We start from the raw sequence: 57,671 nt of genomic DNA on the forward strand, positions 1-57,671 counted from the left end.
GAATAAACTGAAATGTTGTTTTTTAAAACTTTATTTATACAGCCAAGCTTAAACTCATAATCATATTTTCCTCTTTTTTCCATAAAAATGCCCCCAAATAGTGTCTAACTTTTTGGGGGCAGTTCAACTTATCGGGTTTTATATTTACTTTCTCAGGTCTCTTAGTACGTTCCGTTTTGCATTTTACTTAAAACTTCTTTTAATTCTACTGCTGTTTCTTCTTCGATTTTTGTCGAATATTTTACTGCTTGTTTTTGAGTTGCAATGGCTTTTTCTTTTTGACCCTCTTTGTAATACAACTGTGCCAGAGTGTCTAAATAGTACGCATTATTTTTACTGATAATCAAACTATATTCTGACCATGTAATCGCATTTTTAAGAAAGTCTACGTTTTCAGAATTTTTTACTACAGACCATGCAGCATCGTTACAGGCATTAGAACAATACTCTTTAAAAGCCTTCCAGCCACCATAATATCCTTCAGAACTTTCTTCTACACTATCGTACATTTTATCTAGTTGTTCTAATGCATTTGATTTCTCAGGCGACAAATAAGTATTAAAAAAAGAATCAAACTCTTTTAAATAACGAGCATCAATATCACCCGATGGAGATGTCGACTTTAAATAATCAAAATAATATTTATACGAATCGTAGTTTCCTTTACCGCTGGAAATCAGTTTTTTGTAAACTGAAATTACTTTTTCTTCACTGAAATTTCCTTTTGCGGCTCCGCCATCAATACTCAAATAATTACTCTGAGACAATGCATTAGGAATCTCAGAACTTATATTCCCGATTAAATGCACTTCATTTTCTGTAGCATTAAATGTTGCTCTTTCTCTCTCAATTGCGTCTGCATGTTTTATGAGATAATCAATTGCAAGAAAATCTGTGTCATTTAGTATTTTTTCTTCATTAAAAAACTGCTTTGTAAAACCTACGTTTTTAATTTCTCTTAAGATCGTTTCGACAAGATACATATTTGGTTTTGTATCTTTTTGATGGGCGACAATCAAACTATTCCATGTTTGATCAATTTGTTTTTTATCAAATTTTGGATAATCAATTTTAAATTCTCCGGAATTTTGATCTGTATAAGAAGGATCGTAATCGTAAGGCACGTCAAGTCCAGCTATTTTATTGAATGCCAAAATTAAATTATCATCATTCGGTTTTTTACTCGAACTAAGCTTTTTAAAAGTATAAAAAGCTTGGGCTTTTTCCAGATTTTTACACAAAGGATCATAATAATTCAGCTGATAACTTTTGTCTCTAAGTCTAGATTGGGCAGTTGCCAGCACAGTACCATCATTGTCTAGAACAACAATAGCAGGATCACCTTCTATTTTATTGTTTTTTAACCACTTATCATCACTTTTAGAAGTCAGATAAAAATTAAAACGATCAAATTCAGGTTTATAAGCATCATAAAAATAATAGCCCACTGTAATTTGCTGGTCTTTTATAAAAGCATCAAAATCTGCTTTTGCCGAAGGATTTTTACTATCCTTATAAACTATCAAAAATTTATTAGGTGCCTTTTGAGTCGTTGCAATTGCATCTTTTAAGTTATTTTCTATTTTAAATTTAAAGTCAACTTTTGGCAATTCAGAATCAGCCATTGGCGGATCTACCTTCCAATCTCCATCTGCTGCTGTAGTATCTACGGGTTCTCCTATGACAATATCCTCGGTCAATAAAGGCTCTTTGCCCGGATATGTAAAATATGGAATAACCAAAGATTCTACTGGTGTAATTTTCGAATTAGAACCAGCAACAATGGCATTTTTTTCAGATTGAAAAACTAGAGGATTCTTGCCTAATTTATCTCCAAGTATTAATTCATTTGTTTTTGCATCAAAATAACCGCTAATATTTAGATCGCCCATAACATCTGGCGAATATTTTACCACAACCTGATTGATCTCTTTTGGCAATGCATATTTACAAACGCTACTTTTGCCATCATAACCCTCGTAAACTAAATACATAAAATCGGGTTGATCGATTTCAACCTCAACATCTGTTTGGCTTGGATTAGCATCATAATCAATTTTGATCTTTTGATACACTACATCCTGAGCGCCACTTTGGGTTCCTAAATAAAAAGAATTATAAGCATCTAAAAACTTAACTTTTACCTTTTTTGATTTTATGTTTTTATCTTTTGAATATTCCAAATCAAAAACATCTGCCAGTTTATCTGGTTTTTTAAACAATAATGAATCACCCTTTACTTCATAGTCTCCTGAATAAAACACCAACTCGTACTTGTCATTATCAAGCAAATTCAGTTTAATTTTTTGTCCTTTATTCGTAGAAAGGTAGGTTCCTTTCTCTATAGATTTTGTTTGGGAATAAGAAGTAAAAGCGACACATACAAAGGCACAGAAACTCCACAGTACATTTTTCATGGTGATAGGATTGGCGGTTAATTATGAAACAAAGATATTTTATTCTTGCTAAAAACCAACACAAAAAGTAATGCTTTCACACATAAAATCTTATAAATTATATTTCATAGAAAAGATAATATAACGAGGCTGAACCGTGTATTGCGAAACTCTTGTAGAAAACTGCGAGAAGCTGTCATCGTTAAGATACGTCGTGTTTAATAAATTGGTAGCAGACACTTTGTACTCCCATTTACTGTCTTTCTTTTGATATATCAAGCTAGCACTCAAAAAATCGTACTCATTATCAACTGACTTGTCAGTCCTGTAATAATGATAAAATTCGTATTCAGAAACAAAAGAAAAACTATCCAAAAAATAATAATCCAAACGCGCAAAGGGTTTGTCTGTATAATAAGTTGAACCGCTATATTTATTAATTAAAGCGTTATATCCCAACTCAATATTAGGCATGTTTTTAAAATTTGTTGACGCTTTTAATGTATAATTCTGGCTAAAACTTTCGGTCGTAGCGAGCTCGTCATTCTGAATATTATTAAATTTAGACCAATTGAAATTAGCGCTAAAAGAAGCTTTATAATTTTTTAAAAAAGAGCGCCCATAACTTCCCACCCCTGTGAAAGTTTCATCTGCCAAATTTGAATTATAGGGTTCTGAGGACTGATTAATACCATTAAATTTAGCTATTGTTTTGATGGCATCTACTTTTTTTGTGTAAGTAGCAAAAGCAAAAATATTCTCAAAATTAAACATATTGTACTTAAAATAACGCAACGAATGTACTTGCGAAGTCGCATTTTCTAAGAAACGGTTTCCTCTGAATAAGCTACTGTAATCAGACAACACATATCCCCCAGCCAACTGATTAACATCTGTAAAATCGTTGGATAGCGAGAAATTATACGTCAAAGTTTCGGCTTTTTTTATTTGATATAACGCAAAAAAGTCCGGTAAAATCTTTGTGAAATTTTGCGAATAATCTGTACCCAACTGCGTGTTGGTCATGGCATAAGAATGCACACTAAAACCGGGTGTCAAAGTAAATTTTCCGGAAAGTATTTTATAATGAAAACCTAAAAAAGCATCATCAAACTGATAGTTTACCTGATTATTATTATCCGCATCATTTAAATCGTTTTTTGATCCATCATCCAAAATCTGAAAAATATGCGAATTAAAATTTTGATACGAATACGTATTTCCTACCGTAATATTGATATTGCTTTTTGGCGTAACCATGTAGTAATAATCTAATTTTGCATCGAGTTTATTCGTCTTTACGAAGCGATCCTGATTCAAATCATTTCGGTTTTGTCCCGATGTATAGCCTGATAGAAAAAAAGGTTGCGACTGCAAATTGGCATTGTAAAAAGGATTCTCGTCCTGGTACAGATGTTGCATTTCAAAAGCAAAAATATTTTTATCACTTTGTGTATAATACAAACTCAAATTCTGATTTATCGAGGTCGGATCTTGCTTCTTTTTGGTAAAAATATTCTCTGAAGAAGTCAGGTTTCCCACTACCGATTCTCGCAATAAACTTGTCTCTTCATCCTGCTTGGTCAGCTTAGTCAAAACATCATAATCAAACTGAAGTTTGGTATTAGGCTTGTAACTTGAACTTAATTTAAAAAGTCCCAAGTTGTTTTTTTGATGTGCTAATTCGTCTCTTTTTTGCTGATTTCCAGAATCTAAAATCGTAGTTTGAGATTTGGTTTCCAGATCTGTTTTTGAGTATGAAAGAATTCCAAAACCACTAAGATTCCAGTTTTTTGTTACCGAATAAGCAAAATTTGTAGCGCCAAATTTGGTTTCAATTTCCTTGGCGCGATTGTTTCTTAAAAGTGAAATACCAATATCATTAGACGAAATATTAAAGTTACTTCCGCCTTTTTTCATCAAATTTTTAAAACCACCCGTAAACTTAAAATAGTCCTGAGCCGTAAGTGGCAATTCTCCAATATTATTAAAATTAGTAATCAGGTTAATACTGTATTTTGGGCTGTAATAAAACAATTTTGGATTGATAATATAGCGGCTATCAAGTTCTCCAACACCTGTTCCTGCGGTCATATCTCCAAACCAAAAATTCTTTTTCCCCTCTTTTAGTTTGATATTCATCGCCACATTCTCTTGGTCATTTTCCAAACCTTTCAATGCTCCTACTTCATTATAATTTCTTAAAACTTGTATTTTATCAATTGCATCGGCAGGAATATTTTTGACTCCTAGTTTGGTATCACCATCAAAAAAGTCTTTCCCTTCTACCATCAATTTGCTTACTTTTTTACCCTCAACTTCTATTTCTCCATCCGCATTTACCTCAACTCCTGGTAATTTTTTCAGAACATCTTCCAACTTCCTTTCGGTTCCAGATTTAAAAGAATCTGCATTGTACACAATCGTATCTCCTTTGATGGAAACTGGCATTTCGCGCACAATTTCTACACCTTCGAGCTCGATTCCGGCATCATCCATTACGATTGTTTGCGACAGATTTACCGCCTGAGTGGTAATGGCAATCTCTTTCGACTTCATTCCGAGATAGCTAATTTTGATAGAATAGGCTGTATTTGGCTTTAACAGTAACTGAAATTTCCCTTTATCATTGGTGATTCCGTACGAATCCATTGCTTTTGTCGCATTGTTTACGGCCATAATATTGGCCATTTCTAAGGGATTTTTTTGCTCGTCCTGAATAAATCCATCAAAACGAATACTTTGAGAAAACGAAAAAGAGTTAATTAAAAAAACTAGGAATAAGAATGTATTTTTCATTAAAAAAATCTAAAATTGAAGTGCTAAAAAGTTATTGTCTAATCATTGGTGGCCCACCATTTGCACCACGTCCGCGATTCATTTCTCTAAACTCTTCCATTTTTTTAATAACGGTTTCGTCATATTCTTTCTGTGTCACTTCTTTTCCTTTTGCAGGTGCTTTTATCACGACTTTATCTTTGGCATTCAAGACAATTTTAGAACATAAAATAACGGTTTTTCCGTCGTTTATTTCCAAAATCAAACCTGGCAATCCCCAATAGTTTTCTGGCCCTTGATTAATTGGAATTTCAGGCGAGTACCAAGCCGTGATTACAATTTCTTTTGGAATCTCAAAACTATCTTCAAAATTGGTTGTCTTTTCAGTAGTTGTTTTTTTGACATCGTCCTTTTTATTGTCCTGATTTTTTGGCCTGAAATTTCTAAAATCAGTTTTACTTGCTTCTCGAACTGCCGTAGCCTTGTAGCAATTATAACCACCAATTTGCTTGGTTTCTGACTCTAATTTCCAGTTGAACTTCGGTAACGAATCAATAACCAAAAACTCTTTGCCCATAAATTCCTTATCGACTGTATATTTTTTGGTTTTTACATCTTTATAAAAAGTGCCTCCACCGCCCATAAATGAGTTCATCATAATGCGCATTCCTCCGTTTTGCTGTCCTGGAGCATCTAATTTTTCCTCTTCTTTGTATGTAGAAGTAGATTTATCAAAATTTAAAACAAATGTTTTTTCCAACATTGTCTTCATTCGCTCTTCCATGGTTTTTTGCATTTCTGGCGTAATATCACGATTGCCCGCTCGCAAACCGTCCATTTTTGGAGCCTGAGTTTTTGACTCGTAAACGGCCATTCCCTGAAAGTCTTTTTGAGCTTGTACTTTTACAAAAACCAGCATCAAAAGCATATAAAATAGTGTCTTTTTCATTTTTATAATTTTGTTTTTTTTGAAATCGGATAAAACCTACACTCAAATGTATTATTAATTTCACAACATTAAAAATTAAATAGATGAATCTGGTCAAACTATAGACCAAAACAAGTCTTTTGCAACTATTTATCAATAAAATGAATTTTGTCAACTAAAAAATAATTTAAGCCATTACTAATCCTGTTTTTTGTAATTTGGCTCTTTATCAATCTCAAATTTCATAAATCGGATGCTATCTAAAACCTTAATTTTCCTTTTTTTTAGTAGTTTTTCATTTTCAATAGTTGCTGCTCAAAACCTAACTCCTACTTCTTTTTCGCAACTCGTATTTAATGGCGAAGAATTTCTTGGTTATGATTCTTTTGGCTATTATTATCAGATAAAAAATAATGTTTTTAGTAAAATAAAAGAAACCGAAATTTTTGAATACAAAAATGTTTCTTTGGGAAAAATAACAAAAGTCGATTTGCAAAATCCCTTAAAAATAGTTTTGTTTTATGAAGATTTTAATACCGTTATTTTACTTGATAATCAACTTAATGAGACTTCTCGAATTAATTTTTCTCAAAATGCAGAACCCATTGTCGCAACAGCGGTTGGGATGTCCTCACAAAATCAACTGTGGGTTTATAATTCTCTAAACCAGCAAATTGGTCTGTTTGATTATTTGAAAAATGAATACAAAACGGTTTCTACACCATTTGCCGAAAACATTAAATATTATCAGACCGATTTTAATACTTTTTACTGGATTGATGAAAAAAATAATTGGTTCTCCTGTACTATTTTCGGAAAAACCACAACATTAGGAAAGATTCCCCGTTTTGATGAAGTTGCTCTTTTAAACTCAAATCAATTTCTGTTTAGCAAGGCTAATTTATTGTATTTGAAAGATAATAGAGACGTAAATTCGGAAGCGGTTTCAGAAATTAAAATTTCAGAAAAAACGTTTACAAAATTCCGTTACAAAGACCAAATTTTATCTATTTTTACACCCAAAGAAATTACAAATTATAAAATCGTAATACCGTAATGCACATAGCAATAGCAGGAAATATAGGCGCAGGAAAGACCACTTTGACCAAATTATTAGCTAAACATTTTAAATGGGAACCCCATTATGAAGATGTGGTGGATAATCCGTATTTAGATGATTTTTACCACCAAATGGAACGTTGGTCGTTTAATTTACAAATTTATTTCCTTAATAGTCGTTTCCGTCAGGTGTTACAAATTCGCGAAAGCGGAAAAAAAATTGTTCAAGACAGAACGATCTACGAAGATGCGCATATTTTTGCTCCCAACTTATACTCAATGGGATTGATGACGAGCCGTGATTTTGAGAACTACACTTCGCTTTTTGAATTGATGGAATCGCTAGTAAAAGCTCCCGATTTATTGATTTATTTGAGGAGTTCTATCCCTAATCTCGTGGGACAAATTCACAAACGCGGACGCGAATATGAGAACTCTATTTCTATAGAATATTTGAGTCGCCTGAATGAGCGATACGAAGCTTGGGTGCAGACTTACACTAAAGGAAAATTACTAATAATTGATGTAGACAATATTAATTTTGTTGATAATCCTGAAGATTTAGGAAATATCATTAATAGAATTGATGCCGAACTAAACGGATTGTTTTAAACATTAACGGATAAAAAATAAAAATGTCTCTAACATACGCTAGAGACATTTTTTATTTATCTAAATTATAGATCACTGCACTATTTTGCAGCTTCTATTTTTGCTTTTACTTCTTCTTCTGTCCCTTCAAAAACCTCAGTAGTTGTCTTTCCGTTGGTTGTTTTTGTTACCGTTCCCACAGTTACACCATTTGTAGTAGACAAACTAACTTTTACTGTATTTTTATTGTATTTACTAGTGTCAAAACAATCTGTTTTTTGATGGATGTATTTTCCGTTAGCATCATAATTGGCCATACATTTTGCCTTTTCTTCTGGTGTGCAACCTTTTTCTTTGCACATTAGAACACATTCTTCTTTGGTCATAGTAGACAAATCTCCACATTTAGAACCAATACTGGCATGCATTTCCATTTTGGCACAACAGGCACTTTTTTGAGTCATTGCTGTAGCCGAATGCCCTTCTCCTAAAATAGGTGCAATCACTAACCCAATCAAACAGGTAAGCTTTATCAGGATATTCATTGATGGCCCAGAAGTATCCTTGAAAGGATCTCCAACGGTATCTCCTGTTACAGCAGCTTTGTGTGCATCAGAACCTTTGTAGGTCATTTCTCCGTTGATCATTACTCCTGCTTCAAATGATTTTTTGGCATTGTCCCAAGCGCCTCCGGCATTGTTTTGGAAAACAGCCCACAATACTCCGGAAACAGTAACTCCAGCCATATAACCACCCAACATTTCGGCTATTAATTGATTGTTATCAGAATACACTAATTTTCCTAAAAGCACAATAGCAATAGGGAAACCAATGGTCAAAATTCCGGGTAACATCATTTCGCGTAAAGCGGCTTTGGTAGAAATTTCGACACATTTTCCGTATTCAGGTTTTCCTGTCCCTTCCATAATTCCTGGAATTTCCTTAAACTGACGACGTACTTCATATACCATATCCATAGCTGCTTTCCCAACAGAATTCATCGCTAAAGCTGAAAAAACTACCGGAATCATTCCGCCCACGAATAACATTGCTAGAACTGGGGCTTTAAAAATATTGATTCCGTCAATTCCTGTAAAAGTAACGTAAGCTGCAAACAAAGCCAATGACGTTAATGCTGCAGATGCGATAGCAAAACCTTTTCCGGTTGCTGCTGTTGTATTTCCAACAGAATCTAAAATATCGGTTCTGGTTCGAACTTCTTTCGGTAATTCACTCATTTCGGCAATACCTCCAGCGTTATCAGAGATGGGCCCAAAAGCATCAATTGCCAATTGCATGGCTGTAGTTGCCATCATAGCTGATGCTGCCAAAGCAACACCATAAAATCCAGCCAAAGCATACGAGATCCAGATGGCAGCTGCAAACAATAAAACTGTTGGAAAAGTCGAAATCATTCCTGTTGCCAAACCGGCAATAACGTTTGTTCCTGCTCCTGTTGAAGATTTTTGCACAATTGCCATAACGGGTTTTGTGCCCAAACCTGTATAATATTCGGTTACGGATGAAATAGCTCCTCCCACAACCAGACCCACTAAAGTCGCATAAAAAACACGCATTGATGAGATATCTTTAGCACCTTCTCCAAAAAAGCTCATTTGCATGGTTTCTGGCAGCATATATTGTACGAGAAAAAAACATGCAACTGCAGTTAAAACAATAGATACCCAGTTTCCTATATTCAATGCTTTTTGTACTTGTGCTTCTTTGGCATTATCGTCTGATATCTTTACTAACATAGTCCCGATGATAGAAAATATAATTCCGAAACCAGCAATTGCCATTGGTAATAAAATAGGCCCAATTCCGCCAAAAGCATCCTGAATATTTCCTCCCATATCTTTGATAACGTAATTCCCGAGTACCATTGCAGCTAAAACTGTTGCTACATACGAACCAAACAAATCGGCGCCCATTCCGGCAACGTCACCCACATTATCACCAACGTTATCAGCAATTGTAGCGGGATTACGAGGATCGTCTTCGGGAATCCCGGCTTCTACCTTGCCCACTAAATCGGCACCAACATCGGCTGCTTTTGTGTAAATTCCGCCACCTACTCTGGCAAACAAAGCGATAGACTCAGCACCAAGCGAAAATCCTGCTAAGGTTTCCAGTACAATAGTCATCGTTTCTGTATCTTTCCAGACACCACCGGAGAGGAGCTGAAAGAAAATGATAAAAAATCCTGTCAAACCCAAAACAGCTAAACCTGCAACACCAAGCCCCATTACGGTTCCTCCGCCAAAAGATACTTTTAATGCTTGTGGCAAACTTGTACGGGCGGCCTGAGTAGTTCTAACGTTTGTTTTGGTTGCTATTTTCATACCGATATTCCCTGCATAAGCCGAAAATAATGCTCCAAAAATGAATGCGATAACTATTAATAAATGTGTTTTGACACCCGGAATGAAAGTGATTCCCGCCAAAGCTATACTGGCAATAATTACAAAAATCGTCAATAATTTGTATTCAGCCTTTAAAAATGCGAGTGCGCCTTCATAAATGTAATCTGAAATTTCTTTCATCTTACCATCTCCAGCATCTTGTTTTAACACCCAACTCCTTTTTATTCCCATGAAAAGTAACCCAATAATTGCCATGACAATTGGCAAATAAATCATAAATGCATTCATAATGTTTTAATGGTTTTGGTTAATAGTCAATAAACTAACTAAACGAATTTAAACAAAAAAGCAATACTCCTAACGGAATATTGCTTTTTTTATAAATTAGTATGGTAAAAATTATTTAATACTAAATAATCCTGCCGGTTTGTTTTCTATATCATCAAAACGCTTTGTACATTCTGCAATAATTGCAAAAGCTTCGTTTACATCTCCCCAACCTTCTACATCTACTTTTTTGTTCTCAAGATCTTTGTAAACCTGGAAGAAATGCTCGATTTCTTTCAATAAGTGTCCATTAATATCTGAAAGGTCGTTTAGTGAATTCCAGATTGGATCTGAAACTGGTACACAAATAATTTTTTCGTCTGGTCCTTTATCATCTGCCATGTGAAAAACACCAATTGGTTTTACTTCCATAACACATCCAGGGAAAGTAGGCTCGTTTACCAAAACCAATACATCCAGAGGATCACCATCAAGAGCCAAAGTTTCCGGAATAAATCCGTAATCTGCCGGATACATCATTGACGAGAACAACATTCTGTCAAAACGCATTCTTTTAATCTCAAAATCGTACTCGTATTTATTTCTACTTCCTCTTGGTATTTCGATCAACACATCGAAAGTCTTTAGTTTGTCTGCAGTCATTTTCTTTTTTTATTATATCTATAATTTCGATTGCAAAAGTAACTAAAGAATCCTTTTTTACAATAAAAAACCACATTAATCTGTGCACTTTTCTTTTAAAAACAGTTACTTAATACGTTATTTTTCGATTTCGTTTGCTAAGGTAATAATGCCAAAGCAAATAGGTTGCATAAGAGCGGTACGGACTCCATTGCTGGACATGAATTTGCATCTCTTTTTTGTCGTGAATATCCAGCAATTCTTTGATCGTATTGACGACCGCAATATCGCCAAGCGGAATCAAATCGGGCTCCTGAAGACAAAACATTAAGTAAATGTCGATCGTCCAATTTCCGATTCCTTTGAGCTGTATGAGCTCTTTGCGAACTTCTTCTGCCGATTTTACAGCCAAACTTTCTATATCGAGTTCTTTACTTAAAATCGCTTCCGCTAAAATTTTGATGTATTGTGTTTTCTGCCGGCTGACTCCCAAAATTCTAAATTCTTCATCGGGTAAAATGGATAAAGTTTCGGGATTGCAAACGGTATGTGATTTGATTTTTAGAAAAGTGGCTTTCGCCGAATCTACAGAGACTTGCTGCTCTAATATTAGCAGCACCAAAGTTTCAAAACCTTGTGGGCGTTTGGGAATTTGAGGTAATCCATATTTTTTGATTATCTCTAGAAATATCGAATTTTTGGATGTTAGATAATCGATTGCTTCTTGCATACCTGAGAGTTTTTTAGCCCCGATAGCAGTGGAAATCCTTTTTCGTCCTTCCCGATAGCCATCGGGAAGGACGAAAAAGATTGGAACGGATAGCGGGATTAGCTTCTAAAATTAATTAAAAATCTCGCAAAGAAGCAGAAGATTTACAACTTGGCGTCTTTGCGAGATTTAAATAGGCTTTTATTTCGCTTAACCTGACATATTAATTTATTAGAAATAGAATCCGAAAGATCCTTTTATCGCAAATTTATTAGCCTCAGGCGTATTTAGGTAACTACCTCTCCAAGAAAAATCGATTCTGAATACTTTGAAGATATTTCCTATTCCGACATTGTACTCCCAGTACACATTTTCGGGAGCAACATACGGCTGCGTCGATGCGTTGATAGCACGATTTTCATCAGAGATAGTTCCGTAAACTCCTCTTACTCCCACATATTCTCGCCAATTCAATTTTCGCATGAGCGGAATTCTGGAAAATAATCTACCTCCAAAATCGTGATTCCATTGAAAAGTGGTATATTGATCTGTGATAAATTCGTAGAAATTTAGATTACTAAAAGTATTTTCTATCGTAAAATAGGTTTGGTTACCCGGAATGACACTCATCAGTCCTAACGGAATTGTTCCGAAAGTTTTTCCTGTTTCAATAATAACATTAGATCTTCCTAACGGCCCTATAATAATTGGTTGTTTGTAGAACAATTGAACTTTTTCATAGGCAAAATCACTGTCTAAAACACCTTTTAAACCATAACTAAAATTAACAAAAAAGCGGCTGTATGGGCTGTCAACATCGGTTCTTTCTACTCCATAGCCAATTGTTTTGCGTTTTGGTGTGTATTCAAATTGAATATTTGCTTCTGATTGTTTTACATCGCTTTTAACCACTCCCGAAGGATTTTGAGCCGTTGGCAAAGTCGTATAATAATCTAAACTAAATACACTTGAAGCCGATTCTAATGTCCTGTAAGAAAGTCCAACGAGTACATTAAAGTTTTTTATAGGCTCCATTTCTATGGCCACATTGGTCAAATTAATATTGGTTAATTTTCCGTTGCTTCCCGTTGTAAATAATGCAGAAGAAGCAAAACTTCTGCCCAAAACATCGTTGGTAGTTGTTAAACTTGCTCCAATTTGCTCGATATCACGCCTATTTCCTCCAGAAATGATGAGTCGGTTTTTCTTGTCGACCATCCATTTTCCTGAAATTCCGTACTTAAATTTATTATCATCGAATCCGTAGGCCGTATATCCTTGCAAACGCCAAGGGTCGTTTCGTCCAAAATAGGTTCTTCCTCCTAATCGCAATCGTAGTCCTTCGACTTCGTTGTAACCAAAAGTTGAAAATATTGGTCCAAAATCAAATTTATTAAACTCAACATATCCGCTTCCTAAAATAGAGGCCACACTGTACAATTGCTTAAAACGTTTGACATTTTGCAGCGTATCAAGCATTTTATAAATACCTTTTTCGTCTTTATTTAGGTTTTCAAAACGGTTTTCCTCCCAAAATTCATCAGTTTTGGCATAAACTTCGTTGTCTATATAATTGACTTCCTGTTTATAAAAACTTTCTGGCTTTTGAATATTAAACTTATGATCCTTAAATAAGGTGGTTCGTTTTCCATATACTCCTTTTGATTTTTCTTTTTTATTTAAAGCAAAATCAGACATCATGTAATCACGAGTCAACAGAAAAACAGAATCATTGGTCACCTCAAATTCCTGCTCGATATAGATATCTTTTACCCAGTTGATATTGGCGCTTTTAGTAACGCCCATATTTATTTTTTTGATCGCAAAAGTGGTATCATTTACCCAAAAATCTCCTTTAAACGTCAATTCGTTTTTGCGTCTCGGATAAAATACAATATTATAACACCATTTTTTATCGATATAAGCACTGTCTTTCAGTACATAATTGTAAACATCTATTCCGGTTCTTGAAAGCGGACTGGTAAAGCTTTTATCAAAAAACTTTAGGTGATTGTCGTAAATATTATAATCAGAATATAAATCTTTTACAAAAGCCAAAACCTGCTGATTGCCATTAAAACCTGACGTTTTATTGGCCTGCATGTTCTCTTTTGTCTTTTTTGATTTATTATCACCGTAAACATCGTACAGTGATTCGCTTATAAATATTGGTAAATAAGTTTTTCCTGTTACATCTGAAGTATCAACATGATTAAATATAAACTCCATTCCTTTAAAGAGTTTACTTTTCATAAAAGCACTGTCAATCGTGTTCATATCAAACTCGACTTTCTCGTACTTTTTCATCTGATATTGATTAAAAATATACAAGCCATTTTTACGTTTTCTTTCCCAAATTTTTCTCAAAATATCCAATGCAGGATTATTTTTTTTGGATGTTTTTCCTGTAAAAATCACGACTTCATTTAGCGCTTCAGGTTCGCTTAAAACAATTTTAAATTCATAATTTACTGCTTTTTCCAAAGTAACTTCTTTATCTGAAAATCCAGCAGAACTTACTAATAAGGCCGTATAATTATTAGGAGATTCGAGGTAAAAACGTCCATCCTCATTAGAAACTATTCCTGTATTCGAGCCTTTAAAAACCACATTTGCAAAAGGAATTGGCTGGTTTGATTTGTCCAGAACAACGCCACTCACTTTAGTTTGTGCAATAATACTATTTGCAAATGCAAATACAAAAAATAGACTTACTACAATTATTTTTTTCATGATCTCCAAAAAAAAACTTCATCAATTAATATGACTGATGAAGTTTTATGAGTATTGTTTAATTTACTATTTGTACATTACTTTCTTTACTGCTTTTACCACATCGGCTGCATTTGGCAACCAATCCTTTAGCAAAACAGGAGAGTAAGGCGCTGGTGTATCGGCAGTTGTAATACGTTGAATTGGCGCATCAAGAAAATCAAAAGCCTGTTCTTGTACGATATAAGTGATTTCAGATGAAATACTGGCAAATGGCCACGCTTCTTCTAAAATTACCAAACGATTTGTTTTTTTAACCGATTTTAGGATGGCTTCGTTATCCATAGGACGAACGGTTCTTAAATCGATAATTTCGCATGAAATTCCTTCTTTGGCCAATTCATCTGCTGCAATAAAAGCTTCTTTGATGATTTTACCAAATGATACGATTGTAACATCTGTTCCTTCACGTTTTACATCTGCAACTCCAAGTGGAATTGTATATTCTCCGTCTGGAACTTCACCTTTATCACCATACATTTGCTCAGATTCCATAAAAATTACAGGATCATTATCACGAATAGCCGCTTTTAAAAGTCCTTTTGCATCATAAGGTGTAGAAGGAACTACTACTTTAAGACCCGGTGTGTTGGCAAACCAGTTTTCTAAAGCTTGTGAGTGAGTTGCTCCTAATTGCCCAGCAGAAGCAGTTGGTCCACGAAAAACGATCGGTACATTAAACTGTCCTCCCGTCATTTGACGCATTTTAGCAGCATTATTTATAATTTGATCAATACCAACTAAACAGAAGTTGAATGTCATGTATTCTACAATAGGACGACAGCCGTTCATCGCTGATCCTACTGCAATTCCTGTAAAACCAAGCTCAGCAATTGGAGTATCGATTACCCTTTTTTCGCCAAATTCAGCAAGCATTCCTTTTGAAGCCTTGTAAGCTCCGTTGTATTCTGCAACTTCTTCGCCCATTAAATATATGGATTCATCGTGACGCATTTCTTCGCTCATCGCTTCGCAAATGGCCTCTCTAAATTGTATTGTTCTCATATTTATATTGTATGTTGAATTTTCTGAAAGCAAAAATAAATATTTTAAATAACTTAAAAGCATAAATTGAGTTTAAAATCACATCAACATGATCCTCGTATTTAGGTTTTAACTTTTAAAAATTTATTGTACTATTTACGAAATCGATGTAATAAAGACTATTCGTTCAATAAAGCACATTTTCCAGACCAACTTATCACTTTTCTTTTAATTCTGAAGCAACAAAATTATTTCCTAAGAACGTAATATTTGAAAAAGCAGTATGAATCACCTTAAAGTTTAACAGTTTTTATAACATGAGACACAACAAAATTGGCAAAAATTATAGCTAATGATCAAATTTTGTTTTCGTTTTGCTGTAAAAAGTCTTCAAAAATAAGCAATCTTCGAAAACGTAATAGTTTTTAAAAAATATTATGCATGCATAGTATATTATTCCAATTTTAATTCTAAATTTGTGATAATGAATTTTTAGAAATATAAAAATAGATATACTTATGAAAATATTAGTTTGCATCAGTCATGTACCTGATACCACTTCAAAAATTAACTTTACCAACGGTGATTCAGAGTTTGATACTAATGGCGTACAATATGTGATTAATCCTAATGATGAATTTGGTCTAACAAGAGCAATTTGGTTTCAAGAACAACAAGGTGCTACCGTAACTGTAGTAAATGTTGGAGGCCCGGACACTGAGCCTACTTTGCGTAAAGCATTGGCTATTGGCGCAAACGAAGCAATTCGTGTAAATGCTACTCCAACCGATGGTTTTTTTGTTGCTAAACAATTGGCAGAAGTTATCAAAAATGGCGGTTACGACTTGGTAATTGCTGGAAAAGAATCTCTGGATTATAATGGTGGAATGGTTCCTGGAATGATCGCTGGAATTTTAGGTTCTAACTTCTTAAACTCTTGTACATCGCTAACAGTTGATGGAAATAATGTAAAAGCTGTTCGCGAAATCGATGGTGGAAAAGAAACTGTAGCTACTACTTTACCTTTAATTATTGGAGGTCAAAAAGGTCTTGTTGAGGAAAAAGATTTACGCATCCCGAACATGAGAGGAATTATGACCGCAAGAACAAAAGCGTTAACTATTCTGGAACCAGTAGACGCTGCAGTAAACACAAAAGCAGTAAAATTTGAAAAACCAGCTCCTAAATCAGCAGTAAAATTGGTTTCAGCTGATAATTTAGATGAGTTAGTAAATTTATTACACAACGAAGCAAAGGTGATTTAAGATTGTAGAGTTTAGATTTTAAATTGCTGATTGCAATACGAAATCTAAAAATTCAACATTTGATTCACTTCAAAATCTAAAATCAATAATCATTTTAGATTTCAATTTTAAAAAATCTGAAATCTAAAATCTAAAATCTAAAATCCAAAATTATTATGTCAATATTAATATATGCAGAATCTGCAGAAGGAAAATTTAAAAAAGTGGCTTTTGAATTAGCTTCATACGCTAAAAAAGTAGCCGAAACATTGGGAACAACTGTTACCGCATTGACCGTAAACATTAGCGATGTAAGCGAATTATCTAAATACGGAGTTGATAAAGTTCTAAAAGTAAACAACGATAAATTAGCTGGTTTTACCGCTAAGGCTTACGCCGATGTGATCAAACAAGCTGCACAAAAAGAAGGCACAAAATTAGTTTTGCTTTCTTCTACAACAGACAGTATTTACCTTTCTTCGTTAGTGGCAGTAGCCTTAGAAGCTGGTTTTGCTTCAAATGTGGTAGGCTTACCAGTAAGCACTTCTCCTTTTCAGGTAAAAAGAAATGCTTTCTCAAACAAAGCTTTTAATATTACTGAAATCAGCACAGATGTAAAAGTTCTTGGCCTTGCTAAAAACTCTTACGGAATTTTTGAAAGTGCAGGATCTGCTACTGAAGAAGATTTTAACCCAACTATTGGTGACAATGATTTTGGCGTAAAAGTAGAATCTGTAGAAAAAGGAAGCGGAAAAGTATCTATCGCCGATGCCGATATAGTAGTTTCGGGTGGCCGCGGATTAAAAGGTCCTGAAAACTGGGGAATGATCGAAGAACTTGCTTCTGTACTTGGTGCAGCGACTGCTTGTTCTAAACCCGTTTCAGATTTAGGATGGAGACCTCATAGCGAACACGTGGGTCAAACAGGAAAACCAGTTGCAACCAACCTTTATATTGCTATTGGTATTTCTGGAGCTATCCAGCATATCGCAGGAATCAACTCATCTAAAGTAAAAGTAGTAATCAACAGCGATGCGGAAGCACCGTTCTTTAAAGTTGCTGATTACGGAATCGTAGGTGATGCATTTGAAATTGTACCAAAATTAATTGAGAAAATGAAAGCTTTTAAAGCACAACATTCTTAATTTAAAATTCTCTATAAAAATATAGCTACCTAAAAACAAGATAATCGTATCTTTGCTTTAGGTAGCTTTTTTGTTCGATAAATTTTGATTAAAATTGCACCTTTATTTTTTAATCCAAAAAAGTATTAAAATGAGGCAATAATTGCCCTTTTTTACCCACATATATGAGTCTAGTAAAATTATCCATAAAAGGAATATCATACAGCCAAACTCAAAATGGCGCGTATGCTCTAATTTTGAACGAAGTTGATGGCGAAAGAAAATTACCCATTGTCATTGGTGCATTTGAGGCACAATCTATTGCTATCGCATTAGAAAAAGAAATAAAACCTCCTCGCCCATTGACGCACGATTTGTTCAAAAACTTTGCCGAGCGATTTGATATTGTGGTCAAACAGGTCATTATACACAAATTGGTCGATGGTGTTTTTTATTCGAGTTTAATCTGCGAAAGAGACAAAATTGAGGAAATTATAGACGCCAGAACTTCTGATGCGATCGCATTGGCGCTGCGTTTTAATGCACCGATTTTTACCTATAAAAACATTTTAGACAAGGCAGGTATTTATTTAAAATCAAATACTGCTGAGACCGATCAGGGCGCTCAAGAAATTGACGATGTACTCTCTAATCCTGAAACTTTCGGACAGGAAGAAGAAACAAATCAGTCGGGTGATGTGTACGCCAAGCATTCTCTACAAGAGCTAAACGAACTTCTGGATCAGGCTGTATCGCAAGAAGATTACGAAAAAGCTGCCAAAATTAGAGACGAAATTTCAAAAAGATAATTTTTATTGTTTAATCGTGAATTTGTTTATTCGGTTAATCGATTAAACAATCAAACGAGTAACCGAATAAACAACTATGAAACAATATTTAGACTTAGTGCAACATGTTTTAGAAAACGGTTGTCAAAAAGGAGATAGAACGGGAACAGGAACAAAAAGTGTTTTTGGTTACCAAATGCGTTTTGATTTGAATGAAGGTTTCCCGATGGTGACCACCAAAAAATTACATTTAAAATCTATTATTTACGAATTGCTTTGGTTCTTAAAAGGCGACACAAATATTAAGTATCTTCAGGAAAATGGCGTAAAGATTTGGGATGCCTGGGCTGATTCTAACGGAAACCTGGGGCCTGTTTACGGACATCAATGGCGCAATTGGAACAGTGAAGAAATTGACCAAATTTCTGAATTGATTACCGAATTAAAAACAAATCCTAATAGTAGAAGAATGTTGGTTTCTGCTTGGAATCCTTCGGTTTTGCCAGACAATAAAAAATCGTTTGAAGAAAATGTAGCCAATAATAAAGCGGCTTTGCCTCCATGTCATGCTTTTTTTCAATTTTATGTAAGTAGCCCTGACCTCGAAAAAGGAGAAACAAAAGGAAAACTTTCCTGCCAATTGTATCAACGAAGTGCAGACATATTTTTAGGGGTTCCTTTTAATATTGCTTCTTATGCACTTTTGACGATGATGATTGCACAAGTTTGCGATCTGGGCGTTGGAGAATTTATTCACACCTTTGGAGATGCGCACATTTACAATAATCACTTTGAACAATTAGAGTTGCAATTGACCCGCGATCCAAAACCATTGCCAAAAATGATTTTAAATCCTGAGATTAAAAACATCTTTGATTTTGACTACAACGATTTTACTCTTTTAGATTACGAGCCACACGCAGGCATAAAAGGAAGTGTTGCAGTATAAAAAAATCCGCTTGAGCGGTTTTTTTTATACTACAACAACGCTATTTTCACTTCCTGCAAAATCATTCCATTTGTATGAATCTGCTTCGGGATCATTAATATATGTGCCATCAATTATATATTTAAATTCATAAATGGCATCTTTAACCAAATCATAAGTAGCTTTAAATGTTCCATTTTTCAACTTACTCAAAGTTCCTTCTTCGGGATTCCAATTATTAAAATCTCCTACAACAGCGGCAGAATTTGCATCTTTCGCCTCAACTGCAAAAGTTACTTTGCAAACTGGTTTTGTTTTTATAAATTGCTTCTTTAAAGACATAACTATTTGTTTTTTAGTTTAATACAATACAAAGTACGTAAATTCTTTCGAGAAAATGATGCCGTAACAGACGATTTAAGATAATATCAAAAATGGCATTCTTTTTTAGCCATATTACTAATTTAGAATACTATAAATTTAAGAATCAAAATCCGAAACCCGTTTCGTAATAAATATTCTACATTTTAAACTGTTGAAATTTCAAAATAAATCCTAACTTTATCATCTCAACTTTTAAGATATGGAAAAAGAAACATACGACCTATACGAATATGCCAGAAAAAGAATTAAGCAGAAAAAAGGCCTTTATTTTCATTTTGTGCTTTTTCTTCTGGGCGGTTTGTTTTTATTTGTGGCCAATCGATTTTTTGACTTCGGAAATGGTATAAATCAAAATTGGTGCATCTGGGGAATTTCAATTTGGCTCTTTATTTTTATTCTACACTTTATAAAAGTTTATATTACGGATCGTTTTATGAATAAAAACTGGGAAAAAGAACAAATTGACAGACTTGTTGGTCTACAGCAAAAAAGAATTGCTCAATTAGAGTCTAAAACAAATGATATTACTGAAAAATAAACTTTAGTTTTAAACAAAATGATTATAATGATAGCGGCAGTTGCCACAAATAATGCGCTTGGAAAGAACAACGAACTTGTTTGGCATTTACCAAATGATTTTAAACGTTTTAAAGAACTAACAAGCTATCATCATATCATAATGGGAAGAAAAACTTTTGAAAGCTTTCCCAAACCATTACCCAACAGAACTCATATTGTTATTACAAGGCAAAAAAATTATAATCCCGAAGGATGTATTGTAGTGGACAGTCTGGAAAAAGCGATTGCACTCTGCCCCGAAAACGAAGACTCCTATATAATTGGAGGTGGTGAAATTTATAATTTAGGAATGACTTATACAGACATCATAGAAATAACTCGTGTTCATCACGAATTTGATGCCGATACTTTTTTTCCGGTGATTAATGACGAAGATTGGCTCTTAGTCGAATCTGAACCGAATTTTAAAGATGACAAACATCTTTATGATTATACATATGAGACTTACATTAGGAGATAAATAAAAAACATCCCCGAAAGAGGATGTTTTTTTTCAATGATGTAGAACAATGACCTATTCTTGAAACAGTATTTGATAACATAAAATAAAAATTACAAACATTAAAAACACACCACTAATGATGGTGATAACATTTGAAGTTTTTTGAGAGTATCTCTCAAAAAACCCTTTAATACCAAATACCACGAAGGTACTAAAGGAAAAGAAAATTAAAATTTCCAAAAACAAATTTAATCCTAAGAACGTATTTTGCGTTTTTAACTCAGTGCTATTCTCAAAGACAACACTTTCAAAACTGCTTACAAGAACAAATGAAATCACCAACGCAAACAGCAACCATTTGATTTGGGTCATTGTATCTCTAACTATCATTGAAAAAATATCAACATTTTTACATTACAAATGTGGTCAATATATAAACCTCCCACAATACCAATATTTAGTGATTTTTAAAAATCATTTTATAGAATAAATTCTACATTGCCAGTATTTTAGTTCTACAAACAACTTATTTAGAAACTTTAATTCACTATTTTAAAAACTGAATTACAGTTCAATAAGTTTGTATTATATTTGCTGAAATAAAAAAAATGGCTAACAAAATAACTCCGTATAAAAATTCGTCTTTAGGCAAAAAAGAACAAGTTGCTCAAATGTTTGACACTATCTCAGGAAATTACGACAACTTAAATCGCGTAATTTCGTTTGGTATTGACATCAAATGGCGCAAAAAAGTATTAAAAATCGTTTCTGATTCTCAACCTGCTAACATCCTTGATATTGCAACAGGCACAGGTGACCTGGCGATTTTGATGACTGAAACCAAGGCCGAGAAAATTATCGGTCTGGATATTTCTGCAGGAATGCTAGAAGTAGGACAGAAAAAAATTGAAGACAAAAAACTAACAAACAGGATCAATCTGGTTTTGGGTGATTCTGAAAAAATTCCATTCGAGGATAATTATTTTGATGCAATAACAGTTAGTTTTGGAGTTCGAAATTTTGAAAATCTTGAAAAAGGTTTTTCTGAAATTTTAAGAGTGCTAAAACCCAACGGAGTGTTCGTGATTCTTGAAACTTCAGTTCCAGACAAAACACCTTATAAACAAGGATATCGTTTTTACAGCAAAAACATCCTTCCTATTATTGGAAAACTGTTTTCTAAAGACAATTCTGCATACGGTTATTTGTCTGAATCTGCCGCAGCTTTTCCTTATGGTGAAGCGTTGAACAATATTTTGAGAAAAATTGGGTTTATAGATGTTGTGGCCATGCCTCAAACTTTTGGAGTTGCAACCATTTATTCTGCTTCTAAAAAATAGTATGAAAAAAACAGTAGTCTTACTTTTATTAGTCTTAACGACACAAGGATATTCGCAATTTGCTAAAAGCATGTTTAGCAAAGATCCTATTATTAACCTTGAAAACTGGCAAAAACAACGCCTTTACTTTGGCTATTATCTGGGTTTTAATAGTTTTGATTTTAAATTTGACTACAAAGATGTGGTTACCGAAGACATTCAGGTAAAAAAAACAACAGGCTTTAATGTAGGTGTAGTAGCCGATTTAAGACTGCAAGAATATATAAATCTTCGTTTTGAACCAGGTTTGTATTATACCAAAAGAGATTTATATTATCCGAATTTTGAATCTAAAAACGACTTCTTCAGAGAAGTAAACAGTACTTACATTCATTTTCCGTTATTATTAAAATTTTCTTCCCTGCGTACCGGAAACATTCGCCCTTTTTTAGTTGGCGGACTTTCTACAACTTTAAATTTATCCAGTAATTCTAAATCGAAAGATGACAACTTTCAACAAAAATTTAGAGTAAAATCATGGACAAATGCTTACGAACTAGGTTTTGGTATTGATCTTTTCTCTGAATACTTTATTTTCTCTCCTTCTATTAGAGGTGTCTTTGGTATAGGTGACGAATTAATTCGTGACAATGTAACGGCAGAAAACCCAAATAGCCCGTGGACAGGCAATATAGATTCTATGAAATCGAGAGCTATTTTGATAAATTTTACTTTTCATTAAAACAAAATCTTAACTATTTCGTTTAAACTCACTCAAAACAATTGCAGTGGCAGTGGCAACATTTAGACTTTCTGTTTTTTGTAAATCGCCAAATCTTGGAATTGTGAGTCGGTTGGTTACTATTTTTTCAATTTCGGCGGTAATACCATTGGCTTCATTACCCATAATAATGATTCCGTTTTGTGGTAAAACCGTTTGATAAATATTTTCCCCATTCATGAAGGTCCCAAAAACAGGCACTTTTGTATGAATCAGAAAGTCTTTCAAATCGACATAATTAACATTTACTCTGGCAATAGAACCCATTGTGGCCTGCACTACTTTTGGATTGTAAATATCAACTGTTTCTTTTGAGCAAATGATTTGCTTGACACCAAACCAGTCGCAAAGTCGCAAAATCGTCCCTAAATTTCCAGGATCACGAATATCGTCTAAAGCCACGATTAGTCCTGAGTCAATTATGTTGTTTTCGGCAGGGATTTTGAACACAGCCAAACAACTATTGGGTGTTGACAAAGCACTTATTTTTTTAAGTTCTGAATCGTTAATAAGCATCCGTTTGGAAGGCGGAACCTGTTCGAAATCATCTTGAGTGGTGTACAAATGCTCTAATTCAAAATTGGATTGCAACAATTCTTGAATTACTTTTACTCCCTCGGCAAAAAACAATTGATTTGCAAAACGCTGCTTTTTTTGATGTAAACTTGAGATAAGCTTTATTTGGTTTTTACTAACCATAAAATAATGTACTTTTGAATTAAATATTTAAGAACACTTGAAAAAGAATTTCACAAAAATACTAGCATTTATTCTAATAGCAATATTTATTTGTGCATGTAATGCCGTAAAAAGAGTTCCCGACGGAAAAAACCTTCTTACCAAAAATGATATTATCGTAAACGGGAAGTCATCTGGCGATGAAGAAGCTTCAAATCAGATGTATCAAAAGCCTAATGCGAATCTTTTGGGCTATAAGCTACGCCTCAATTTGTATAATTTGGCAAAATTAAATCCAGATTCGACTTATCAGGCAAAATTTAAAAACGATCCGGAAAAATATGATCGTCAGGCTAAACTATTATCTGCAAAACAAGTCGATCGATTGGGACAGTCTTTTATGTATAAAGGAATTCACGAGTTCTTAAAATCTACAGGAGAAGCTCCAGTTATTATCGATACAGCCAAAGCAAAAAAATCGGCACAACGTTTAAAATATTATTACTTCAATAACGGTTTTTTTAATGTAAAAACAGATTTTGAAGTAGATAGCGTGGGTTTTAAGAGAGCCAAAATAAAATACAATATTACAACAGGTCCAGGCTATAAACTAGATTCTATTAGAACCAGCATCCTTAGTCCTGCCTTAGACTCGTTGCACAAAACCAATGCCGAACCATCTCTTCTAAAATCTGGAAACCAATACAAAACATCTGATTTTGAAGATGAAAAAAACCGAATTACCACGTATTTTAGAAATCATGGCGCTTACACATTTCAGCCTACTTATATCAATTTTGATATTGATACTATCGGCAAAAAAAACGAAGCAGATGTCAATTTAATTATTAAAAATTATACCATTCAGGAAAAAGATTCTAACCGAACAGAGCCTTTTAAGCTGTACAAAATCAGCGATGTAAACATTTATACAGACTATTCGTCTGCCAATGCCAAACTCCCCATAAGTGACAGTACGAGTTACAAAAACTTTAATTTATACAGCTATAAAAAACTCAAATATAAGCCTCGTGCTATTACAGATGCTATTTTTATAACGAAAGGAACTGATTTTGCCGATTACAAAACGACTCTTACCTCCCGATATTTAAACAATCTTAAGATTTTTAATTATCCTTCGATTCAATATGAGGTAGACAAACGTGATCCAACGGCTCAATCTTTGATTGCAAATATTTTCCTAACTCCAAGAAAAAAATACAGTTTTGGAACCAGTTTAGATTTTACCCACTCTAATATTCAGGATTTTGGTATCGAGGCCAGTATTTCAGAAACCATTCGAAATATTTTTAACAGAGCAGAAACTTTAGAGATTTCAACCCGTGTAAACATTGGTTCATCAAAAGATATGGCCAATCCGAACAATAACTTTTTTAATGTATCAGAATATGGTCTTGATTTAAAATTAAACTTCCCAAGAGTATTATTACCGTTCGGTACAGAGAAAATTATTCCAAAAAGAATGATTCCTTCGACCACAATTGCCGCAGGTTTTTCTAAACAAAGAAATATCGGTTTAGACAAAGAAAACTTTACAGGAGGTATTGCTTATAATTGGACACCAAAGCGTTTTAATACTGCAAAATTTGATTTACTGAACATCCAATTTGTTCGAAATCTAAATCCCGCTAATTACTTCAACGTTTATAGCTCATCCTACAATTCATTAAATGATATCGGAAAAATCTACAACATAGATTCCGCTAATTATGATAGTGCTGAGACTAAAAATTTAATTATTAATAAAGGTACAACAGGATTTACAAATGATGTTTTGTCTGGAATCACGTCTTTAGTACCATCAGATGATGCTTATCAAGAAGTAGAAAGTATTGAAGAGCGCAGAAGACGTCTGACTGAAAATGATTTTATTCTGGCTACAAGTTATACTTTTAGCAAAACCACAAAAAAAGATTTGACCGACAATAACTTTTATTTATTTAAAACAAAAGTAGAATCTGCGGGGACTTTGCTAACACTGGTTTCAAATGTTGGAAATTTACAAAAAAATGCCAACGGTAGTTATGAAATTTTTAATTTGGAGTATTCTGAGTATGCAAAAGCCGAATTTGATTTTATCAAACATTGGGACTTTGGAAAAGAAAAAGTATTGGCCGTTCGGAGCTTCTTTGGGATTGCGATTCCGTTTGGAAACTCAGATTATATTCCGTTTTCACGAAGTTACTACGGAGGAGGCTCCAATGATAACAGGGCTTGGCAACCTTATGATTTAGGTCCCGGAAGGACTGGTTCTGTAAATGATTTTAATGAGGCCAATATGAAGATTCATTTAAGTGGTGAGTTTCGATTTAAAATATTCGGTGATGTAAAAGGAGCTCTTTTTGCAGATGCAGGAAATATCTGGAATGTTATGGACAATGTGACCGATGAGAAAGCAAGATTTGACGGTTTAGCAGATTTAAAAGAACTTGCTCTTGGAACTGGGTTTGGTATTCGTTATGATTTAAGTTTTTTTGTAATACGCCTAGATATGGGCTTTAAGACTTATAATCCAGCGTATGAAGTTGGAGATCGCTGGTTCAAAGAATACAATTTTGGGCACTCGGTTTTAAATTTTGGAATAAATTATCCGTTCTAATGCTAATTAATTCTTATTTTTGCAACCTAAAAACTAAAAACAACTATAAAAAAAATTACAATGGCACACAATATCAAACCCGGAGTTGCTACAGGAGATCAAGTACAGGAAATTTTTAATTATGCAAAAGAAAAAGGATTTGCACTTCCTGCGGTAAACGTAACGGGGTCAAGTACTATCAATGGAGTTCTTGAAACTGCAGCAAAACTTAACGCGCCAGTTATCATTCAATTTTCAAACGGAGGAGCACAATTTAACGCTGGAAAAGGATTATCTAATGCCGGTGAAAAATCAGCAATCGCTGGTGGAATTGCTGGAGCATTACACATTCATACATTAGCGGAAGCTTACGGAGCAACCGTTATTTTGCATACTGACCACTGTGCAAAAAAATTATTACCTTGGATTGATGGTTTATTAGATGCATCTGAAAAACATTTTGCTGCAACAGGAAAACCATTATTTAGTTCTCACATGATCGATTTGTCTGAGGAGCCAATCGAAGAAAACATCGAAATTTGCAAAGGATATTTGGCCAGAATGAGCAAGATGGGAATGACATTAGAAATCGAACTTGGTATTACAGGTGGTGAAGAAGATGGTGTTGACAATTCTGATGTTGATAGTTCAAAATTATACACGCAGCCAGAAGAAGTAGCGTATGCTTATGAAGAATTATCTAAAGTAAGCCCTAAATTTACTATTGCTGCTGCTTTTGGAAACGTTCACGGTGTTTACAAACCAGGAAACGTAAAATTGACTCCAAAAATCTTAAAAAATTCTCAGGATTTCGTTCAAAACAAATTCAATACAGGACATAATCCAGTAGATTTTGTTTTCCACGGAGGTTCAGGTTCTACGCTTGAAGAAATCAGAGAAGGAATTAGCTACGGCGTTATCAAAATGAATATTGATACCGATTTACAATTTGCATACACTGAAGGAATTCGTGATTATATGGTTAAAAACATTGACTATTTAAAAACACAAATTGGTAACCCAGAAGGTGCTGATGTTCCTAACAAAAAATATTATGACCCAAGAAAATGGGTACGTGAAAGCGAAGTGACATTCAATACAAGACTTGAGCAAGCTTTTGCAGACTTGAACAACGTAAATACATTATAATTAAAAAGTTTAAAGTTTCAGGTTTGAAGTTTCACAACTTAAAACTTTAAACCTGAAACAAAAAAAACATTCAATATGGCTTGGTTTAAAAGACACGAAAAAGGGATTACCACCGCTACAGAAGATAAAATGGACGTTCCGAAAGGATTGTGGTACAAATCTCCTACCGGAAAAATTATTGATGCTGACGAATTGGCCAGAAACTTATTCGTTAGTCCTGAAGATGATTTTCATGTTCGAATTGGAAGCGCAACCTATTTTGAAATTTTATTCGATAATAATGAATTTATCGAATTGGATAAAAACATGACCTCTAAAGATCCTTTGCATTTTGTGGATACAAAAAAATATGCAGAGCGATTGAAAGATGTGATGGAAAAAACCAACTTAAAAGACGCTGTGCGCACTGGAGTTGGAAAATCTAAAGGAAAAGAGCTTGTAATTTGCGCCATGGATTTTGCCTTTATTGGTGGCTCTATGGGAGCTGTTGTAGGTGAAAAAATAGCAAGAGGTATTGATCACGCGATCAAAAACAAATTGCCTTTTGTTATGATTTCAAAATCTGGCGGAGCCCGTATGATGGAAGCTGCTTATTCCTTGATGCAATTGGCAAAAACATCTGTAAAATTGGCCCAACTTGCCGAAGCAGGACTACCTTACATATCGTTGTGTACAGACCCAACTACAGGAGGAACAACTGCATCCTACGCCATGTTAGGAGACATTAATATCTCTGAGCCTGGTGCTTTGATTGGTTTCGCTGGTCCTCGTGTGGTACGTGATACTACAGGTAAAGATTTACCAGAAGGTTTTCAGACTGCTGAGTTTCTTTTAGAGCACGGTTTCCTTGACTTTATCACGCCTAGAAAAGAATTGAAAGACAAAATCAATTTGTATATCGATTTGATTCAGAATAATGAAATTAGATAGTTTTCGAACTTTTTAACATATAAAATCCCATTAGTTGAAAAGCTAATGGGATTTTTTTTATATTTTTTTATTCCCAAATTATAATCTCGCAAAATTGGGAAAACACAAAGTTTCAAAACCTTTGAACCCTTTGTAAATCTGAACCTTCGAGCCTATTTAAGCGAAGCCATATCAATTACAAAACGATATTTTACATCACTTTTATTCATACGATCGTACGCTTCATTAATATACGACATATCAATAATTTCAACATCTGAAGTAATATTATGCTCCGCACAATAATCTAACATTTCTTGCGTCTCTTTTATACCGCCAATTAAACTTCCCATAATGCTTCTTCTTTTCATAATTAAAGTAAAAACAGGGATTTCTGCAGGTGCTGGAGGAGCTCCAACTACGACCATTGTTCCGTTTTTTTGGAGTAAATTAAGGTAAGCATCATGATCGTGTTTTGCCGAAACAGTATTGATAATAAAATCGAAGGTATTAGCCAAAGATTGCATCGTTTCAGGATTTGAAGTCAAGGCAAAATGATGCGCTCCCAGTTTCTTAGCATCTGCTTCTTTAGACGGCGAATGACTTAACATGGTCACTTCGGCACCAAAAGAGACAGCAAATTTTACTGCCATGTGCCCTAAACCTCCAAGACCTAAGACTCCAACTTTATGACCTTTGCCTACTTTTAAATAACGCAATGGAGAATACGTGGTAATTCCGGCACATAATAGTGGTGCTACACCTTTTATGTCTAATTTTTCTGAGACGTGAAGTGTATAACTTTCATCAACAATAATGCTGGTAGAATAACCACCACGAGTCGGTATATCGGTTCCTCGCTCGACACTATTGTAAGTACCTGTCATGCCTTCATCACAAAATTGCTCCTCTCCTGACTGGCAACTCGGACACGTTCTGCATGAATCTACAAAACAGCCTACTCCTGCCAATTCTCCTATTTTAAATTTGGATACATTACTCCCAACAGCAACAATACGGCCTACTATTTCATGCCCAGGAACCAATGGGTAATTTACAGGTCCCCAATCACCTTTTGCTGTGTGAATATCTGAATGGCAAACACCACTGTATAGAATCTCAATCTGCACTTGGTGCACCCCTACTTCTTTTCTTTCAAAGGTGTAGGGCTTTAATGGATTTTCTGCATCGTATGCTGCATATGCTTTTACTTCTATCATAACTCTAGTATATTTTATTTATAAAACTAAAATTACAACAAAATTTCTGAAGAAAAACTAAAATTAAACTGGCAAAAAACTAAATTTTACATTCCGGTTCGAATAGCTTCAACCGGGTCTAATTTTGAAGCTGAAATAGCAGGTAAAATACCCGAAATTAAACCTACAATAATCGATAAACCTGCCCCTATTATTACATTCCAAAAACTAAGGACAAAATCAAATTCCAGAAGACTTGTCAATAAAAGAGATAATAGCCAAACCATTATCATCCCGATTGCTCCTCCTATTAGGCAAAGTGTAATGGCTTCAAAAAGGAATTGAAACAATATAAATCTGTTTTTGGCTCCTAAAGATTTTTGAATTCCGATAAGATTTGTACGTTCTTTTACCGATACAAACATGATATTGGCAATCCCAAAACCACCAACCAAAAAAGAGAAAAAGCTAATAAAAAGTCCACCCATGCGAAGTCCTCCTAAAATCCCATCAATAAAATCGGTAAATCCGGAAAGAACATTTACAAAAAAATTGTCTATTTCTCCCGCTTTCATCCCTCGAAAAGACCTCAATTTATACGCTACCTCTGCCTTGTAAGCGTCCATGTCAATGCCTTTCTTCGGTTTTAGAACAATAACAGGCGTCATCGCGTCATTGTCACCGTACATTCGACGCAAAAAATTAGCAGGCAAATAAACCGAGGTATCATTACTGTTTCCAAAAAAGCCCGCTCCTTGTTTTTCTATGACACCAATTACTGTAAACCGCTGGCCGTACAATCTAATATTTTTTCCGATGGGATCACTACTCCCAAAAAGTCCTTCGGCAATGTCGTATCCTAAAACAATGACGGCTGTTCCCGAATTCGATTCAGATTCATTATAAAATCTTCCTTTATCAAAACTCAAACCGTCAATATCGACCATTTCAAAAGAAGAAGGAACAATATTAACATCTGTAACCGTTTTAGAGTCGTACTTTAAACTCTCACGATTAACAAATAACTGGTAGCCAACCTGCTCTGTATTGTTAAGTGAATTTTTTAAATTAATATATTCATCATATTTCACATTCGGAAATTGTTCTCTTTTCCATTGTGGAATTTCAGATGGCCCGAAGCAAAACTTCATCAAATAAATCGTGTTTTTATCTAAACTGCTTAAATCTTTAGAGATTTTTTTATCTAAAGAATCTACGGCTGCCAAAACCGCTATAATCGAAAAAATACCAATAGTCACGCCCAGCAATGACAACAAAGTTCGCAATTTATTATTGCGTAAAGCATTTATGGCAAAGCTTAAACTTTCTTTTAATAATCGCAGATAAACTATCATATATTCTTATTTTTTTCGAAAAAGTAAAATTCAATAAATTTAAGTCAAATTCCTAATAAAAGTTAACTTACTCATCAGTAGATTTTTTTAAGATAATGTTACAATAATTTCTTTAAAATAATATTTAAAAAAACTACTTTTGCAGTCTGAAAATCACAACTACACAATGAGTACAACAAAAAAAATTCAATCAGCATTAATATCCGTATTTTCAAAAGATGGTTTAGAGCCAATTGTTAGAAAATTACACGAGCAAAATGTTACACTTTATTCGACTGGAGGAACAGAAGATTTTATAAAAAACCTAGGAATTCCTGTAGTTCCCGTTGAAGATATTACTTCTTTTCCAGAAATTTTAGGAGGAAGAGTAAAAACATTGCACCCAAAAATTTTTGGTGGAATTTTGAATCGTCAGGATAACGAAAGTGATGTGATGCAAATGAAGGAATTTGATATTCCTCAGATTGATTTGGTCATTGTGGATTTGTATGCTTTTGAAAAAACAGTTGCTTCCGGCGCAAGCGAGCAAGATATTATTGAGAAAATTGATATTGGCGGAATTTCATTGATTCGTGCCGGTGCCAAAAATTTTAAAGACACCGTAATTGTAGCCTCGGTAAACGAGTACAGCTTACTTTTGGACTTGATTACAGCACAAAACGGATCAACAACTCTTGAAAACAGAAGATTGCTTGCTACAAAAGCATTTCACGTTTCTTCGCATTACGATGGAGCGATTTTTAATTATTTCAATACCGACGAAACGATTTATAAAGAAAGTATTGCAGATGGCCAAGTTTTACGATATGGTGAAAATCCACATCAAAAAGGTTTCTTTTTTGGAGATTTTGATTCCATGTTCAAAAAAGTCAACGGAAAAGAATTATCATACAACAACCTTTTGGATGTAGATGCAGCAGTAAATTTAATAAATGAATTTAAAACTGACGGACCAACATTTGCGATCCTAAAACACAATAATGCCTGTGGTTTGGCATCAAGAAAAACTATTAGCGAAGCGTATTTAGCTGCTCTGGCATGCGACCCAACATCTGCATTTGGCGGTGTTTTGATCGCTAACACCAAAATTGATTTGGCTACAGCACAGGAAATCAACAAATTATTCTGCGAAGTTGTAATTGCACCAAATTATGATGATGACGCAATTGCCATTTTGCAAGAAAAGAAAAATAGAATTATTTTAATTCAAAATGAAGTTGATTTACCTTCAAGACAAGTAAGGACATGTCTTAATGGTTTGTTAATTCAGGACAGAAATAACATTACAGATACTAAAGAGCATTTAAAAACCGTTACCACTAAAGAGCCAACTGCACAAGAAGTAGAGGATTTAATATTTGCATCGAAAATTTGCAAGAATACTAAGTCAAATACTATTGTTTTTGCAAAAAACGGAACATTAATCGCCTCTGGAACTGGACAAACGTCAAGAGTAGATGCCTTAATGCAAGCCGTTGATAAGGCAAAAGCCTTTGGTTTTGATCTTACTGGTGCTTCAATGGCGAGTGATGCATTTTTCCCTTTTCCGGATTGTGTAGAATTAGCCAAAAAAGCAGGAATTACAGCTGTAATTCAACCAGGAGGATCTATAAAAGACGAATTAAGCATAAATTATTGCAATGAAAATAATCTTGCAATGGTATTTACAGGAACACGTCATTTTAAACATTAATTTGTTTAACTTTGTTCGATAATTATTTATAACATTTTAAACCCCTAAAAAACTTATGGGATTTTTTGATTTCATGACCGAGGATATTGCGATAGACCTTGGTACCGCAAACACTTTAATCATACATAATGATAAAGTCGTTATTGATAGTCCATCAATCGTTGCACGTGATAGAGTATCAGGCAAAATCATTGCTGTTGGTAAGGAAGCCAATATGATGCAAGGTAAAACGCATGAAAACATCAAGACCATAAGGCCTTTGAAAGATGGTGTAATTGCCGATTTTGATGCTTCGGAGAAAATGATCAATATGTTCATTAAAAGTATTCCTGCATTAAAGAAAAGAATGTTTACTCCAGCCTTACGCATGGTGGTTTGTATTCCTTCCGGAATTACAGAAGTAGAGATGAGAGCCGTTAAAGAATCTTGCGAAAGAGTAAACGGTAAAGAAGTATATTTGATTCACGAACCAATGGCTGCGGCAATTGGTATTGGTATCGATATCATGCAGCCAAAAGGAAACATGATTGTTGATATTGGTGGTGGAACAACTGAGATTGCTGTTATCGCTTTGGGCGGAATTGTTTGCGACAAATCTGTAAAAATTGCAGGTGACGTTTTTACCAACGATATCGTTTATTATATGCGTACACAGCACAATCTTTTTGTGGGAGAAAGTACTGCTGAAAAAATAAAAATTCAGATTGGAGCTGCTATAGAAGACTTGGATGGACCACCGGAAGACATGTCTGTTCAGGGTAGAGATTTACTTACCGGGAAACCAAAACAAGTGGATGTTTCTTACCGTGAAATTGCAAAAGCATTAGACAAGTCGATTCAACGTATTGAAGATGCTGTAATGGAAACTTTATCTCAGACACCTCCTGAATTGGCAGCCGATATCTATAACACTGGTATTTATCTTGCTGGTGGAGGATCGATGTTAAGAGGTCTTGACAAACGTATTTCTCAAAAAACAGATTTACCTGTTTATATTGCAGAAGATCCGTTGAGAGCCGTAGTACGTGGAACCGGAATGGCGCTTAAAAACATTGCAAAATTCAAAAGTATCTTAATCAAATAAGAATCAAAATATAATTAATATATTTTTATTAGAGTTAAAAAATTAGTCTTTTTAACTCTAATAAAATTTGAAAACAAAAGCATATCCTGAAACAAAATAACCACAACAAGAAATGCAGCAAATTTTTATTTTCATTATAAAGAACAGCCATCGATTGCTGTTTTTGTTGCTTTTAGTTATTTCGTTGGGACTCACAATTCAATCTCACTCGTTTCATAGAAGCAGAGTAATCAGTTCTGCTAATTTTTTAAGCGGAGGTGTTTACGAAAAAATCAATAGTTTTAATGAGTATTTGAATTTAAGAACCGAAAATGACGAATTGGTACTTGAAAACGCAAGACTTAAAAGCCAGCTCTTTGGTATACAAGACACTACTAAACCACCAATGATTGATAGCCTGAAAGGTGTTAAACCTAAAGATATTATCATTTCTAAAGTTATTCATAACACTTACAATACACACGAAAATTATATTACTTTAAACTCAGGCGAGAAAGAAGGCGTAAAACCCGACATGGGCGTTATTAATAGTTTGGGTATCATTGGTATTGTAGATAAAACGTCACCCAATTATTCGACTGTGGTGAGTATTTTGAATATGAAATCTCAAATTAATGCAAAAGTTAAAAAATCAAATCACTTTGGTTCTTTAACCTGGAACGGAAAAAGTACCGGATATGTGCAGTTAATTGATGTTCCTAGACTAGCCTCTGTGCGAAAAGGAGATACAATTGTTACGGGTGGACAATCTGTAATTTTCCCTGAAAATATCAATATTGGTACCATAGAAAATGTCTATATCGATAATAAAACCACTTTTTATACCATTAGAGTTAAGCTATTTAACGACATGACCAATCTGGGACATGTTTACATCATAAAAAGTAAAGACAGACAGGAACTTATTAATTTAGAAAAAAAGGAAAAAGAAGATGAATAGCACATTGTTAGTCAATATCTTTCGTTTTATTATGTTACTAGCAATTCAGATTGTTATTTTTAATAATATGAATTTTTTAGGGTACATCAGCCCTTTTCCGTACATTCTCTATATTATTCTTTATCCTGTAAACAGTAACAGATCGGGTTTAATTATATCTAGTTTTTTACTTGGTTTAACTATGGATATGTTTTGTAATTCGGGAGGAATCCATGCTACAGGATGTGTTCTGCTTGCCTATTACAGACCTTATATATTTAAATTTTCTTTTGGTTTAAGTTATGAATACCAAACGATAAAACTAAACGACTCACTGACTCCTGAACGGTTTTCATTTATTCTGGTGTCTGTTTTATTGCATCATATTGTTTTGTTTATCCTGGAAGCATTTCAATTTCGTTTTATTTGGGATATTTTACTCAGAACGTTATTTAGCTCTATCTTTACTATAATCACTTCAATTATAATCATTTATCTTATTAAGCCGAATAAACGATGAGAAAAATTCTGCTGCCCACTTTAATTATAATTGCAGCATCTCTGCTAGTAATTCGAGTATTTTATTTGCAAGTTGTAGATGACTCTTTTGCGACAAAATCAGATAATAATGCGATCAAAAAGCAATACGATTATCCTGAAAGAGGCTACATCTATGATCGCTACGGAAAATTATTGGTAGCCAATCAGTCTTCTTATGACATCATGGTTATTCCAAGAGAGATCAAGAAAGACTTAAACATTACTGAATTTTGTGACTTATTAAAAATCACTAAAGAAGAATATCAAAAAAGAGTCGCAAAAGCTACTGTTTATAGTCCACGATTGCCTTCTGTTTTTTTATCACAGTTAAACAAAAGTGAATTTGCTGCTTTTCAGGAAAAAATCAGAAAATACAATGGTTTTTATTTCCAAAAACGTTCCCTTCGTGATTACGAAGTAGATTACGGTGCTAATATTTTTGGTTTCATCACTCAGGTGGATGAGCGTTTAATTGCCAAAAACCCTTATTACAATAGTGGTGACTTAATTGGGAAACAAGGTGTCGAACAAAGCTACGAAGAGGTTTTGCGTGGAATTAAAGGAATAAAATACATACAAAAAGACAAATACAATCGAGAAATCGGTTCTTATAAAAACGGAAAATACGATACAATAGCAGTACAAGGGGAAGACATCACACTGACTATCGATGCTGAACTTCAAAAATATGGCGAAGAATTAATGATCAATAAGCGAGGTGGAATTGTAGCTATCGAACCTAAAACAGGCGAAATTTTAGCACTTGTAACAGCTCCTTCTTACGATCCTGCTATTTTGGTAGGAAGAAAACGCTCTAAAAATTATACGCTTTTATATCACGATTCTATCGCAAAACCACTGTATGACAGAGGACTTTTGGCGGAATATCCTCCTGGATCCCCTTTCAAAATCCTGACTGGTTTAGTTGCTTTACAAGAGGGAGTTATCGATGAAAATATTTTCACAGTCTCTTGTCATCACGGATTTAGCTATGCGAGAGGCCGATTTATGAGATGTCACTGTGCCGGAGGTCAATTGCAATTGCATAGAGCTATTTATCAATCATGTAACAGTTATTTTGGAACTGCATATATGAAAACGATTAACAAATACCAAAGTCCAAGTGCGGCGGTAGATGTATGGAGCAATCACCTAAAAACTTTTGGTTTAGGACAATTCATGGGTTATGATTTACCAACAGGAAAAAAAGGAAAAATACCAAACTCCAAAACCTATAAACAAATGTATCCTAATGGAGGCTGGAGAAGTACTGCAATTGTGTCAAATGCTATTGGTCAGGGCGAAGTTGTAATGACACCTATACAATTGGCCAACATGATGGCAACAATTGCCAATCAGGGTTATTATTTTACACCTCATATCATCAAAAAAATTGAAAGTAAAAAAATAGATCCAAAGTTTACCACAAAGCACACAACAAGTATCGACAAAAAATATTTCCCTCCAATCATTAGCGGGTTATTTGATGTTTATAATATGGGAACTGCCAGCAGACTTAAAGTTGAAGGTATTGATATTTGTGGTAAAACCGGAACGGCGGAGAACTATACAAAAATTAATGGTGTTAGAACAAAACTTAAAGATCACTCGATATTTGTAGCTTTTGCCCCTAAAGATAATCCAAAAATTGCCATTGCCATTATGATCGAAAATGGAGGATTTGGAGCTACTGTTGCAGGACCAATCGCTAGCTTGATGATTGAAAAATATCTAAAAAAGAAAATATCAAGAACAGATTTAGAGATTAGAGTTTTGAATAAAAGCTTAAAGGAAGAATATGCTAAATTAGGCGGAATCAGTGCAGCAGAGGCAATTGAATCTACTCCTAAAGATTCTATTCTTAAAGCAAAAATAATAGTTCCAAAAAAGATCACACCAAAAGCAGAAATCAAAAAAACAACTGTAGATACTACTAAAGACAATTAATAAGGATTATTTCAAATGAGAAATCAAAGCGTAAAAAATAATATTGATTGGATAAGTGTCTTTATCTATATTACCTTAGTAGTACTGGGATGGCTTAATATTTACTCGTCGTCGCTGCTATCTACAGATGGTACCTACCAAAAACAATTAATATTTATTGGCTGTACCATTCCACTAATACTTGTCGTGCTATTTGTTGACGGTAAATTTTACGAAAAATATGCCAGTATTATTTTTGGCGTATCGCTACTATCATTAGCTGGGCTTTTTCTTTTTGGAAAAACAATCGCCGGACAACGCTGCTGGTATGCGATCGGGAGTTTTACATTACAGCCATCAGAATTTGCCAAAGCCGCTACCTCATTGGCTTTAGCCAAATATTTAAGTGATACTCAGATTAATTTGAAAGATTTTAACAGACAAATGCAAGCACTCGCAATTGTATTTCTGCCTGTTATTCTGATTTTGCCTCAACCTGATCCGGGAAGTGCCCTGATTTACAGTATTTTCATCATCGTTTTATATCGCGAAGGATTGCCTTCTTGGTACGTATTAACAGGGTTTATTACTATACTTTTGTTTGTATTAACTCTTGTACTGGAACCTTATGTAGTTATTCTAATTGCAGCACTAGTGCTTGCAATTATCTATTTTAAAGGAAGAGTTGTTGACCGAAATATTATTTTAAGCGGAATGATTTTAGCAGCCGTTTCTGCCTTTGTTTTATCAGTAAACTATGTTTTCGAAAATGTATTTAAACAGCATCATAGAGACCGTTTTAATATTTTACTTGGAAAAAGTGTCGACATGAAAGGCATCGGATACAATACAAATCAATCAGAAATTGCTATTGGTTCTGGTGGTTGGATAGGAAAAGGTTTTCTAGAAGGAACTCAAACAAAAGGCGGGTTTGTTCCCGAGCAACACACCGATTACATCTTTACAACTGTTGGCGAAGAATGGGGGTTTGTAGGATCCCTCATTGTTATCTCTCTTTTTGTTGGATTATTTTTGCGTGTTATCTACTTGGCAGAAAGGCAAAAAACAAAATTCAGCAGGGTTTACGGGTATTGTGTTGCTGGAATATTATTTACTCACTTTTTTGTAAATATTGCAATGGTGGTTGGTATTTTTCCAACTATCGGAGTACCACTTCCCTTCTTCTCTTATGGCGGTTCTGGTCTATGGGGTTTTACAATTTTATTGTTTATATTCTTAAAAATGGATGCTAATAAGGTAAATGAATGGTAGTCTAAAAATGAGTTTAACATTCACAGATTAATCAAAAAAGAAAACACAACGTTCTGTCCAGTAGAGATGTTTCTTTTAAACAACTAAGAGTTGGTAAACAAATTTCGATATTATTAAACACTATCATATAAAAGCAAAAAAAGCTGAAGTTTTCACTTCAGCTTTTTTTTATAGTTTTTCGGTAGGTCTCTTTTTTAGAATCTTTAAGAGTACTGGAAATGTAGAAATAATTACTATAATGATAATGATGTATTCTATATGCTCTTTTAGATCAATTCCCTCTTTTAGAAAGATTCCGTATAAATAATGTCCTGAAAATATTAGTAAAAAAGACCATAAAAAAGAACTTAGCACATTATAGAACATAAATTTCTGCTTATCCATAGAAACTATCCCTGCAATAATTGGCGCAAATGTTCTTAAGATTGGTAAAAATCGAGCGTAAATGATTGCCTTTCCACCATATTTTTCAAAAAAATCTTTGGATTGCAGCAGGTATTTTTTCTTAAACCAAAAAGAATCTTCTTTTTTAAACAAATAATAACCACTTTTTGCTCCAAACCAATAACCGGTCATGTTTCCTAAAACACCCATAATGGCCACAAGCGTTGAAAGCAATAAAACATTAATGAAATCGCTGGGAATGAATGCTAAATTCTGAATTAAATCACGGCTATAAATACCCGCCAAAAAAAGCAAACTATCGCCTGGCAGAAAGAATCCTGCAAAAAGACCCGTCTCTGCAAAAACAATAAATAAAACAATAAATAAACCAATCTGAATCCCACCAACAGTTAAAGTAATATAAAATTCGGGGTTGATCAATTGAGTCCAATCAAAATTATTCATAAAAAAGGTTTACTATTACATTTATAAGGTCGTGAAAGTAAGAATAATTTATTTCAACCACAATAAAACGCAGCATTTTAAAGATTAATTAACGAATAGAAAAAGCCCAAGTATGAAACTTGGGCTTGGGTTATTATTTTCTCTCGTATTTGCAGCAAGAATGCAGATTTTGATAATCTGTCTCCGTAGCTTTTACAGCATCGGTATCGTGACCTACTTTTGCGATTGCTTTTTTCAAATCTTCAGGAGAACATTTCTCCTCATTCATAATCACCGTTAACTCATGTGTACCTACATCCCAAGTGGCTGTTTTTACGCCAGAAACTCCAAAAGCAGCTTTTTCGATGCGTTTTTTACATTGTTCGCAATTTCCATTTACTTCAGTAGTATATTTTAAATTTTTATTTTTTTTAGCTTGTGCCTGAGCAGAAAATCCTAAAAAAGTTACCACTGCAATTAAAAGTATATTTTTCATTTTGTTTATTATTTATTAGTTGTTAAAATTGATATTAATTTGTTATTTTATTTTAAATCGTAGCCCTGCATAATACATTTGTCCAAAAATCGGCGCATATGCTATAGAAGCATCAAAGTTAGAGCCAAAAGGATCACTGGCTCCTAAAATTGCCTTTTCTTGTTTATAATTGCCAATGTTTTCACCGCCCACATAGACTTCAAAAACTGATGAGAAAACTCGTGTAACCTGAGCATTCATTACGGCGTAAGATGGCGAAAAATTAGGAAACTGATCCGCTTGAGGATTAGAAGCCGTATAGGGCAATTGTTGTTTTCCTGACCAATTATAGGTGAAATCAAATTTCCATTGCTTATCATCATTCAAATTGGTTTCGTATTCTAAATTTCCTAAAAAACGATGTTTTGCCTGCAAAGGACGCTGAAAAGTACCCGCTAAATAATCAGTTTGAATGTCGTAGTATTTGTATGCCGTACGTAAATTAAAGTTATGCAGCACTTCATAATTAAACTCCAACTGCAAACTATTGGCAAAAGAGTTTCCTCTTAAATTATAAAAGGATACTTGCTGCGGACTCTGCATCAAATCTACAACAGCCTGATTCTGAAAATCGGTTCTATAGAAATCAAAACCTGCATCGGCATTTTTACCAAAAATTTTAAACTTTTGAGAAAAACTCCAACCATAATTCCATGCAATTTCAGGGTTTAAACCGTAAATTTTACCATTTGAATCTAAAATTTCAAAAGTACGGGAACTCGCAAAAAGTTGTTGATTTTCGGCAAAAATATTAGCCGAACGTTTTCCTCTTCCAGCTGAAAAACGAATCACACCATCCTTCCAAGGATTGTATCGCATGTGCAAACGAGGGGTTACAAAAAAGCCTAATCGGTTATGATTATCTACTCTTCCGCCCAAAATCAGACTAAAATTATCTGTATTATCATAGGTATATTCAAAAAAAGCACCTACCGAATTATCAATTCTGCTGTAATCGTTTACATTCACAAATTCCTGATATTCATCATACGTAAAATTCAATCCTGTAGAAAATTTATGCATGGTATTGTTGATAATCGAATTGAAAATCAAATTCGAATAATAGCTATTTTGCTTGATGTCATAAAGGTTTAAGCCAAAATAAGAATCCTGATTGTGGCTGTTGAAGGCATTTTGAAAACCAATACTTTGGTACGGCATATCTGGAAAAACGTACCCAACTTTAGTCGAAACCTCAAAACGCTCCGTATTGATTTCTGAGCCCCACAAATTCGTCGTCCCACGATCTCTGTCTTTATCAAAATCAACTTGACCCGTTTGCTTCTTATCATTCATATACCTGAAATTGATAAAACTAACCAACCCACTTTCGGCATTATAATATTGATAACGATTTAGAATATTAATTTGTTTTCCTAACGGATTATCCAAAAAACCATCATCGTTCATGTCGTTTTTTGCTACACGGGCGTTGCCATGAACAAATAAACTTGTCGCCCATTTATCTGATAGTTTTTTATTAAAATGTGTATTGAGTTCAAAACGAGAATCGGTAGAACCATAAAAATTTAAGAAAAACGGAATATCATTTAACGGCTTTAAAAGCTCTGTATTGATTTGCCCCGAAATACTTTCGTATCCATTGATAACACTTCCGGCTCCTTTGGTAATCTGAACACTTTCTATCCAGGTTCCAGGCGTAAATGACAATCCGTAGGCTTGGGAAGCTCCTCGAACCGAAGGGATATTTTCCTCAGTAATCATCAAATATGGACTTGTTAAACCTAACATTTTTATTTGTTTGGTTCCCGTTAAAGCATCCGAGAAATTGACATCAATTGAAGGATTGGTCTCAAAACTTTCGGCCAGATTACAGCAGGCTGCTTTAAGCAATTCTTTACTAGTAATAACAGATGTATTGGCCGTTAAAGTATAGGATTTTTTAATTCCTTTTTGCTTTTTTGTGATTTTGACTTCTTCTAAATCTTCTTGCGAAAACACAGACACAGAAAGTAAAACCAGAACAAAAAGCATTCTAATTTTTTGCATAAAAAATGATTTTAATGTTAAGTAGAAAAACGCATTTTGAAAGTTTTAAAAGAAAAACAATCAAAAATTACTTTACAAGCCAATATTGGCTTGAATCTAAACATTAAAATCAGGCGTAAAAAATATATTGATGATATAATTTGAATAAAGGAGGCGCATTAGCATCAGAACAATACGCAATAATCTGATTGCTTTTAAAATTAGGAATTACTAAAAATGCAGTTGATTTGAATTCCTGAATTAGAGCGGGAAATTCAAGTTGAAAAAAGAAAATTTTAAAAGTAGCATTATCTGATTTTTTTTCGAAATGAACTACTTTATCTTTACAACAAGATGATTTTTTTTCTGTTTTTGCACAACAACTCTTTTGGGGTACGGCATCTACAGTCGTATTTAAAGAAACAGAAGCTATCTTACCGCCACAATAATGTACATCAAAAGCAAAGCCAATGTTGGACACCAACAAAAGGAGTGCTAAAAACAATGTTGTACATTTCTTCCAATTCATGAAGCAAAATTATTAAAAAGAGAATGAAAAAGATTTAATAAAATGTTATTTTTTTGAATCTTGTTGCTGATAATAAAATGCTGGAATAAACAACAAGACAAATATGGGCTGAATAAGAAATCTTCTAACGTAAAAAAGCAGCCAATTTTTTTCCGGAAAAAACAGTAAAACAAGGTAGAATAATACCGAAAGAAGCAATAAAAAAAAGACATACAGAAAAATGCTAAACCTTGTAATGTCTTTATCCCGAAAGAGAACCTCAATTAGAGCTACTGACAAAAAAGCATTTAGTAAATAACGAAACAAAATTCCTAAAAAAAGCTTAAAACCATTATAATCAGGTACAGGTAAATTTTTAAAATCTCCTTCGAAATATTTTAGAAAAGGATCATAGAAGAGTTGCTTTTCGAAAGCACGAACCACCGTAAAACAACAAATAATCAGGACAGCAAAAGCAATTCTGGACTTATTTTCTAGTAATTTATTTAGCATATTTTGAAAATTTATTCACCCAGATAATCCATAAAATAAAAACTACTCCATAAATAATCAAAGGAAAAAGAACACCATGCAGAAACTGCTGATTTTCGGGAAAACGAAACAGCAAAACCGTGAGTAAAGCAATTCGAATGGCATTCAAAATATAAATAAAAAGAACTCCAAAAAGTATAAAAAACACTGTTGACTTCCATTTTCCTGAAAAGGAAATAACAAACGAAATAAACAAAATAACAATACTTACAGCATTGCATCCTTCGACAATTCTGACGAAATAGACCTTGTTATACCAAACTTCTAAAAAAGATTCCGAAACATTTTTTTGAATTCTAATATCAGCGCCAAATAACTGCATAATATATTTTACATGATCGCCTACAAGATTGGTAATCCCATCGACTTCGCTTGGTTCAAAAAGATTCAGATACGACTTATAAACTAAAGTTAGAAAAATATAAGTAGCAAAAAAGATGCTTATAAAAAGCAGAAAAGGTTTATACTGTACTAAATATTTTTTCAAAGTAATTTTTTTTCAAATTTATATATTTTTGAGACTAGCTTTAAATACTTTTGTATAAAATTTTATTATGATGACATTTCAAGAATTACAACCAAAAATAAGTGCTATTGTTGCAGACTCAACAAACAATAGAGATGCAAAATTATTGACTATCTGTCAATTATTGAACGAAAATGTAGAATATTATAATTGGGTTGGCTTTTATTTTGCCAATCATGATACCAAAACACTCCATTTAGGACCTTATGTAGGAGCAGAAACAGACCATACTGTAATTCCGTTTGGAAAAGGAATTTGCGGACAAGTAGCCGAGAGCAATGCCAATTTTGTGGTGCCAGACGTTGCTGCGCAAGACAATTATATCGCATGTAGCTTTACTGTAAAATCTGAAATCGTTGTGCCTTTATTTGTAAACGGACAAAATATTGGGCAAATTGACATTGACAGTCACGTTATCGATCCTTTTACCGCTGCTGACGAAAGATTTTTAGAATTTGTGAATCAAGAAGTTGCAAAATTATTCTAAAAATTAAGCTTTTAAAACGTTGTAAAAAGAATATTTTTGGTCATAATTGCTAAATCTTTAATCTTTTCAATCTTTAAATTTATTTTTTCGAAAAAAAAGTATTATTTTTGCACCGTCTTACAAAAGATGTATGACATACATAAAAATCATTAAATAATATTGGAATGTATTTAACTAAAGAAAAAAAGGAAGAAATTTTTGCACAACACGGTGAAGCAACAAACACTGGAAAAGCAGAAGGTCAGATTGCATTGTTCACTTACAGAATTTCACACTTAACTGAGCACTTGAAAAAAAATCGTCACGATTATAACACTGAGCGTTCACTTGTACTACTAGTAGGTAAAAGAAGAGCTTTGTTGGATTACTTGAAAAAGAAAGAGATCAACAGATATCGTGAGATTATCAAAGTATTGAATATCAGAAAATAATCAATATAAAAAAGAGGTGCGAGAGTGCCTCTTTTTGTTTTTACATTACAAGCATTTTATTAGAAAAAAGTTTGGTTTTTCATTGGGTTTTAGAAACAACAACTACACAACAACTACAACACAACTAAAACCCATTGTATAACCAATAAGGAAAAATTTATGATTCCACAATTATTTGTAGAAAGTATCGATTTAGGTGATGGCAGAAACATCACAATCGAGACAGGACGTTTGGCAAAACAAGCCGATGGTTCTGTAGTAGTAAGAATTGGAAAAACTGTCATTTTAGGCACAGTTGTTTCCGCAAGAAAAGCAAGTCCAGGTATCGATTTTTTACCACTAACGGTAGATTATCGCGAAAAATTTGCAGCAGCAGGTCGTTTCCCAGGAGGTTTCTTTAAGAGAGAAGCGCGTCCTAGTGATAGCGAAGTATTAACAATGAGATTAGTAGACCGTGTTTTACGTCCGCTTTTCCCAAGCGATTACCATGCAGAAGTTCAGGTTATGATTCAGTTAATGTCTCATGATGATGAAGTGATGCCGGATGCATTAGCAGGTTTGGCCGCTTCGGCAGCGCTTGCTTTGTCTGATATTCCTTTTGAAACATTGATTTCTGAAGCCAGAGTTGGAAGAATCGATGGTAAATTTATCATCAATCCATCTCGTGCACAATTAGAATTATCAGATATTGATATGATGATTGGAGCTTCTACTGATTCTATCGCAATGGTAGAAGGAGAGATGAAAGAAATCTCAGAAGCAGAAATGCTGGAAGCAATTAAATTTGCTCACGAACATATTAAAGTACAAATTGCTGCTCAAGAAAGATTGGCCGCTGCATTTGGAAAAAAAGAAGTTCGTACTTATGAAACTGAAAAAACAGACGATGCTATTTACGCAAAAGTAAAAGCAGCTGCCTACGATAAAATTTACGCTATTGCAAGTAAAGGTTCAGCTAAACACGAACGTTCAGCTGCATTTGATGCTGTAAAAGAAGAAGTAAAAGCATTATTTACAGAAGAAGAATTGGCAGAAAATGGAGATTTAGTTTCTAAATATTTCTACAAAACCAATAAAGAAGCAGTTCGTAATGTAACTTTAGATTTAGGAACTCGTCTTGACGGAAGAAAAACTACAGAAATCAGACCAATCTGGTGTGAAGTAGATTATTTACCATCGGTTCACGGTTCGGCATTGTTTACACGTGGAGAAACTCAAGCATTGGCTACGGCAACTTTAGGAACTTCTAGAGAAGCAAACCAAATTGATTCGCCATCTGAACAAGGAGAAGAAAAATTCTATTTACACTATAATTTCCCACCATTTTCTACAGGAGAAGCTCGTCCGTTAAGAGGAACTTCAAGAAGAGAAGTTGGACACGGAAACTTGGCACAAAGAGCATTGAAAAACATGATTCCTGCTGAAAATCCATATACGATCAGAATTGTTTCTGAAGTATTAGAATCAAATGGTTCGTCTTCTATGGCTACCGTTTGTGCTGGAACATTGGCTTTAATGGATGCTGGTATTCAAATGATTCGTCCGGTTTCTGGAATCGCAATGGGATTGATTACCGATGGTGATCGTTTTGCAGTTCTGTCTGATATTTTAGGTGATGAAGATCACTTAGGAGATATGGACTTCAAGGTAACTGGAACTTCTGAAGGTATTACAGCTTGTCAAATGGACATTAAAATTGACGGATTGAAATACGAAATCATGGAGCAGGCTTTGGCTCAAGCTCGTGATGGACGTTTGCATATTTTAGGAAAATTACTTGAAACTCTTGCTAAACCAAATGCAGATGTTAAAGCACATTCTCCAAAAATTATCACCAGAACTATTCCTGGAAGCTTTATTGGAGCATTAATCGGACCTGGTGGAAAAGTAATTCAGGAATTACAAAAAGCTACAGGAACAACTATTGTTATCAACGAAGTTAACGAAGAAGGTGTTATCGAAATTTTAGGTACTGATCCTGCAGGAATTGAAGCTGTATTGGCAAAAATTCAGTCTATCACTTTCAAACCTCAAATGGGAGAAGCTTATGAAGTTAAAGTAATTAAAATGCTTGATTTTGGAGCTGTAGTAGAATATACCGCTGCACCAGGAAACGAAGTATTACTTCACGTATCTGAACTAGCTTGGGAACGTACAGAAAACGTTACAGACGTAGTGAACATGGGCGACGTTTTTCAGGTAAAATATCTTGGTCTTGACCCGAAAACAAGAAAAGAAAAAGTATCAAGAAAAGCACTTTTACCAAGACCTCCGCGTGAGGAGAAAAAAGAGTAATCAGATCTTAGTTTACTAAAGGTTTATTTATAGAAAACCCCAATTCATTTACATGAATTGGGGTTTTTCGTTTAAAATGTTAAAACATTTCATTATATTTTAACATATAAAAAGGGTTTTACAATAATTTTTTGATACTTTTGAAAAAGCCAAACCAAAAACATCAAAACCACGAATCCTTTGAAAACATTTCAAAAAAAACTACATTTTATAATTTTATTTGGATTATTCCTAAGCATTTCTTCTATTTACAGCCAAACCAGCAATGAAGTTGCTACTTATAATTGGTTTGATAAAAATCTGGGCATCGAGTCTATGGATTTTAAAAATGGATCAGCCCATTTGAATTTTGACCAAACGGATAACAATGAAAATCGCTATTATTTTTCTGATGATTTCAAAACAGGAAGTCTAACTTATAATGGTCAGAACTACTTCGATTTATACTTAAAATATGACATCTATGCTGATGAATTAGTTGTCAGACCTTATAATGAATCAAATACTACAAAAATAAATATCGTTAAAGAAAATGTCAGCTCTTTTAAAATCGGTAATGAAAAATTCGTCAACTTAAAAGAAGTAAATCTTCAACTCTTTAAAGGTGGTTATTATGAAGAAATAGCTACCGGCAATACTACTATTCTCTACATAAAACATTACAAAGAGAAAAAAAAGATCCTGAAAGAAAATGTCACCCTTCTTCAATTTGTACCGCAATATGAGTTTGTTTTATTAAAGGATAATAAATTCATTTCGATAAATGATAAAAAAGAAATCGTACAATTATATCCAAATCAAAAAAGAAAAATAAACGACTTCTATTTCCTGAACAAAGATTTAAGAAAAGAAAATCCATCATTATTTATGAAAAACATAATGAAGTACATTAACAATTTAAATCAATAGCATCGTCCAAATGAGAATATTTACTATTATTTTATTATTATTTGGTTTCAATCAATTAATGTACTCTCAAGACCAAAATTCGACCATTAACTTAAGTTTCAGTAATATTAATCGAATTGAAGTTCTAAAAAAAATCGAAGCCTCTACCCATTATACATTTTATTTTCAGGAAGATTGGTTTGACAAAAACGTTTTAATATCAGGAAATTATTCTAACAAAACGATCCAAGAAGTACTCACCAAAGTCTTTGAAGACACCGAACTTAATTTTTATATAGATGCGAGAAAAATAATACTGACAAAAAATAGTATTATTTATGACAAATATCAAAGCAAAAACACCAAAGGCACTGCTACGCATAATGCTCCAGTTTTTTTTCAGCAATATGATTCGATTAAAAAAGATAAAACAAATACTGAAAACGCTATTGCATTAATAGGAAAGGAAGCTGTAGATTCTGATATTGATTTATACACACTTTCGGGATATATTAGAGATTTAAAAGATGATAAACCCCTTGCAGACATTAACGTTAAGGTAAAAAATACATCTATTAGTACGATTACTAATGCAGCCGGTTTTTACAGCTTAAAACTTCCTACCGGAATAAGTACTATCGAAATCGAATCATTATTTTACAAAAGCACTTCAAGAAAAATAATGATTTATAGTAATGGTACTTTAGATTTTACTACCACTGAAAAAATAAACCAACTGGATGAAGTTCTGGTAAAAGGAAAAGGAAGTCAAAATGTTAGAACCGCTATAACAGGTGTTACCACGATTGAAGCCGAAGGAGTAAAAACCATTCCTTTGGTTCTTGGCGAAAGAGACATTCTAAAAATTGCTTTGACTATTCCCGGGGTAAAAACTGCTGGAGAAGGTTCGTCCGGTTTTAATGTGCGCGGAGGAAAAGAAGATCAAAACCTTGTGTTATTAGACAATGCAACCCTCTACAACCCTACTCATTTATTCGGTTTTTTCTCTTCTATCAACCCTTATACGATCAACAAAGTAGACATTTACAAAGGAGGTATTCCTTCTGAATATGGAGGAAGATTGTCTTCTGTATTTGATATCATTTCTAAAAACGGAAATACAGAAAAATTTTCCGGAGAAGGAGGAATTGGCCCCGTTACGAGCAATCTTACAGCTTCTATTCCGGTAGTAAAAGGAAAAGCAAGTCTACTAGTTGGGGGAAGAGCAACTTACTCTGATTGGATTTTAAAAACGCTGGACGATGAGAATCTGAAAAATAGTCAAGCCTCTTTTTATGATTTATTTGCAAAATACAATCATAAAATAAATAAAAGCAACTCTGTAGAAGGCACATTATATTACAGCAAAGATGCCTATACCATCACTCCGGATTCTTTATACAAATATAGTAACAGACTCATTTCTTTGAAATGGAAACATGCTTTTAATGAAAAAACAAATAGCGAATTTAACGTTACCAACAGTGAATATAAATTTAGCATTAACTACGAATCGACCAATCCTGATTCCTTTATTTTTAAGTACAAAATAGATGATACTCAGGCCAGTTTAAAATTTAATACAATCTATAACAGCAAACATAAATTTACTTACGGCCTTTCGACAAAACTTTACAAGGTGAATCCCGGAGAAATAAGTCCTAACGGAGAATCCTCATTGGTAACACCTATAAATATTGATGACGAAAAGGGACTGGAATCTGCATTGTTTTTATCGGATAAGTTTGAAATCACCGAAAAATTATTACTGGACGTCGGAGCAAGATATTCCTTTTATGCCGCTTTGGGAGAAGCAACTCAAAAAGTTTATCAGGAAGGAGTTCCAATGACGCCTTCAACTGTAATTGAAGAAAAGAAATATGGTAAAAATGAAGTCATCAATACTTCTGGAGGTTTTGAGCCCCGCATTGGTTTACGATACATTTTTGACGACAGTTTCTTTGTAAAAGCAGGATTCGACAAAAATTTTCAGTACATTCACTTACTTTCGAATAACACTACACAAGCACCAACAGACACTTGGAAATTATCTGACTTGAATGTGCAACCACAAAGCGGTTTACAATATTCATTAGGCCTTTTCAAAACATTAGATTACAAAGACATAGAATTAAGTTTAGAAGGCTATTATAAAACATCTAAAAATATTCTGGATTACAAAGTAGGAGCCAATATTCTCCTGAACCAAGATTTAGAAACCGAATTACTACAAGGAGAAGGAAAAGCGTACGGAGTCGAATTTTTATTAAAAAAACCCTACGGAAGACTTAACGGCTGGATTGGCTATACTTATTCCAGGTCATTTATAAAGCTTGACAGTCAGTTTAATGATGAAAAAGTAAATAACGGAGATTATTTTCCTACGAATTTTGACAAACCTCACGATGTAAGCATTGTGATGCATTACAAATTTACGCACCGCTATAGTTTTTCTTCTAACTTTGTGTATCAAACCGGAAGGCCAATTACCTATCCGATAGGCAAATACACTTATAATGGAGCAGAATATACGCTTTATAGTGATCGAAATAAATTTAGAATACCCGATTATTACAGACTGGATATAGGTTTAAATATTGAAGGAAATCATAAAATAAAAAAATTAGCTCACAGTTTTTGGAACATTTCTATCTACAATGTATTAGGCAGAAACAATCCTTATTCTATATTTTTTGTTACAAAAGAAGGACAAATAAAAGCATATCAAACTTCTATTTTTGGTATGCCGATACCTACTATTACTTATAATTTTAAATTTTAAAAGGTGATGAAAAAGATCTTTCTCTATACGTTACTTGCAATATTATTTTTAGCATCCATATTGGGATGCACAACACCATACGCATATCAAAACAATGGTTTTGAAGATGTTGTTGTAATAGAAGCAACATTAACAAACGAATATAAAACCCAAGAAGTAAAAATTTCAAGAACCTATTCTCTTGAAGAAAACTTTCCTCAATTTGAATCTCAAGCTGTTGTATACATAACCGACAATTTAGGAAACAAATATGAATTTGATCAAAATACTGCTTCGTATACATCTATCACACCTTTTCAAGCGCTTCCCGATAGAGAATATCAATTACATATTCTTACCAAAAACGGAAGAACCTACGAGTCAAGTATAGAAAAATTAACTACTCCCAATCAAATATCAAGTGTTGTACCTACAGCAGTAACCAAAAACGGAATACTAGGTGTCGAGATCACCGTAAACAGCTCTGACCCGACAAACACATCTAAATATTACAGATATGAATATGACGAAACCTACAAAGTCGTTGCTCCTATGTGGCATCCAAATGAAGCTATTCCCGCAGGCAATGTAGTGACCCTGAGAAAAAGAACCACCGAGGCCAGAACTTGCTATTCAAATCAAAAATCTGAGGAAATATTATTAACCAATACCAACAACATATCAGAGGATATTGTAAGCAACTTCCCTATTAAATTCATCAGTAGCAAAGACCCTATCATAAAAAACAGATACAGTATTTTGGTAAAACAATATGTACAAAGTCTGACAGCTCATACTTACTATGAAACACTAAAAGAAATTTCGAATAACGGAAATGTTTTGTCTCAAACTCAACCTGGTTTTTTATACGGAAATATTAAATCGATTGATAGTCCGGGCGAAAAAGTAATTGGTTTTTTTGATGTTTCTTCTTATTCTGAAAAAAGACTTTTTTTTAATTTTACAGACCTTTTTCAGGGAGTACTACCGCCTAGTTATCCTTATTATTGTCCTGCACCGATTCCAGATAGTGATATCGCCGAATATTATTTCAACAATTGTTACAGTACCAATCCAAATTCAACCTGCCAAGGACCAACAATAGTACAATTAATCGAGAGCAGAATAAAAGTTTACTACCCAACTGAGGGGCCTCTCTATATATTATATCCTATAGAATGCGGAGATTGTACTTCTTTTTCATCAAATATAAAACCATCATTTTGGATAGATTAAAATATTTACTGGCCATAACTTTACTACTAAGTTATCAGCAATTTACATTAGCACAAAAAAATAATTCTGTTGCTGATCTTTATGAAGTTGACAAGAATTTAAACGAATCAATTTTTGTAACCACCAATACTAATTCTTTCGTTACCGGAGAGACTTTGTTATACAAGATATTCTGCATCGACAAAACAACAAATACCCCTACAAAATATACCAAAATCGGTTACATTGCACTTATTGACAGCAATAAAAAAATCGTTTTTACACATAAATTGTTTCTTGAAAACGGAAGCAGCAATGGCGACTTTTTTATCCCGACAACATTAGAAACAGGAACGTACAAAATAATCGGATACACTAGCTGGATGCTGAACAAAAGTCCTGAAGAATATTTTAACACCGATATTTATATTGTAAATCCATATAACGAAAATCAGGTTAATACTTCCGCTGATTCGACAATTGATTCAAAAGAATTGACCTTTGCAGATGTCAACAATAATGATATTTCAATTGATTTAAAAAATAAAACATTTAATAATCGCGAACAAGTACAGTTGAAAATCAGTACTCTTTCTGATGATTATTTGAAAGGAAATTACATGATTTCTATCCGAAAAACAGATGGCTTTTTAGCCCAAAACAAAATGGTTTTTTCAGAATATCAAAAAACGAATCAAAACACTGCTTTTAATACTGAGATAACGAGCTCCAATTTTACATTACCTGAATTGCGAGGCGAAATAATTTCAGGCAGAATAACTTCTTCAACCGAAGAAATTAAGAATAAAAAAGTTGGACTTTCTATTATTGGAAGAAATTATGATTTGAAAATAGGAAAGACAGATGATCAAGGAAGGTTTCTTTTTAATATTGAAAATGCTAATCCAAATCCCAACATTACGGTTCAATTACTGGAATATAATAAAGAAAATTACACGATCAAAATTGACGGCCCGAAAGCAATAGAAGTTTCTAACTTAAATTTTTCTAAACTTCCATTCCATTCAGAATCTGCTAAAAATATTAGCCAAAGAGTTATTGCAAGTCAAATAGAAAACGCTTATTACAATGTCAAAAAAGACAGTTTAGTTTCCCCAGCTGCCCTTACTCCTTTTTACGGATCTGTATCTAAAGAATATAAACTTGATGATTTTACGAGATTTCCAACCATGGAAGAAACCATTACTGAAGTCGTAAATGGAGTAGTTTTTAGAAAAGAAAACAAAAACTATTCTTTACAAGTATATGATTATGATGAAAACTATGAATTCTCGCTGGCACCATTAGTGCTTGTTGACGGACTTATACTTGAGAATTTGAATGAATTTTTTACGTACAACCCAAAGAATATTGATAAAGTAAATGTTGTAAAGGGTCTCTATTATTACGGAGCGAAATCATTTAATGGAATTGTGGTTTTTACCACCAAAAACGGTGATTATGAAACAAAACTCAATGGCAACTTTATAATTCGACCAGAATTATTAAGACCACAAGGCAAAAAAGAATATTTTCAACCTGATTATTCAGACAATAAAAACCAAAGAATCCCAGATTATAGGCACCAGCTTTTATGGTTGCCAAATATTGATCTAACGGCGGCCTCAACAATCACATTTTATACTTCTGATATTTCTGGACAATTTGAAGTAATATTGGAAGGTTTTACTGCAAACGGAAAAGCTGTTTTTATCAAAAAAATTATTGAGGTTAAAGACACAACCGCTCATTAAAACTTATGTAATGGCATGTTGATGAATGAGTACTTTAATTAAAAAATAAAATATTTTTTAAAATAGTTGTAACTTTTTCGTTCTGCCTTACGTATAACTACTTGTACACTTTAAAATTGAGGAGACAAAAACATGAGACAACTTAAAATCACCAAGCAGGTAACCAATCGTGAAACTGCATCGCTAGACAAATACCTACAAGAAATTGGAAAAGTTGACCTAATTACCGCTGATGAAGAGGTAGAATTAGCACAAAGAATTAAGGCTGGTGATCAAAGAGCTTTAGAAAAACTAACAAAAGCCAACCTGCGTTTCGTAGTATCGGTTGCTAAACAATATCAAAATCAAGGATTAACTCTTCCTGATTTAATTAACGAAGGAAACTTAGGATTAATCAAAGCGGCTCAACGTTTTGATGAAACTCGTGGTTTCAAATTTATCTCTTACGCCGTTTGGTGGATTCGTCAATCGATTCTTCAAGCATTGGCAGAGCAATCACGTATTGTACGTTTACCATTAAACAAAATTGGTTCTATCAATAAAATCAACAAGATGTACGCATTATTAGAGCAATCTAACGAGCGTCCACCTTCTGCTGAAGAAATTGCAAAAGAACTTGATATGACGGTAAATGATGTAAAAGAGTCTATGAAAAACTCTGGTCGTCACTTGTCTATGGATGCGCCTCTTGTAGAAGGAGAAGATTCTAATCTTTATGACGTTTTGCGTTCTGGAGAATCTCCAAACCCAGATAGAGAATTAATTCATGAATCATTGCGTACCGAAATTGAGCGCTCGCTAGAAACATTAACTCCAAGAGAGGCAGATGTTGTGCGTTTGTATTTTGGTTTAGGTGACCAACACCCAATGACTTTGGAAGAAATTGGAGAAACTTTCGACTTAACTCGTGAGCGTGTGCGTCAGATTAAAGAAAAAGCAATCCGCAGATTAAAACACACTTCAAGAAGTAAAATTCTAAAAACATATTTAGGCTAAAACTAGTCTTAAAGTTAGAAAGTTTATAAAGCCCAAAAGTCTCTTTTGACTTTTAGACATTTGACTTTCGACTAAACAGCAAACAACAGTTTGATTGACTGTTCGTTTTTTGATTGATGATTGAAACTCCGGCTGATTACCGGAGTTTTTTATTTTTTATAATTACCTTTGCCAAAAATAACACAACACACAATTACACAATGAAGAATACACTTATTGCGCCTTCTGTTCTAGCGGCTGATTTTGCTAATTTACAACGTGACATTGAAATGATCAATAATAGTCAGGCAGATTGGTTTCATATTGATATAATGGATGGGGTTTTTGTTCCGAATATCTCCTTTGGAATGCCCGTTTTGGAAGCTATTTCGAGACATGCAAAAAAAACAATCGATGTACATTTGATGATTATTGATCCTGATCGTTATATCAAAACTTTTGCAGATTTAGGAGCTAACATCTTAAGTGTGCACTACGAGGCCTGTACGCATCTGCACAGAACGTTACAAGCCATTAAAGCCGAAGGCATGAAAGCAGGTGTTGCCATTAATCCTCACACTAATATTGATTTGCTGGAAGATGTAATAAATGACATTGACTTAGTTTGTATTATGAGTGTGAATCCTGGTTTTGGAGGACAATCTTTTATCGAAAACACTTACGATAAGGTAAAAAAATTAAAAGCACTTATTACACGCAAAAATGCTTCAACAATTATCGAAATTGACGGTGGTGTAACCAATAAAAATGCCAAACAATTAGTAGAAGCTGGGGCTGATGTTTTGGTTGCAGGAAGTTTTGTTTTTAAAGCCGAAAATCCTACTCAAACTATTGCTGATTTAAAAACTCTGACTACTTTTTAAGTTTTTCAAATTAGGAAAAAAATCTATTCCAGTCATTTTTTCAATTGACTCAATAGGAACTACAAAATCATAAATTGATTTGTCACTATCTTCATTCGGAACTAAAAAAGCAATTGCTTTGTACTCCTTACCAGACTTTGACAAAACAATTTTATAAAAATATTTAGGAACAGATACTTTTTCTGTTCCTATTTTTTTATCTAAATCATTCAGGACGCCGCCCGTTACGACATAAATATCTCGGTCACGAAGAGCCCAGTATCTCACTTTTTCTTCAATTCTATTCCAGATTCCACTATTAAAATCGCGTTTTTGAGGAGAAATATTAGATGTAAAGAATGTGTCATTATACGCTCTCTTATCAAATTCCATATCGGCTGCAGGGCAAAGATGCCCTTTATCATATCCTGATTTTTTATAATTCCGCCAATCTGCAGAGCCTGTTATTACGCTGGGGTCTTGCACAAAATAAGGCCTTTTAAAATCATTGTTTTTTACATATTCGGCCTTTAACTCGTAAGCAACCCATTCTGCTTGCTCAAAATTTTCATTATACGAAAGTGTATAATAATCATGTTTTACGATTTGTTTCGTTGTTGAAATAGGCAAATAAGCTTCAGAAAACCCTGAAACAGTATCAACTTGATTAGAAACTACTGAGGAAATTTCTTCACGAGGTATTTTATTTTCAGTTCCAGATGTGCTTTCTTTTTTACATGAAAAAAGTAAAAAACCAACCCAAACGAGTATAAGATATTTTTTCATAAAAATTTGTATTATTTCAAAATGAAAATTACAAAAAAAGCGTTTCTTAAATATTTAAGAAACGCTTTTTTTTACCAATTGATTTGCTTCAATTAAGATTTTACCAATTTATCTTTTTTCATTTTGCTCGAAACATTACTTTTTGAAATATTTTTAGATTGTAAATCATCCAAAACATTCAAAGCTTCTTCAACATAAACATCTTTGGCTAGTGCCTGATGCCAAGACTCTCTTTTTTCTTTTAAGCTCGCATCTTTAGACATTTCAAGGTCTTCGTAAGGCAAAGATTTAAAAACCAAATTGTTTTTATAGTCTGTAATTGGTTTGTATTTTTTTCCTTCGCTTTCTACCTGAGCCTGAGTTTCTTTAAAATTTTTGATATTTAAGCTGTACGTGTTCTCTTTGCTTTTAACATCAATCCATCTTGCATTATCTTCAATCAGCTTAAACTGAGCATTCTGTGCAATCCTAGCTTTACTATTGGCAATTGCCTGATTAAAATTTTCTGTTGACTTCCAAGCGCTATAATCAGCTGGATCAATCTTGTCCCAAGGCATTGCATTATCAACGTCACGTTCTCCCATTTTTAAATAAGCATAACGATCTGGCATTACAATATCACTTCTTACGCCTTCTAATTGCGTTGAACCTCCATTAATTCTGTAAAATTTCTGAGTAGTTGCTTTCAAAGCTCCCAAATCTCCATACTCTGTATTACGTACAAATTGGTTCAGATCGATTACATTTTGTACTGTACCTTTACCATAAGTTTGTTTGCTACCAATGATAACACCACGTTTGTAATCCTGAATTGCAGCAGCCAAAATCTCAGAAGCAGAAGCAGAGAAACTATTTACCATGATAACCAATGGACCATCCCACTCTACTTTTTTATCTTTGTCGTATAAAACTTCTTTCTTTTTTCCCGCAGATTTAATCTGAACAATTGGTCCTTCTTCGATAAATAATCCGGCAATATCTACTACAGTAGAAAGAGAACCTCCACCATCATCGCGCACATCAAGTACGATACCACTAACATTTTCTTTCTTTAATCGATCTACTTCAAGTGCAATATCTTTACCTGCATCTCTAGAGTCTTTGTTTTCAAAATCAATATAAAATTTAGGCAAATAAATCACTCCGTATTTCAATCCGTTTTTCTCAACAATACTAGATTTCGCATACGTTTCTTCGATTTCTACAATATCTCTTATTATTGAAATCACCTTAATAGTTCCATCAACTTTTTTAACTGTCAATTTAACTTCGGTTCCTTTATGTCCTTTGATTTTTTTAACAACATCATCCAAACGCATCCCTACCACATCAACTGGCTCTGTGTTGCCTTGCCCTACTTTCAAAATTAAATCTCCAGCTTCAAGCTGTTTACCTTTCCAAGCAGGTCCGCCAGAAATCAATTCATCAATTTGAGTAAAATCATTTTTCTTAGTCAAACGAGCACCAATTCCTTCTAGTTTACCACTGATATTTACATCAAAACGTTCTTTTTCTTCTGGTGCAAAATAACTCGTATGAGGGTCAAAACGAGACATAATCGAGTTTACATAGACTGAAAACCAATCACCTCTATTAAGGTCTTTTATTAAACTAAAATTATCATCTAAAGATTTTAAAGAACTTTCTCTTGTCTCTTTTTCTAAAGTTTCAAAAGATTTTACTTTATAAGAAGCATCCGTTTTCTTTTTGTCTTCTTCCAGCTTTTGTTTGGTAACTAATGACGAAAGTGTCGATAATTTAATTTGTTTTCTCCATCTTTCATTTATTTCGACCGTATTTTTTGCATACGGAAGTGTCTCATAATCTGCATTGAAAGTCTCGTCAACATCATAATTAAATGGTTGCGCCAAGAT

General features: G+C 33.8%; 48 protein-coding genes (1 of these 48 running past the window's edge). 28 read left to right on the forward strand and 20 right to left on the reverse strand.

Annotation, left to right across the window (positions count from 1 at the left end; genetic code table 11):
* Window positions 1-161: 161 nt before the first annotated feature.
* From J3495_RS13370 to J3495_RS13380, 3 genes are all read right to left on the reverse strand, one after another.
* A complete protein-coding gene (locus tag J3495_RS13370; RefSeq protein WP_210667049.1) occupies window positions 162-2,417 on the reverse strand; it encodes a hypothetical protein in 2,256 nt (751 codons plus the stop codon).
* Window positions 2,418-2,507: 90 nt separating this feature from the next.
* Entirely contained in the window at window positions 2,508-5,195 is a 2,688-nt protein-coding gene (locus J3495_RS13375) for a carboxypeptidase-like regulatory domain-containing protein (RefSeq protein ID WP_210667050.1), read from the reverse strand.
* A gap of 31 nt (window positions 5,196-5,226) precedes the next feature.
* A complete protein-coding gene (locus J3495_RS13380; protein WP_210667051.1) occupies window positions 5,227-6,123 on the reverse strand; it encodes a GLPGLI family protein in 897 nt (298 codons plus the stop codon).
* Between the two features lie 232 nt (window positions 6,124-6,355).
* Here J3495_RS13380 and J3495_RS13385 point away from each other — a divergent pair, with 232 nt between their 5' ends.
* Together J3495_RS13385 and J3495_RS13390 are read left to right on the forward strand one after the other, a co-directional pair.
* Entirely contained in the window at window positions 6,356-7,159 is an 804-nt protein-coding gene (locus J3495_RS13385) for a hypothetical protein (protein ID WP_210667052.1), read from the forward strand.
* Entirely contained in the window at window positions 7,159-7,773 is a 615-nt protein-coding gene (locus J3495_RS13390; RefSeq protein WP_210667053.1) for a deoxynucleoside kinase, read from the forward strand. The genes J3495_RS13385 and J3495_RS13390 overlap by 1 nt, the downstream gene beginning before the upstream one ends.
* Window positions 7,774-7,853: 80 nt before the next feature.
* On the opposite strand, the gene J3495_RS13395 is transcribed toward J3495_RS13390, so the two are convergent.
* The 5 genes from J3495_RS13395 to J3495_RS13415 form a co-directional block, all read right to left on the reverse strand.
* Window positions 7,854-10,406 (reverse strand): sodium-translocating pyrophosphatase, encoded by a 2,553-nt coding sequence (locus J3495_RS13395; protein ID WP_210667054.1) that lies wholly within the window; start codon window positions 10,404-10,406, stop codon window positions 7,854-7,856.
* Between the two features lie 111 nt (window positions 10,407-10,517).
* Window positions 10,518-11,048 carry an inorganic diphosphatase gene (locus tag J3495_RS13400; RefSeq protein ID WP_210667055.1) on the reverse strand — a complete coding sequence of 177 codons (531 nt, stop codon included), beginning with the start codon at window positions 11,046-11,048 and terminating at the stop codon, window positions 10,518-10,520.
* Window positions 11,049-11,157: 109 nt separating this feature from the next.
* Entirely contained in the window at window positions 11,158-11,757 is a 600-nt protein-coding gene (locus tag J3495_RS13405; RefSeq protein ID WP_210667056.1) for a DNA-3-methyladenine glycosylase family protein, read from the reverse strand.
* 210 nt (window positions 11,758-11,967) lie between these two features.
* Window positions 11,968-14,469, reverse strand: a complete 2,502-nt coding sequence (locus tag J3495_RS13410) for a DUF5686 and carboxypeptidase-like regulatory domain-containing protein (protein ID WP_210667057.1) — start codon at window positions 14,467-14,469, stop codon at window positions 11,968-11,970.
* 66 nt (window positions 14,470-14,535) lie between these two features.
* Window positions 14,536-15,513 carry a pyruvate dehydrogenase complex E1 component subunit beta gene (locus tag J3495_RS13415; RefSeq protein ID WP_210667058.1) on the reverse strand — a complete coding sequence of 326 codons (978 nt, stop codon included), beginning with the start codon at window positions 15,511-15,513 and terminating at the stop codon, window positions 14,536-14,538.
* A gap of 497 nt (window positions 15,514-16,010) precedes the next feature.
* Here J3495_RS13415 and J3495_RS13420 point away from each other — a divergent pair, with 497 nt between their 5' ends.
* From J3495_RS13420 to J3495_RS13435, 4 genes are all read left to right on the forward strand, one after another.
* On the forward strand, window positions 16,011-16,757 hold the full coding sequence (locus J3495_RS13420) for an electron transfer flavoprotein subunit beta/FixA family protein (protein WP_210667059.1): 747 nt from the start codon (window positions 16,011-16,013) through the stop codon (window positions 16,755-16,757).
* Between the two features lie 155 nt (window positions 16,758-16,912).
* Entirely contained in the window at window positions 16,913-17,881 is a 969-nt protein-coding gene (locus tag J3495_RS13425) for an electron transfer flavoprotein subunit alpha/FixB family protein (protein WP_210667060.1), read from the forward strand.
* Window positions 17,882-18,045: 164 nt separating this feature from the next.
* Complete coding sequence (locus J3495_RS13430; RefSeq protein WP_210667061.1) at window positions 18,046-18,669, forward strand: bifunctional nuclease family protein; 624 nt, start codon at window positions 18,046-18,048, stop codon at window positions 18,667-18,669.
* A 76-nt stretch (window positions 18,670-18,745) separates the two neighbouring features.
* Window positions 18,746-19,597 carry a thymidylate synthase gene (locus tag J3495_RS13435; RefSeq protein WP_210667062.1) on the forward strand — a complete coding sequence of 284 codons (852 nt, stop codon included), beginning with the start codon at window positions 18,746-18,748 and terminating at the stop codon, window positions 19,595-19,597.
* A gap of 24 nt (window positions 19,598-19,621) precedes the next feature.
* On the opposite strand, the gene J3495_RS13440 is transcribed toward J3495_RS13435, so the two are convergent.
* Window positions 19,622-19,918, reverse strand: coding sequence for an isoamylase early set domain-containing protein (locus J3495_RS13440; RefSeq protein ID WP_210667063.1), 297 nt, complete (start codon window positions 19,916-19,918; stop codon window positions 19,622-19,624).
* A gap of 241 nt (window positions 19,919-20,159) precedes the next feature.
* On the opposite strand from J3495_RS13440, the gene J3495_RS13445 reads away from it, so the two are divergent.
* From J3495_RS13445 to porT, 4 genes are all read left to right on the forward strand, one after another.
* Window positions 20,160-20,498: a 2TM domain-containing protein gene (locus J3495_RS13445; protein ID WP_210667064.1), complete on the forward strand. Its 339-nt coding sequence runs from the start codon at window positions 20,160-20,162 to the stop codon at window positions 20,496-20,498.
* An 18-nt stretch (window positions 20,499-20,516) separates the two neighbouring features.
* Window positions 20,517-20,999 carry a dihydrofolate reductase gene (locus J3495_RS13450; RefSeq protein WP_210667065.1) on the forward strand — a complete coding sequence of 161 codons (483 nt, stop codon included), beginning with the start codon at window positions 20,517-20,519 and terminating at the stop codon, window positions 20,997-20,999.
* 590 nt (window positions 21,000-21,589) lie between these two features.
* Window positions 21,590-22,321 carry a bifunctional demethylmenaquinone methyltransferase/2-methoxy-6-polyprenyl-1,4-benzoquinol methylase UbiE gene (ubiE, locus tag J3495_RS13455; protein WP_210667066.1) on the forward strand — a complete coding sequence of 244 codons (732 nt, stop codon included), beginning with the start codon at window positions 21,590-21,592 and terminating at the stop codon, window positions 22,319-22,321.
* 1 nt (window position 22,322) lies between these two features.
* Window positions 22,323-23,042 (forward strand): type IX secretion/gliding motility protein PorT/SprT, encoded by a 720-nt coding sequence (gene porT / locus J3495_RS13460; RefSeq protein ID WP_210667067.1) that lies wholly within the window; start codon window positions 22,323-22,325, stop codon window positions 23,040-23,042.
* A gap of 9 nt (window positions 23,043-23,051) precedes the next feature.
* Here the strand turns inward: porT and J3495_RS13465 are convergent, their stop codons facing one another.
* On the reverse strand, window positions 23,052-23,780 hold the full coding sequence (locus J3495_RS13465) for a TrmH family RNA methyltransferase (RefSeq protein ID WP_210667068.1): 729 nt from the start codon (window positions 23,778-23,780) through the stop codon (window positions 23,052-23,054).
* Between the two features lie 37 nt (window positions 23,781-23,817).
* Here J3495_RS13465 and tamL point away from each other — a divergent pair, with 37 nt between their 5' ends.
* From tamL to accD, 3 genes are all read left to right on the forward strand, one after another.
* The gene (tamL, locus tag J3495_RS13470; protein WP_210667069.1) at window positions 23,818-26,379 is read left to right on the forward strand and encodes a translocation and assembly module lipoprotein TamL; all 2,562 of its coding nucleotides are present in this window, start codon (window positions 23,818-23,820) and stop codon (window positions 26,377-26,379) included.
* A gap of 60 nt (window positions 26,380-26,439) precedes the next feature.
* On the forward strand, window positions 26,440-27,507 hold the full coding sequence (fbaA, locus tag J3495_RS13475; protein WP_210667070.1) for a class II fructose-bisphosphate aldolase: 1,068 nt from the start codon (window positions 26,440-26,442) through the stop codon (window positions 27,505-27,507).
* A gap of 75 nt (window positions 27,508-27,582) precedes the next feature.
* Entirely contained in the window at window positions 27,583-28,437 is an 855-nt protein-coding gene (accD, locus tag J3495_RS13480; protein WP_210667071.1) for an acetyl-CoA carboxylase, carboxyltransferase subunit beta, read from the forward strand.
* A 152-nt stretch (window positions 28,438-28,589) separates the two neighbouring features.
* On the opposite strand, the gene J3495_RS13485 is transcribed toward accD, so the two are convergent.
* Together J3495_RS13485 and J3495_RS13490 are read right to left on the reverse strand one after the other, a co-directional pair.
* Window positions 28,590-29,636 (reverse strand): NAD(P)-dependent alcohol dehydrogenase, encoded by a 1,047-nt coding sequence (locus J3495_RS13485; protein ID WP_236025466.1) that lies wholly within the window; start codon window positions 29,634-29,636, stop codon window positions 28,590-28,592.
* An 86-nt stretch (window positions 29,637-29,722) separates the two neighbouring features.
* Window positions 29,723-30,970 (reverse strand): ABC transporter permease, encoded by a 1,248-nt coding sequence (locus J3495_RS13490; protein WP_210667072.1) that lies wholly within the window; start codon window positions 30,968-30,970, stop codon window positions 29,723-29,725.
* Between the two features lie 166 nt (window positions 30,971-31,136).
* Here J3495_RS13490 and purH point away from each other — a divergent pair, with 166 nt between their 5' ends.
* The 6 genes from purH to rodA all read left to right on the forward strand — a co-directional run bounded on the left by purH (window position 31,137) and on the right by rodA (window position 38,404).
* Window positions 31,137-32,663 carry a bifunctional phosphoribosylaminoimidazolecarboxamide formyltransferase/IMP cyclohydrolase gene (purH, locus tag J3495_RS13495; protein WP_210667073.1) on the forward strand — a complete coding sequence of 509 codons (1,527 nt, stop codon included), beginning with the start codon at window positions 31,137-31,139 and terminating at the stop codon, window positions 32,661-32,663.
* A 55-nt stretch (window positions 32,664-32,718) separates the two neighbouring features.
* Window positions 32,719-33,747 (forward strand): rod shape-determining protein, encoded by a 1,029-nt coding sequence (locus J3495_RS13500; protein ID WP_008466528.1) that lies wholly within the window; start codon window positions 32,719-32,721, stop codon window positions 33,745-33,747.
* Between the two features lie 112 nt (window positions 33,748-33,859).
* Window positions 33,860-34,687 (forward strand): rod shape-determining protein MreC, encoded by an 828-nt coding sequence (gene mreC, locus J3495_RS13505; protein WP_210667074.1) that lies wholly within the window; start codon window positions 33,860-33,862, stop codon window positions 34,685-34,687.
* Window positions 34,680-35,186 carry a rod shape-determining protein MreD gene (locus J3495_RS13510; protein WP_210667075.1) on the forward strand — a complete coding sequence of 169 codons (507 nt, stop codon included), beginning with the start codon at window positions 34,680-34,682 and terminating at the stop codon, window positions 35,184-35,186. The genes mreC and J3495_RS13510 overlap by 8 nt, the downstream gene beginning before the upstream one ends.
* Window positions 35,183-37,153, forward strand: coding sequence for a penicillin-binding protein 2 (gene mrdA / locus J3495_RS13515; protein WP_210667076.1), 1,971 nt, complete (start codon window positions 35,183-35,185; stop codon window positions 37,151-37,153). Before J3495_RS13510 ends, mrdA begins: the two co-directional genes overlap by 4 nt.
* 15 nt (window positions 37,154-37,168) lie before the next feature.
* The gene (gene rodA / locus J3495_RS13520) at window positions 37,169-38,404 is read left to right on the forward strand and encodes a rod shape-determining protein RodA (RefSeq protein ID WP_210667077.1); all 1,236 of its coding nucleotides are present in this window, start codon (window positions 37,169-37,171) and stop codon (window positions 38,402-38,404) included.
* Window positions 38,405-38,572: 168 nt separating this feature from the next.
* Here the strand turns inward: rodA and J3495_RS13525 are convergent, their stop codons facing one another.
* The 6 genes from J3495_RS13525 to xrtF form a co-directional block, all read right to left on the reverse strand.
* A complete protein-coding gene (locus J3495_RS13525) occupies window positions 38,573-39,253 on the reverse strand; it encodes a DedA family protein (protein ID WP_210667078.1) in 681 nt (226 codons plus the stop codon).
* Between the two features lie 133 nt (window positions 39,254-39,386).
* On the reverse strand, window positions 39,387-39,728 hold the full coding sequence (locus J3495_RS13530) for a heavy-metal-associated domain-containing protein (RefSeq protein WP_210667079.1): 342 nt from the start codon (window positions 39,726-39,728) through the stop codon (window positions 39,387-39,389).
* Window positions 39,729-39,770: 42 nt separating this feature from the next.
* A complete protein-coding gene (locus J3495_RS13535) occupies window positions 39,771-41,777 on the reverse strand; it encodes a TonB-dependent receptor plug domain-containing protein (protein WP_210667080.1) in 2,007 nt (668 codons plus the stop codon).
* Window positions 41,778-41,886: 109 nt separating this feature from the next.
* Window positions 41,887-42,285 carry an HYC_CC_PP family protein gene (locus J3495_RS13540; RefSeq protein ID WP_210667081.1) on the reverse strand — a complete coding sequence of 133 codons (399 nt, stop codon included), beginning with the start codon at window positions 42,283-42,285 and terminating at the stop codon, window positions 41,887-41,889.
* 45 nt (window positions 42,286-42,330) lie between these two features.
* Window positions 42,331-42,777, reverse strand: a complete 447-nt coding sequence (locus J3495_RS13545; protein ID WP_210667082.1) for an exosortase F system-associated membrane protein — start codon at window positions 42,775-42,777, stop codon at window positions 42,331-42,333.
* Window positions 42,767-43,303, reverse strand: coding sequence for an exosortase family protein XrtF (xrtF, locus tag J3495_RS13550; protein WP_210667083.1), 537 nt, complete (start codon window positions 43,301-43,303; stop codon window positions 42,767-42,769). Before xrtF ends, J3495_RS13545 begins: the two co-directional genes overlap by 11 nt.
* 70 nt (window positions 43,304-43,373) lie before the next feature.
* Here xrtF and J3495_RS13555 point away from each other — a divergent pair, with 70 nt between their 5' ends.
* The 9 genes from J3495_RS13555 (at window position 43,374) to rpe (ending at window position 55,032) form a co-directional block, all read left to right on the forward strand.
* The gene (locus J3495_RS13555) at window positions 43,374-43,829 is read left to right on the forward strand and encodes a GAF domain-containing protein (RefSeq protein WP_210667112.1); all 456 of its coding nucleotides are present in this window, start codon (window positions 43,374-43,376) and stop codon (window positions 43,827-43,829) included.
* Between the two features lie 164 nt (window positions 43,830-43,993).
* Window positions 43,994-44,260 (forward strand): 30S ribosomal protein S15, encoded by a 267-nt coding sequence (rpsO, locus tag J3495_RS13560; RefSeq protein ID WP_055097227.1) that lies wholly within the window; start codon window positions 43,994-43,996, stop codon window positions 44,258-44,260.
* A 159-nt stretch (window positions 44,261-44,419) separates the two neighbouring features.
* Window positions 44,420-46,555: a polyribonucleotide nucleotidyltransferase gene (locus J3495_RS13565; protein ID WP_210667084.1), complete on the forward strand. Its 2,136-nt coding sequence runs from the start codon at window positions 44,420-44,422 to the stop codon at window positions 46,553-46,555.
* Window positions 46,556-46,735: 180 nt separating this feature from the next.
* Window positions 46,736-47,464, forward strand: coding sequence for a hypothetical protein (locus J3495_RS13570; RefSeq protein WP_210667085.1), 729 nt, complete (start codon window positions 46,736-46,738; stop codon window positions 47,462-47,464).
* A 10-nt stretch (window positions 47,465-47,474) separates the two neighbouring features.
* Window positions 47,475-50,225 carry a TonB-dependent receptor gene (locus tag J3495_RS13575; RefSeq protein WP_210667086.1) on the forward strand — a complete coding sequence of 917 codons (2,751 nt, stop codon included), beginning with the start codon at window positions 47,475-47,477 and terminating at the stop codon, window positions 50,223-50,225.
* A 6-nt stretch (window positions 50,226-50,231) separates the two neighbouring features.
* Window positions 50,232-51,440, forward strand: coding sequence for a DUF4249 domain-containing protein (locus J3495_RS13580; protein WP_210667087.1), 1,209 nt, complete (start codon window positions 50,232-50,234; stop codon window positions 51,438-51,440).
* Window positions 51,428-53,173 carry a hypothetical protein gene (locus J3495_RS13585; protein WP_210667088.1) on the forward strand — a complete coding sequence of 582 codons (1,746 nt, stop codon included), beginning with the start codon at window positions 51,428-51,430 and terminating at the stop codon, window positions 53,171-53,173. Before J3495_RS13580 ends, J3495_RS13585 begins: the two co-directional genes overlap by 13 nt.
* A 132-nt stretch (window positions 53,174-53,305) precedes the next feature.
* Window positions 53,306-54,169, forward strand: coding sequence for a sigma-70 family RNA polymerase sigma factor (locus J3495_RS13590; protein ID WP_007804760.1), 864 nt, complete (start codon window positions 53,306-53,308; stop codon window positions 54,167-54,169).
* Between the two features lie 200 nt (window positions 54,170-54,369).
* Complete coding sequence (rpe, locus tag J3495_RS13595) at window positions 54,370-55,032, forward strand: ribulose-phosphate 3-epimerase (protein WP_210667089.1); 663 nt, start codon at window positions 54,370-54,372, stop codon at window positions 55,030-55,032.
* Here the strand turns inward: rpe and J3495_RS13600 are convergent.
* Together J3495_RS13600 and J3495_RS13605 are read right to left on the reverse strand one after the other, a co-directional pair.
* Window positions 55,009-55,797: a DNA/RNA non-specific endonuclease gene (locus J3495_RS13600; RefSeq protein ID WP_210667090.1), complete on the reverse strand. Its 789-nt coding sequence runs from the start codon at window positions 55,795-55,797 to the stop codon at window positions 55,009-55,011. The two genes, rpe and J3495_RS13600, sit on opposite strands and share 24 nt — an antisense overlap.
* A 92-nt stretch (window positions 55,798-55,889) precedes the next feature.
* Window positions 55,890-57,671, reverse strand: partial view of a carboxy terminal-processing peptidase gene (locus J3495_RS13605; protein ID WP_210667091.1) — the 3' portion only. Its footprint extends 402 nt past the window's final position; only the last 1,782 of its 2,184 coding nucleotides appear in the window; its start codon lies beyond the right edge, outside the window; its stop codon occupies window positions 55,890-55,892.

The organism is Flavobacterium geliluteum, from assembly GCF_017948595.1.
Taxonomy (GTDB): domain Bacteria; phylum Bacteroidota; class Bacteroidia; order Flavobacteriales; family Flavobacteriaceae; genus Flavobacterium; species Flavobacterium flavipigmentatum.

Excerpts from the sequence above, each read along its gene's own strand:
- J3495_RS13420 (WP_210667059.1), top strand. The coding sequence starts at position 16,011 with ATGAAAATATTAGTTTGCATCAGTCATGTACCTGATACCACTTCAAAA.
- J3495_RS13545 (WP_210667082.1), bottom strand. The coding sequence starts at position 42,777 with ATGCTAAATAAATTACTAGAAAATAAGTCCAGAATTGCTTTTGCTGTC.
- J3495_RS13400 (WP_210667055.1), bottom strand. The coding sequence starts at position 11,048 with ATGACTGCAGACAAACTAAAGACTTTCGATGTGTTGATCGAAATACCA.
- J3495_RS13485 (WP_236025466.1), bottom strand. The coding sequence starts at position 29,636 with ATGATAGAAGTAAAAGCATATGCAGCATACGATGCAGAAAATCCATTA.
- purH (WP_210667073.1), top strand. The coding sequence starts at position 31,137 with ATGAGTACAACAAAAAAAATTCAATCAGCATTAATATCCGTATTTTCA.
- J3495_RS13385 (WP_210667052.1), top strand. The coding sequence starts at position 6,356 with ATGCTATCTAAAACCTTAATTTTCCTTTTTTTTAGTAGTTTTTCATTT.
- J3495_RS13525 (WP_210667078.1), bottom strand. The coding sequence starts at position 39,253 with ATGAATAATTTTGATTGGACTCAATTGATCAACCCCGAATTTTATATT.
- J3495_RS13580 (WP_210667087.1), top strand. The coding sequence starts at position 50,232 with ATGAAAAAGATCTTTCTCTATACGTTACTTGCAATATTATTTTTAGCA.
- J3495_RS13430 (WP_210667061.1), top strand. The coding sequence starts at position 18,046 with ATGAGTCTAGTAAAATTATCCATAAAAGGAATATCATACAGCCAAACT.
- rpe (WP_210667089.1), top strand. The coding sequence starts at position 54,370 with ATGAAGAATACACTTATTGCGCCTTCTGTTCTAGCGGCTGATTTTGCT.
- J3495_RS13375 (WP_210667050.1), bottom strand. The coding sequence starts at position 5,195 with ATGAAAAATACATTCTTATTCCTAGTTTTTTTAATTAACTCTTTTTCG.
- J3495_RS13510 (WP_210667075.1), top strand. The coding sequence starts at position 34,680 with ATGAATAGCACATTGTTAGTCAATATCTTTCGTTTTATTATGTTACTA.
- J3495_RS13380 (WP_210667051.1), bottom strand. The coding sequence starts at position 6,123 with ATGAAAAAGACACTATTTTATATGCTTTTGATGCTGGTTTTTGTAAAA.
- J3495_RS13490 (WP_210667072.1), bottom strand. The coding sequence starts at position 30,970 with ATGATAGTTTATCTGCGATTATTAAAAGAAAGTTTAAGCTTTGCCATA.
- fbaA (WP_210667070.1), top strand. The coding sequence starts at position 26,440 with ATGGCACACAATATCAAACCCGGAGTTGCTACAGGAGATCAAGTACAG.
- J3495_RS13500 (WP_008466528.1), top strand. The coding sequence starts at position 32,719 with ATGGGATTTTTTGATTTCATGACCGAGGATATTGCGATAGACCTTGGT.
- J3495_RS13435 (WP_210667062.1), top strand. The coding sequence starts at position 18,746 with ATGAAACAATATTTAGACTTAGTGCAACATGTTTTAGAAAACGGTTGT.
- J3495_RS13535 (WP_210667080.1), bottom strand. The coding sequence starts at position 41,777 with ATGCAAAAAATTAGAATGCTTTTTGTTCTGGTTTTACTTTCTGTGTCT.
- J3495_RS13555 (WP_210667112.1), top strand. The coding sequence starts at position 43,374 with ATGACATTTCAAGAATTACAACCAAAAATAAGTGCTATTGTTGCAGAC.
- rodA (WP_210667077.1), top strand. The coding sequence starts at position 37,169 with ATGAGAAATCAAAGCGTAAAAAATAATATTGATTGGATAAGTGTCTTT.
- J3495_RS13370 (WP_210667049.1), bottom strand. The coding sequence starts at position 2,417 with ATGAAAAATGTACTGTGGAGTTTCTGTGCCTTTGTATGTGTCGCTTTT.
- accD (WP_210667071.1), top strand. The coding sequence starts at position 27,583 with ATGGCTTGGTTTAAAAGACACGAAAAAGGGATTACCACCGCTACAGAA.
- J3495_RS13405 (WP_210667056.1), bottom strand. The coding sequence starts at position 11,757 with ATGCAAGAAGCAATCGATTATCTAACATCCAAAAATTCGATATTTCTA.
- J3495_RS13450 (WP_210667065.1), top strand. The coding sequence starts at position 20,517 with ATGATTATAATGATAGCGGCAGTTGCCACAAATAATGCGCTTGGAAAG.
- J3495_RS13440 (WP_210667063.1), bottom strand. The coding sequence starts at position 19,918 with ATGTCTTTAAAGAAGCAATTTATAAAAACAAAACCAGTTTGCAAAGTA.
- J3495_RS13425 (WP_210667060.1), top strand. The coding sequence starts at position 16,913 with ATGTCAATATTAATATATGCAGAATCTGCAGAAGGAAAATTTAAAAAA.
- J3495_RS13575 (WP_210667086.1), top strand. The coding sequence starts at position 47,475 with ATGAGAATATTTACTATTATTTTATTATTATTTGGTTTCAATCAATTA.
- J3495_RS13410 (WP_210667057.1), bottom strand. The coding sequence starts at position 14,469 with ATGAAAAAAATAATTGTAGTAAGTCTATTTTTTGTATTTGCATTTGCA.
- J3495_RS13600 (WP_210667090.1), bottom strand. The coding sequence starts at position 55,797 with ATGAAAAAATATCTTATACTCGTTTGGGTTGGTTTTTTACTTTTTTCA.
- ubiE (WP_210667066.1), top strand. The coding sequence starts at position 21,590 with ATGGCTAACAAAATAACTCCGTATAAAAATTCGTCTTTAGGCAAAAAA.
- J3495_RS13530 (WP_210667079.1), bottom strand. The coding sequence starts at position 39,728 with ATGAAAAATATACTTTTAATTGCAGTGGTAACTTTTTTAGGATTTTCT.
- J3495_RS13390 (WP_210667053.1), top strand. The coding sequence starts at position 7,159 with ATGCACATAGCAATAGCAGGAAATATAGGCGCAGGAAAGACCACTTTG.
- J3495_RS13395 (WP_210667054.1), bottom strand. The coding sequence starts at position 10,406 with ATGAATGCATTTATGATTTATTTGCCAATTGTCATGGCAATTATTGGG.
- J3495_RS13540 (WP_210667081.1), bottom strand. The coding sequence starts at position 42,285 with ATGAATTGGAAGAAATGTACAACATTGTTTTTAGCACTCCTTTTGTTG.
- J3495_RS13565 (WP_210667084.1), top strand. The coding sequence starts at position 44,420 with ATGATTCCACAATTATTTGTAGAAAGTATCGATTTAGGTGATGGCAGA.
- mrdA (WP_210667076.1), top strand. The coding sequence starts at position 35,183 with ATGAGAAAAATTCTGCTGCCCACTTTAATTATAATTGCAGCATCTCTG.
- porT (WP_210667067.1), top strand. The coding sequence starts at position 22,323 with ATGAAAAAAACAGTAGTCTTACTTTTATTAGTCTTAACGACACAAGGA.
- J3495_RS13590 (WP_007804760.1), top strand. The coding sequence starts at position 53,306 with ATGAGACAACTTAAAATCACCAAGCAGGTAACCAATCGTGAAACTGCA.
- J3495_RS13445 (WP_210667064.1), top strand. The coding sequence starts at position 20,160 with ATGGAAAAAGAAACATACGACCTATACGAATATGCCAGAAAAAGAATT.
- J3495_RS13465 (WP_210667068.1), bottom strand. The coding sequence starts at position 23,780 with ATGGTTAGTAAAAACCAAATAAAGCTTATCTCAAGTTTACATCAAAAA.
- J3495_RS13415 (WP_210667058.1), bottom strand. The coding sequence starts at position 15,513 with ATGAGAACAATACAATTTAGAGAGGCCATTTGCGAAGCGATGAGCGAA.
- rpsO (WP_055097227.1), top strand. The coding sequence starts at position 43,994 with ATGTATTTAACTAAAGAAAAAAAGGAAGAAATTTTTGCACAACACGGT.
- mreC (WP_210667074.1), top strand. The coding sequence starts at position 33,860 with ATGCAGCAAATTTTTATTTTCATTATAAAGAACAGCCATCGATTGCTG.